Source organism: Aquabacterium sp. (assembly GCF_029946005.1).
GTDB lineage: Bacteria > Pseudomonadota > Gammaproteobacteria > Burkholderiales > Burkholderiaceae_C > Aquabacterium.
Window position 1 is genome coordinate 57,006 of record NZ_JAQSDR010000037.1, and the last position, 57,671, is coordinate 114,676.

General features: G+C 62.6%; 47 protein-coding genes (2 of these 47 cut by a window edge). 16 read left to right on the forward strand and 31 right to left on the reverse strand.

Annotation, left to right across the window (positions count from 1 at the left end; genetic code table 11):
- The 6 genes from nirB to PSV38_RS17870 all read left to right on the forward strand — a co-directional run.
- On the forward strand, positions 1–1,097 hold the final stretch of the coding sequence (nirB, locus tag PSV38_RS17845) for a nitrite reductase large subunit NirB (RefSeq protein WP_300549806.1). The gene continues 1,432 nt to the left of window position 1, outside the view; 1,097 of the gene's 2,529 nt are visible here — the last part of the coding sequence; its start codon lies beyond the left edge, outside the window; it ends in the stop codon at positions 1,095–1,097.
- Between the two features lie 23 nt (positions 1,098–1,120).
- Positions 1,121–1,456, forward strand: a complete 336-nt coding sequence (gene nirD, locus PSV38_RS17850) for a nitrite reductase small subunit NirD (RefSeq protein ID WP_300549808.1) — start codon at positions 1,121–1,123, stop codon at positions 1,454–1,456.
- A gap of 232 nt (positions 1,457–1,688) precedes the next feature.
- Positions 1,689–4,796, forward strand: a complete 3,108-nt coding sequence (locus tag PSV38_RS17855; RefSeq protein ID WP_300549810.1) for a hypothetical protein — start codon at positions 1,689–1,691, stop codon at positions 4,794–4,796.
- 70 nt (positions 4,797–4,866) lie between these two features.
- Positions 4,867–6,162: a nitrate- and nitrite sensing domain-containing protein gene (locus PSV38_RS17860; RefSeq protein ID WP_300549813.1), complete on the forward strand. Its 1,296-nt coding sequence runs from the start codon at positions 4,867–4,869 to the stop codon at positions 6,160–6,162.
- Between the two features lie 221 nt (positions 6,163–6,383).
- Positions 6,384–7,196 carry a formate/nitrite transporter family protein gene (locus PSV38_RS17865; protein WP_300549815.1) on the forward strand — a complete coding sequence of 271 codons (813 nt, stop codon included), beginning with the start codon at positions 6,384–6,386 and terminating at the stop codon, positions 7,194–7,196.
- Positions 7,193–8,932: a bifunctional serine/threonine-protein phosphatase/kinase gene (locus PSV38_RS17870; RefSeq protein WP_300549817.1), complete on the forward strand. Its 1,740-nt coding sequence runs from the start codon at positions 7,193–7,195 to the stop codon at positions 8,930–8,932. Before PSV38_RS17865 ends, PSV38_RS17870 begins: the two co-directional genes overlap by 4 nt.
- Positions 8,933–8,940: 8 nt before the next feature.
- Here the strand turns inward: PSV38_RS17870 and PSV38_RS17875 are convergent, their stop codons facing one another.
- Positions 8,941–9,510, reverse strand: coding sequence for a hypothetical protein (locus PSV38_RS17875; RefSeq protein WP_300549819.1), 570 nt, complete (start codon positions 9,508–9,510; stop codon positions 8,941–8,943).
- A gap of 112 nt (positions 9,511–9,622) precedes the next feature.
- On the opposite strand from PSV38_RS17875, the gene PSV38_RS17880 reads away from it, so the two are divergent.
- Complete coding sequence (locus PSV38_RS17880) at positions 9,623–10,822, forward strand: hypothetical protein (protein WP_300549821.1); 1,200 nt, start codon at positions 9,623–9,625, stop codon at positions 10,820–10,822.
- On the opposite strand, the gene PSV38_RS17885 is transcribed toward PSV38_RS17880, so the two are convergent.
- Genes PSV38_RS17885 through PSV38_RS17895 form a run of 3 tightly spaced genes read right to left on the reverse strand, consistent with a single transcriptional unit; the run spans position 10,816 to position 13,982 of the window.
- Positions 10,816–11,307 carry a dihydrofolate reductase gene (locus tag PSV38_RS17885; protein WP_300549823.1) on the reverse strand — a complete coding sequence of 164 codons (492 nt, stop codon included), beginning with the start codon at positions 11,305–11,307 and terminating at the stop codon, positions 10,816–10,818. The genes PSV38_RS17880 and PSV38_RS17885 overlap by 7 nt on opposite strands.
- A 14-nt stretch (positions 11,308–11,321) precedes the next feature.
- Positions 11,322–12,170: a thymidylate synthase gene (locus PSV38_RS17890; RefSeq protein WP_300549826.1), complete on the reverse strand. Its 849-nt coding sequence runs from the start codon at positions 12,168–12,170 to the stop codon at positions 11,322–11,324.
- A gap of 15 nt (positions 12,171–12,185) precedes the next feature.
- Entirely contained in the window at positions 12,186–13,982 is a 1,797-nt protein-coding gene (locus tag PSV38_RS17895) for an ABC transporter transmembrane domain-containing protein (protein ID WP_300549828.1), read from the reverse strand.
- 75 nt (positions 13,983–14,057) lie between these two features.
- On the opposite strand from PSV38_RS17895, the gene PSV38_RS17900 reads away from it, so the two are divergent.
- A complete protein-coding gene (locus PSV38_RS17900) occupies positions 14,058–14,597 on the forward strand; it encodes a MarR family transcriptional regulator (protein WP_300549831.1) in 540 nt (179 codons plus the stop codon).
- A 1-nt stretch (position 14,598) separates the two neighbouring features.
- On the opposite strand, the gene miaA is transcribed toward PSV38_RS17900, so the two are convergent.
- From miaA to mutL, 4 genes are read right to left on the reverse strand one after another with little or no spacing between them, the layout of a single operon-like run.
- Positions 14,599–15,564: a tRNA (adenosine(37)-N6)-dimethylallyltransferase MiaA gene (gene miaA / locus PSV38_RS17905; RefSeq protein WP_300549832.1), complete on the reverse strand. Its 966-nt coding sequence runs from the start codon at positions 15,562–15,564 to the stop codon at positions 14,599–14,601.
- 6 nt (positions 15,565–15,570) lie between these two features.
- A complete protein-coding gene (locus PSV38_RS17910; RefSeq protein ID WP_300549833.1) occupies positions 15,571–16,824 on the reverse strand; it encodes a multidrug effflux MFS transporter in 1,254 nt (417 codons plus the stop codon).
- Positions 16,811–18,163: a pseudouridine synthase gene (locus PSV38_RS17915; protein WP_366526670.1), complete on the reverse strand. Its 1,353-nt coding sequence runs from the start codon at positions 18,161–18,163 to the stop codon at positions 16,811–16,813. Before PSV38_RS17915 ends, PSV38_RS17910 begins: the two co-directional genes overlap by 14 nt.
- A gap of 24 nt (positions 18,164–18,187) precedes the next feature.
- Entirely contained in the window at positions 18,188–20,143 is a 1,956-nt protein-coding gene (mutL, locus tag PSV38_RS17920) for a DNA mismatch repair endonuclease MutL (RefSeq protein WP_300549835.1), read from the reverse strand.
- Between the two features lie 35 nt (positions 20,144–20,178).
- Between mutL and PSV38_RS17925 the strand changes: the two genes are divergently transcribed.
- From PSV38_RS17925 to PSV38_RS17940, 4 genes are read left to right on the forward strand one after another with little or no spacing between them, the layout of a single operon-like run.
- Complete coding sequence (locus PSV38_RS17925; protein ID WP_300549837.1) at positions 20,179–20,829, forward strand: DedA family protein; 651 nt, start codon at positions 20,179–20,181, stop codon at positions 20,827–20,829.
- A 50-nt stretch (positions 20,830–20,879) separates the two neighbouring features.
- Complete coding sequence (gene asd, locus PSV38_RS17930) at positions 20,880–21,725, forward strand: archaetidylserine decarboxylase (RefSeq protein ID WP_300549839.1); 846 nt, start codon at positions 20,880–20,882, stop codon at positions 21,723–21,725.
- 8 nt (positions 21,726–21,733) lie between these two features.
- Positions 21,734–22,549: a rhodanese-like domain-containing protein gene (locus PSV38_RS17935; RefSeq protein ID WP_300549841.1), complete on the forward strand. Its 816-nt coding sequence runs from the start codon at positions 21,734–21,736 to the stop codon at positions 22,547–22,549.
- A 1-nt stretch (position 22,550) separates the two neighbouring features.
- Positions 22,551–23,456, forward strand: a complete 906-nt coding sequence (locus tag PSV38_RS17940) for a pseudouridine synthase (RefSeq protein ID WP_300549842.1) — start codon at positions 22,551–22,553, stop codon at positions 23,454–23,456.
- Positions 23,457–23,829: 373 nt separating this feature from the next.
- Here the strand turns inward: PSV38_RS17940 and PSV38_RS17945 are convergent, their stop codons facing one another.
- The 4 genes from PSV38_RS17945 to PSV38_RS17960 form a co-directional block, all read right to left on the reverse strand.
- Positions 23,830–24,987: a hypothetical protein gene (locus PSV38_RS17945; protein ID WP_300549844.1), complete on the reverse strand. Its 1,158-nt coding sequence runs from the start codon at positions 24,985–24,987 to the stop codon at positions 23,830–23,832.
- A 7-nt stretch (positions 24,988–24,994) separates the two neighbouring features.
- Positions 24,995–27,187, reverse strand: a complete 2,193-nt coding sequence (locus PSV38_RS17950) for an AAA family ATPase (protein WP_300549846.1) — start codon at positions 27,185–27,187, stop codon at positions 24,995–24,997.
- 472 nt (positions 27,188–27,659) lie between these two features.
- Positions 27,660–28,922, reverse strand: a complete 1,263-nt coding sequence (locus tag PSV38_RS17955; RefSeq protein ID WP_300549848.1) for a Shedu immune nuclease family protein — start codon at positions 28,920–28,922, stop codon at positions 27,660–27,662.
- Positions 28,923–29,357: 435 nt separating this feature from the next.
- Positions 29,358–30,005: a CPBP family intramembrane glutamic endopeptidase gene (locus PSV38_RS17960; protein WP_300549850.1), complete on the reverse strand. Its 648-nt coding sequence runs from the start codon at positions 30,003–30,005 to the stop codon at positions 29,358–29,360.
- An 81-nt stretch (positions 30,006–30,086) separates the two neighbouring features.
- On the opposite strand from PSV38_RS17960, the gene PSV38_RS17965 reads away from it, so the two are divergent.
- Complete coding sequence (locus PSV38_RS17965; RefSeq protein ID WP_300549852.1) at positions 30,087–30,335, forward strand: hypothetical protein; 249 nt, start codon at positions 30,087–30,089, stop codon at positions 30,333–30,335.
- A 39-nt stretch (positions 30,336–30,374) separates the two neighbouring features.
- Positions 30,375–32,714, forward strand: a complete 2,340-nt coding sequence (locus PSV38_RS17970; protein WP_300549854.1) for a cache domain-containing protein — start codon at positions 30,375–30,377, stop codon at positions 32,712–32,714.
- 7 nt (positions 32,715–32,721) lie between these two features.
- Here the strand turns inward: PSV38_RS17970 and PSV38_RS17975 are convergent, their stop codons facing one another.
- Both PSV38_RS17975 and tsaE read right to left on the reverse strand, forming a co-directional pair.
- Positions 32,722–34,203 (reverse strand): N-acetylmuramoyl-L-alanine amidase, encoded by a 1,482-nt coding sequence (locus PSV38_RS17975; protein WP_300549857.1) that lies wholly within the window; start codon positions 34,201–34,203, stop codon positions 32,722–32,724.
- Complete coding sequence (gene tsaE, locus PSV38_RS17980; RefSeq protein ID WP_300549859.1) at positions 34,196–34,648, reverse strand: tRNA (adenosine(37)-N6)-threonylcarbamoyltransferase complex ATPase subunit type 1 TsaE; 453 nt, start codon at positions 34,646–34,648, stop codon at positions 34,196–34,198. The genes PSV38_RS17975 and tsaE overlap by 8 nt, the downstream gene beginning before the upstream one ends.
- A 171-nt stretch (positions 34,649–34,819) precedes the next feature.
- Between tsaE and queG the strand changes: the two genes are divergently transcribed.
- Entirely contained in the window at positions 34,820–35,917 is a 1,098-nt protein-coding gene (gene queG, locus PSV38_RS17985) for a tRNA epoxyqueuosine(34) reductase QueG (RefSeq protein WP_300549981.1), read from the forward strand.
- Here the strand turns inward: queG and PSV38_RS17990 are convergent.
- On the reverse strand, positions 35,881–36,858 hold the full coding sequence (locus PSV38_RS17990; protein WP_300549861.1) for an NADPH:quinone oxidoreductase family protein: 978 nt from the start codon (positions 36,856–36,858) through the stop codon (positions 35,881–35,883). The two genes, queG and PSV38_RS17990, sit on opposite strands and share 37 nt — an antisense overlap.
- A 31-nt stretch (positions 36,859–36,889) precedes the next feature.
- A complete protein-coding gene (locus tag PSV38_RS17995) occupies positions 36,890–37,804 on the reverse strand; it encodes a neutral zinc metallopeptidase (RefSeq protein WP_300549863.1) in 915 nt (304 codons plus the stop codon).
- A gap of 105 nt (positions 37,805–37,909) precedes the next feature.
- Here PSV38_RS17995 and nadB point away from each other — a divergent pair, with 105 nt between their 5' ends.
- On the forward strand, positions 37,910–39,547 hold the full coding sequence (gene nadB, locus PSV38_RS18000) for an L-aspartate oxidase (protein ID WP_300549865.1): 1,638 nt from the start codon (positions 37,910–37,912) through the stop codon (positions 39,545–39,547).
- An 18-nt stretch (positions 39,548–39,565) separates the two neighbouring features.
- Here nadB and PSV38_RS18005 read toward each other — a convergent pair whose 3' ends face one another.
- The 15 genes from PSV38_RS18005 to PSV38_RS18075 all read right to left on the reverse strand — a co-directional run.
- The gene (locus PSV38_RS18005; protein ID WP_300549867.1) at positions 39,566–39,850 is read right to left on the reverse strand and encodes a late competence development ComFB family protein; all 285 of its coding nucleotides are present in this window, start codon (positions 39,848–39,850) and stop codon (positions 39,566–39,568) included.
- Between the two features lie 117 nt (positions 39,851–39,967).
- On the reverse strand, positions 39,968–40,876 hold the full coding sequence (gene nadC, locus PSV38_RS18010) for a carboxylating nicotinate-nucleotide diphosphorylase (protein ID WP_300549870.1): 909 nt from the start codon (positions 40,874–40,876) through the stop codon (positions 39,968–39,970).
- 25 nt (positions 40,877–40,901) lie between these two features.
- Positions 40,902–42,023 (reverse strand): quinolinate synthase NadA, encoded by a 1,122-nt coding sequence (gene nadA / locus PSV38_RS18015; protein WP_300549872.1) that lies wholly within the window; start codon positions 42,021–42,023, stop codon positions 40,902–40,904.
- An 88-nt stretch (positions 42,024–42,111) separates the two neighbouring features.
- Positions 42,112–42,834: a phosphatase PAP2 family protein gene (locus PSV38_RS18020; RefSeq protein WP_300549875.1), complete on the reverse strand. Its 723-nt coding sequence runs from the start codon at positions 42,832–42,834 to the stop codon at positions 42,112–42,114.
- A gap of 1 nt (position 42,835) precedes the next feature.
- A complete protein-coding gene (locus PSV38_RS18025; RefSeq protein ID WP_300549877.1) occupies positions 42,836–44,647 on the reverse strand; it encodes a glycosyltransferase family 39 protein in 1,812 nt (603 codons plus the stop codon).
- Positions 44,648–44,679: 32 nt separating this feature from the next.
- Positions 44,680–45,711 (reverse strand): glycosyltransferase family 2 protein, encoded by a 1,032-nt coding sequence (locus PSV38_RS18030; RefSeq protein WP_300549879.1) that lies wholly within the window; start codon positions 45,709–45,711, stop codon positions 44,680–44,682.
- 34 nt (positions 45,712–45,745) lie between these two features.
- The gene (locus PSV38_RS18035) at positions 45,746–46,774 is read right to left on the reverse strand and encodes a hypothetical protein (RefSeq protein WP_300549881.1); all 1,029 of its coding nucleotides are present in this window, start codon (positions 46,772–46,774) and stop codon (positions 45,746–45,748) included.
- Positions 46,775–46,927: 153 nt separating this feature from the next.
- Positions 46,928–48,337, reverse strand: coding sequence for a TIGR03013 family XrtA/PEP-CTERM system glycosyltransferase (locus tag PSV38_RS18040; protein ID WP_300549883.1), 1,410 nt, complete (start codon positions 48,335–48,337; stop codon positions 46,928–46,930).
- A 209-nt stretch (positions 48,338–48,546) separates the two neighbouring features.
- Positions 48,547–49,545: a polysaccharide deacetylase family protein gene (locus PSV38_RS18045; RefSeq protein ID WP_300549885.1), complete on the reverse strand. Its 999-nt coding sequence runs from the start codon at positions 49,543–49,545 to the stop codon at positions 48,547–48,549.
- A gap of 82 nt (positions 49,546–49,627) precedes the next feature.
- On the reverse strand, positions 49,628–51,787 hold the full coding sequence (locus tag PSV38_RS18050; protein WP_300549886.1) for an XrtA/PEP-CTERM system-associated ATPase: 2,160 nt from the start codon (positions 51,785–51,787) through the stop codon (positions 49,628–49,630).
- 9 nt (positions 51,788–51,796) lie between these two features.
- The gene (locus tag PSV38_RS18055) at positions 51,797–53,323 is read right to left on the reverse strand and encodes a TIGR03016 family PEP-CTERM system-associated outer membrane protein (protein ID WP_300549889.1); all 1,527 of its coding nucleotides are present in this window, start codon (positions 53,321–53,323) and stop codon (positions 51,797–51,799) included.
- On the reverse strand, positions 53,304–54,236 hold the full coding sequence (locus tag PSV38_RS18060) for an XrtA-associated tyrosine autokinase (RefSeq protein WP_300549891.1): 933 nt from the start codon (positions 54,234–54,236) through the stop codon (positions 53,304–53,306). Before PSV38_RS18060 ends, PSV38_RS18055 begins: the two co-directional genes overlap by 20 nt.
- A 7-nt stretch (positions 54,237–54,243) precedes the next feature.
- Positions 54,244–55,803, reverse strand: a complete 1,560-nt coding sequence (locus PSV38_RS18065) for an XrtA system polysaccharide chain length determinant (RefSeq protein ID WP_300549894.1) — start codon at positions 55,801–55,803, stop codon at positions 54,244–54,246.
- Between the two features lie 49 nt (positions 55,804–55,852).
- Entirely contained in the window at positions 55,853–56,437 is a 585-nt protein-coding gene (locus PSV38_RS18070; RefSeq protein WP_300549896.1) for an XrtA/PEP-CTERM system exopolysaccharide export protein, read from the reverse strand.
- 227 nt (positions 56,438–56,664) lie between these two features.
- On the reverse strand, positions 56,665–57,671 hold the 3' portion of the coding sequence (locus PSV38_RS18075) for an oligosaccharide flippase family protein (protein WP_300549898.1). The gene runs 541 nt beyond the window's last position; the window shows 1,007 of its 1,548 coding nt (coding positions 542–1,548); the start codon falls outside the window, past its right edge — the gene reads right to left on this strand; it ends in the stop codon at positions 56,665–56,667.

Here is a 57,671-nt window from a genome sequence, read left to right on the forward strand (position 1 = left end):
ACAACCACCTGTGCGAACACTTTGCTTATTCGCGCCAGGAGATGTACCACCTGATCCGTGTCGGCCAGATCAAGACTTTTGACGAACTGCTGGCCAAGCATGGCAAGGGCCTGGGCTGCGACATCTGCAAGCCCACCGCCGCGTCGATCTTGGCCTCGGTGTGGAACGACTTTGTCCTCAAGAAGGAGCTGGCCAGCCTGCAGGACAGCAACGACTACTACCTGGGCAACATCCAGAAAGACGGCAGCTACTCGGTCGTGCCCCGCATGCCCGGTGGCGAGGTCACGCCTGACGGCTTGATCGCCGTGGGCACGGTGGCCAAGAAGTACGGCCTGTACACCAAGGTGACGGGCGGCGCCCGGGTCGACATGTTCGGCGCGCGTGTTGAGCAACTGCCCTTCATCTGGGAAGAGCTGATTGCCGCCGGCTTCGAGTCCGGCCACGCTTATGGCAAGTCGCTGCGCACCGTCAAGAGCTGCGTGGGTTCCACCTGGTGTCGCTATGGTGTGGACGACAGCGTCGGCCTGGCCGTGGAGCTGGAGAACCGCTACAAGGGCCTGCGCGCCCCGCACAAGATCAAGTTCGGTGTGTCGGGCTGCACGCGTGAATGCGCCGAGGCCCAGGGCAAGGACATCGGCATCATCGCCACTGAAAAGGGCTGGAACCTGTACGTGTGCGGCAACGGCGGCATGAAGCCCCGCCACGCTGAGTTGTTTGCCTCCGACCTGAGCAAGGCCGACTTGATCAAGCTGATCGACCGTGTGCTGATGTTCTACGTGCGCACCGCCGACCGCCTGCAACGCACCAGCACCTGGCGCGACAACATGGAAGGCGGGCTGGATTACCTCAAGAACGTGATCCTGAACGACAGCCTGGGCCTGAACGCCGAGCTGGAAGCCCAGATGCAGCACGTGGCCGACACCTATCAGTGCGAGTGGAAGACGGCCGTCACCACCCCAGAGGTGCGCCAGCGCTTCCGCTCTTTCGTCAACAGCGATAAGAAGGACGAGCACATCGTCTTCGTGGAAGAGCGTGGCCAGATCCGCCCCGCCCGCCCTGAAGAACGCACCACCGCCTCTTCCGATTCATTGGCCTGACCCTGCATTAGGAGCCATTCAGCATGAACACCGATACCCTGAGCTGGACCGCCGTGTGCGCGGCCGATGACATCTTGCCAAACACGGGCGTGTGCGCCCTGGTTGACGGCCGGCACGTGGCGGTTTTCCGCGTCGGCGAGAGCCAGTATTTCGCCATCGACAATGTTGATCCCAAAGCCAATGCCAGCGTGCTGTCGCGCGGCCTGGTGGGCAACCTGGGCGACAAGACCGTGGTGGCCTCGCCGCTGTACAAGCACCACTTTGACTTGAAGACCGGCGAGTGCCTTGAATTGCCAGAGTTCTCAGTGCGCGCCCATGAAGTGCGTATCGAGGCCGGCCAAGTGATGGTGGTCGGGTAAACCGCCTGAGCCCGTTTTAAACGAATGGCATAGAGTGTCGCCTAGACGACTTTAAACATCCCCTGGTTCAAGGGGGTGTGGAAATCCCGCGTGGGTTATCCCGGAATATTGAACGGTACTCGCCACACAAAATCTCCTCGACGCCAGTGATGGCGACATCAAAACGAGTCGGGTCCACATCGGCATTGGCACATGTGGTCGGCTTTCCGTTCGATTTGAGGAGACCCGTAAAATGACACGAGATTCATCCATGCACGCTTTTCGGCGTGCGTGCCGATGGGCCAGCGGTAGCTTGCTTTGGGTGGTGGCCAGCACCGCCATCGCGCAAACAAACGCCACCATTTTTCAGCAGAGTTTTACCGGCGGCCTGGGTGCGTTCACGGCGGCGGGCACGGTGACAACCAGTGGCGCGGGTGCCGTCATGCTGGGGTCGACCCTCAAGGCCGATGGCGCCATCACCTCCAAATCGCTCAGCACGCAAGGCTACACCGGCATCACCGTGTCGTTCGACCGCGTGACCGCGAACATGGAAAGTGGCATGCTGGCCTTCGATGAAGGTGTTTGCGAATACGCCATCAACGGTGGCTCGTTCACACGCCTGGAAGCCACTCGCGTGACCACCCCTGGCCGGGCCAGCTTCGTGCTGCCAACCACGGTCAACAACAGCAACATCACGCTCCGCTTCCGCGTCAGCGCCGATGTGGCCGATGAAACCTACACGGTCAACAACGTGGTGGTGACTGGGGCCCTTGCCGGCACGGGCGGCACGGCCACGCCACCACCACTGGGCCAGTTCAGTACCTTCGAATCCGGCCACGTGCGGCCCATGGTCCTGTCTGCCGATGGCGCAAGCCTGTACGTGGTCAACACGCCGGATGCGCGGGTGGAGGTCTTCGATGTGACCGGCACGACGCCCGTGCTGCGCCAGTCCATCCCCGTTGGCCTGGAGCCGGTGGCAGTGGCCCTGGCGCCCAATGGCCGTCTGTGGGTGGTCAACCACCTGTCCGACAGCATCAGCATCGTCGACGTTTCCGTCGCACCGGCGCGCGTGGTGAACACATTGCTGGTGGGTGATGAGCCCCGCGACATTGTCTTTGCTGGCCCTGGCAACCGCTGGGCCTTCATCACCGCCGCCCACCGTGGACAGAACACGAAGTTCGACGCCAAGCTGACGACGGCTGGTCAAGGTCGTGCCGACGTCTGGGTCTTTGACGCGACTTCGCAGGGCACGGCCTTGGGAGGCACGCCGACCACGGTGCTCAACATGTTCGGCGACACGCTGCGAGGCCTGGCCCGCAGCGCGGACGGCTCACGCGTTTACACCGCCGTGTTCAATTCGGGCAATCGAACCACGGTGGTTCGCGGCCACAAGCAGCTTGTGCTCGACAAGGGCGGTCCCACTGCGGCCGCCGACGGTACCGCGGCACCTGCCACCAGCCTGATCGTGCAGAAGAATGCCAATGGCGACTGGGTTGACGCTGGAGATCCCAAGAGCGGCGCGGCCCCCAAGGCCTGGAATCAGAACGTCAAGCTGGACCTGCCGGACTACGACGTCTTCACGATCGACACCACCACGGCCACCCCCATGGTGATCAACCGCCTGTCCGGCGTGGGCACCACCTTGTTCAACCTGGCGGTGAACCCGGCCAACGGCAAGGTCTACGTCAGCAATCAGGAGGCGCGCAACGTGGTGCGCTTTGAAGGTCCGGGCAAGAACAGTTCTACCGTGAACGGTAACTTTGTGCAGAGCCGCATCACGGTGATCGACGGCGCCTCCGTGCTGCCGCGGCACCTGAACAAGCACATCACCAGCTACGGCAAGCCGCTGGGCACCGCCGCCGAGAACGCCGCGGCCGTGTCAATGCCCCTTGAAATGGCGGTCACGCCTGATGGCGGCATGCTGTACCTGGTGTCCATGGGCACCAACAAGCTGGCCCGCTATGCCACATCTCAACTGGAGGCCGACAGCTTCACGCCTTCTGCGGCCCAACAGCTGGTCATGAGTGGTGGGTTGCCCACCGGTGTGGTGCTGGACGCTCCCCGGGGTCGCGCCTTTGTCACCACCCGTCAGGACAATGGCGTGTCGGTGGTGAACACGTCGATGTTCCGTGAAGTGGCCCATGTGACCATGGCCAACCCCGAGTCGGCCGATGTGGTCAAGGGTCGCCGCTTCATGTACGACGCGGCCTACACCTCCAGCCGGGGCGATTCGGCGTGCGCGTCGTGCCACATCTTTGGCGACATGGACCAGTTGGCGTGGGATCTGGGCAACCCGGATGACGTGCCGGCCAAGAACAACAACGCCTACAACCGTTTCGTGTTTTCGTTCCTGCGCACCACCAAGAGTTTTCACCCCATGAAGGGACCGATGACGACGCAGAGCTTCCGCGGCATGGCCGGCAACGGTCCGCTGCACTGGCGTGGCGACCGCCAGGGTGTTTCCACCGGGGCGACTCTGGAGGAGCGGTCGTTCAAGGATTTCAGTGTGGCCTTCCCTGGCTTGTTGGGTCGTGAGCAGGCCTTGAATGACGAGGAGATGACCTCCTTCGCGCGTTATGCGCTCAAGCTGGTGTACCCCCCCAGCCCGGTGGCCAACCTGGATACCAGCCTGACGGCCATTCAGAAGGCAGGCCAGGAGTTCTACATGAACAAGACCGCCGACACCTTGACCACCTGCAATGGCTGTCACGCGCTGGACCCCAGCAAGGGCCAGTACGGCACCGATGGCACCATGGCCTTCGAGGGTTTCGCGATTGCCGAGAACTTCAAGATCCCGCAGCTGCGCAACATGTACCAGAAGGTCGGCATGTTCGCGGAGAACGAGCCTGAGAAGTCGGCGACCGGCGCTCAGATCAAGGGCTTCGGCTACGCCTTCGACGGCGCGCTGGGCACGGTCGATCAGTTCCTGTCCGCCGCCGTGTTCGTCTCGGTGAACGCGACCGAGCGCAAGCAGCTGGAAGAGTTCGTGCTGGCGTTCCCGTCCGACCTGCAGCCGGTGGTCGGTCAGCAAGTGACCGTGACACCAACCAACGGATCGCAAAGTGACGTCAGTGCTCGCCTGAACCTGCTGGTGCAGCGCGCCATGGTCACCTCGCCACGCCCCGAGTGCGAGTTGGTTGCCAAGGGCGTGCTGGGTGGGGTCTCTCGTGGGTGGGTGCTGTCCCGCGCCTCTGGCACCTTTGTGCCGGACCGCCGTGGCGAAAGCGGTGTGAACCTCTCCACACTGGTGAGCACGGCCCGCACCGCCAGCACGCCGCTGACCTTCACATGCGCGCCTCCCGGCAACGGCACGCGCCTGGGCATTGACCGCAATGCCGACGGACGCTTTGACCGCGATTGACCCCAATCCGCGGTTAAATTGAGGACAATCGGCTGACTTCCCAGTTAGCCAGATTGTCCCTTTCATTTTTATGCCCCTCTCAGTATCCCAGCTCGTCCTGCGCGCCAAACAACTGGAAATCGACGCCGTGCGGCACCTCGCCGGCCGCGTCGAGTTCGCGGACGTCATCGGCCAGTTGATCCACGCCCTGCAGCGCGAGCGAGGCGCCACCAGCATTTACCTGGCCTCCAGCGGTCAGCGCTTTCTGGCCGAGCGCCAGTCGGCCCTTGAAGAGGCCCTCCCCATTGAGGCAGCATTGCGGGCGCTGTTCGCCGAGCAATTGGAGCCCGCGCAAGGCGCCACGGCCAGCATGCTGTCGCTGATGGCCTGGGTGCTGCTCGACCTGGACACCCTGGCCGATTTTCGGGTTCAGATCGACCAACGCACGCCGACCGCCCATGAGTCGGTGGCGGCCTTCAGCCGCTTGATCGCCGGCCTGGTCGAGCTGATCTTCCATGTGGCCGATGCGGCCCTGCACCCGGGCATTTCGCGCCTGCTGGTGGCCCTGGTCCACCTGGTGCAGGGCAAGGAGGCTGCGGGCCAGGAGCGTGCCGTGGGCGCGCAACTTTTCGCCTCGGGAGCTAGCGTCGACGCGGAACAGCAGCGCATCATTCACCTGATCGATGCCCAGGAGCGCAGCCTGCGCGTGTTCGAGGAGTTTGCCGAGCCCGCCCTGCGTGAGCGCTGGCAGCAGCATCAACTGACCCCCAATGTGGCGTTGCTGGAGCGCTTGCGCCGCACCTTGTGCACGGCCCGGCCCGGCGCGGCCCTGGACACGGGCCTGAGCGACAGCTGGTTCAAAGTGTCCAGCGAGCGCATCACCGAGATGTGGCAGGTGCAGGTCGAGCTGGTGCAGTGCTTGCGCCAGGTCTGCGAGGCGCAGCGCCACGCCACGCAGCAAGACCTGCAGGATTCGGAAGGCCTGCTTCAGCAGCTGCGCGACAACCCGCCGCCCCACACCCACGCGGTGGGCCGCTTCTTCAACAACAACGCTGCCGAGCAGCCCGAGGCAGCTCCGGTCCTGCCCGCCATGTCGGATGGCCCCACCAGTGCCCGTGCGAACTCTCCCGAGCTGGTCGACCTGTTGAAGACACAGTCTGCGCGGCTCGCGAGCATGGAGCTCGAGTTGGACACGGCGCGCAGAACCCTGCACGAGCGCAAGGTGATCGAGCGGGCCAAGGGTGCCTTGATGTCCCGCCTGGGGATCACGGAGGAGGCGGCCTTCCGTGCCTTGCAAAAGGCGTCCATGGACCACAACCGCAAGCTGCTGGACGTGGCCGAAGCCACGCTGACCTTGCCCGACCTGGCCTTTGCCGCCAAGCCCTGAATGCACCACAAGAGAGCCTGACGCACCAGATCGGGCTGCGCGGCGTGCCTAAACAGCGCAAATTTCGGGCATGAATAATGCATGTTTTCAAGGGTCAAGCTAATGGCGGTTTGACACATGAACACGTGGATGACGGCGTCCCCGTTCTGGCTCAGCTCAGGCTGCAGTCCAGACGGGGACGCCGTTTTTTGTTTTTCGCTCTTATTTTCAAAGGAAGTCAGATGGCTTACCTCGCTCCCGCCGAGTTCGTGACCAAGATGGTTGACGCCGGTGAATCCAAACTCCTGATGTCCACCCGAGACACCCTCATCCGCTCATTCATGGCCGGGGCCATCCTGGCACTGGGCGCGGCCTTCGCGGTCACCATCACTGTGAACACTGGCAACGCCCTGCTGGGCGCACTGCTGTTCCCGGTCGGTTTCATCATGCTGTACCTGCTGGGCTTTGACCTGCTGACCGGCGTGTTCACCCTGGCCCCCTTGGCCGTGTTTGACAAGCGTCCTGGCGCCACCTGGGGTGGCGTCATGCGCAACTGGAGCCTCGTGTTCGTGGGCAACTTTGGCGGCGCCTTCATGGTGGCCGTGTTCATGGCCATCATCTTCACCTTCGGTTTCAGCGAGGCCCCCAATGCGGTCGGCCAGAAGATTGGTCACATTGGTGAGGGCCGCACGGTGGGCTACGCCGCGCACGGCGCTGCCGGCATGCTGACCCTGTTCATCCGTGGCGTGATGTGCAACTGGATGGTCTCCACTGGCGTGGTCGCGGCCATGATGTCCACCACGGTGTCGGGCAAGGCCATTGGCATGTGGATGCCGATTGCCTTGTTCTTCTACATGGGCTTTGAGCACAGCATCGTCAACATGTTCCTGTTCCCCTCGGGCCTGCTGCTGGGGGGTAACTTCACGATCATGGACTACCTGATCTGGAACGAGATCCCCACGGTGATCGGCAACCTGGTGGGCGGCCTGACCTTCGTGGGGGCCACGCTGTATTCCACGCACTACAAGACCGCCCCCAAGCGCGTCAAGGCTTGATCACGACATCATTGCGCATCACGCTCGGTCAGCATTCGCTGGCCGGGCGCAAGCCTGTCAACCAGGACTTCCATGGCGCAGCCGTCCCCGCTGAGCCGCACCTGAGCACCAAGGGCATCGTCATTGCCCTGGCCGATGGCATCAGCAGCAGCGCCGTCAGCCAGGTGGCCAGTGCCGCCGCGGTGCGCGGGTTCCTGGATGACTACTACTGCACCTCCGAGGCCTGGTCGGTCTCGCGGGCGGCGCAACGTGTGCTGGACGCCACCAATTCGTGGTTGCATGCCCAGACGCAAAGAAGCGATGCCCGCTTTGACAAAGACCGGGGTTATGTCTGCACCTTCAGCGCTCTGATTTTCAAGGGGTGCGAGGCCCACCTGCTGCACGTGGGCGACACCCGCGTCTACCGCTTGCATGCGCAAGCGCTGGAGCAGCTCAGCGATGATCACCGCGTGCGTGTGTCCTCGGTTGAGACTTACCTGGGGCGCGCGCTCGGTGCTGGGCCCACCGTGGACATCGACTACCGGAGCTGGCTCACCGAAGTGGGCGAGGTGTATGTGCTGGCCACCGATGGGGCTTACGAGCACCTTGACGCGGCTGCCGTGCACACTGCCCTGGCCGACCACCCCGACGATCTGGACACCGCGGCCGCCGCGCTCACGGCCTTGGCTTTGGCGCGGGGCAGCGCCGACAACCTGACCGTGCAACTGGTGCGCATCGATGCTCTGCCGGATGCCCAAGCCTCGCAATTGCACGCCCAACGCGAGGGCCTTCGCTTGCCGCCACCTTTGCGGCCCCGGATGGATTTCGAGGGCTACACCATCGTGCGCGAACTGCACTCGAGTTCGCGGAGCCACGTGCACCTGGCCATCGACCAGCACAGCGGCCAGCACGTGGTGCTGAAAACCCCCTCGGTCGATTTGCGGGACGACCCCGTGTACCTGGACCGCTTCATCCTGGAGGAATGGATCGCGCGCCGGATCGACAGTGCCCATGTGCTCAAAACCAGCGCCGCCGAGCGGCCGCGTGAGCACCTGTTCGTGGCCATGGAGTACGTCGATGGGCAATCATTGACACAGTGGATGGTCGATCATCCCGTGCCCGACCTGGGCAGCGTGCGCAGCATCATCGAACAGGTGGCCAAGGGGCTGCGGGCCTTTCACCGCAAGGAGATGCTGCACCAGGATCTGCGCCCTGAAAATCTCATGATCGACCGGACCGGAACGGTCAAGATCATCGACTTTGCCTCCACGCACGTGGCGGGCCTGACCGAAGGCACTTTGGAGGCTCGCCCACAGGCCATCGCCGGTTCATTGCAGTACACCGCGCCCGAGTACTTCGTGGGGGGCGAGGGCAGCCCAAGGTCGGAGTTGTTCTCACTGGCCGTGATCGCTTACCAGATGCTCACCGGCCATTTGCCCTATGGCCTGCAGGTGACCCAACTGCGAACGCCTGGGGATCTTCAGCGATTGCGCTACATCCCCGCCCGCGAGCGGCGACCCGACCTGCCGCCTTGGGTGGACGCCGTGCTGCGCCGTGCATTGCACCCTCAGCTCAGCAAGAGACAGGAAGCGCTCTCCGAGTTCGTGCATGACCTGTCGACACCGGGCGCTCAGTACCGAGGCCACCGTTCGCCACCGCTGATTGACCGCCACCCCGTGGTGTTCTGGCAGACCTTGACGGTGCTGCTGGCCTTGGCGGTGCTGGTGTTGTTGGGCCTGAGGCTCAGCGGCCACTGAGTTCAGGCTCACCCCAGGATTTTTTTGAACGCGGCTTTTTGCTGCGTGGGCGTGGTCACCGGGCCATTGGCGCGGACCTGGTCCAGCAGCATGCCATCCACCAGCACCACCAGTATCGGGGCCATCTGGCGCGGCTTGGGCACCCCGGCGTGCACCAGGGCGGCCTCGGTGGCTTCCAGGAAGAACTCGCGCTGTTGGGTGATGATCTCGGCCAGATCAGGCTCCCGCGACGCCATCAGGAACAGCTCGAAGCGGGCCACCAGGCGAGGGCGCTTGGGCGCCGACAGCCAATCCGCCACCCGCGCGACCAGCAGATCGACGAGGCCATCCACCGACAGCGAGGTTTTGGAGGCCATGCGCTGCGCGTCGACCTGCAGATCGGCCAGGTCCAGCGCGGCATGCCGCTTCAAGGTCAGGGCCAGCAGGTCGAGCCGGGTGCGGCAGTAAAACGAGGTGGAGCCCACGGGCAGGTCGGCCTGCGTGTCCACCGCGCGGTGGGTCAAGCCACGCGCGCCGACCGTGCCCAGCAGTTCGATGGCGGCATCGGCGATCAAGGTTTTGCGGTCTTCTTTTTCCATCGGGGCAATGACAAACGGGGCTGAGGGTTGACGGCATGGCGGCATCAACTCTACACCAGTAGAGTTTTGAGGTATTCTCTACAGCTGTAGATAAACCTTTGGAGGTCGAATCGTGTCACAACCCCTGCGTTCTTTCATCTTAGCGGGCGCCATCAGCCTGATTCAGCCCGCGTACTTTGGGCAGGACTTGCCCGGTGCGGCCCAAGCCCAGGTGGTCAGCGCCTCGGCGCAGTTCGTGGTGCCCGGCACCCGCCCGGAGGCCTTCAGTTGGTACTGGGACAACGTGGACCAGGGCCTGTTCACCGCCGCCAACGGCGACAACACCGCCTTCCGCTGGACGCAGGCGCCGACCAGCCCACAGCACCTGGGCTACTCGGCCGGTGCCCGCTACCAGGCCACCAGCACCTTTGGTGGTGCCAGGCACACCATGGACGTCAGCTACCTGGACCCGGCCACCCTGCATGGCCGCGTGGCCTCCGACAACTTCCTGGGCAGCAAGCCCTACAGCTTTGTGGCGCAGAGCGTGTCGGTGGATGGCAAGCCACCCTTCACCGTGCTGATCCAGTACACGCCCACGGGCAGCACCTTCAGTGACAGCCAGTTCCGCATCCAGGCCACGCTGGCGGCCGATCCACGCCTGGCCCAGGCGTATGTGGATCACCTGCGCAAGACCTTGTGCGGGCTCAAGCCCACCTTGATGGACGCCCTCAATCAGCGTTACTTCAACGCGGTGCTCAAGGCGCGTGGCCACTACGCTTTTGGCCCGGTGGACAAGAACTGGAACGTGACACTGACCATCGTGCAGGAGATCAAAGGCATCACGCCCGAGATGCTGGCCTGGTGGTGGGACCACATCGGCTCGACTGAGCGCTATCGCTTGTGGCAGCCGATTGACCACGTCGCCTTTGAGTGGACGGTACCGCCCAACAGCCCTGATTTGCAGTACGACGTGGGCGCCGTGCAAAAGGCCAAGGAGTACATCGGCAAGACGGTCTTGACGCTCAACATCACCGGTGCTGACCCGCACGCGGTGCCCCCGCCCGTGCCCTTGACCGATCCCGGCTTCTTCTACGCCAAGACCGACCTGACTTTGTTGGCCGGCCTGCTGCCCAGCAATTCACTGACGCACCAGTGGCGCCCCAATGCCACTGGCGATGGCGTGATCCTGACCAGCACCTTCGTGAACACCGTGCTGGCGCGCATCCTCAACAAGGACTTCTTTGACGACCTGGGCTCGCACGCGCTGCGAGAGTTCCAGATGCTGCCGTACTTCCTGCCTCGCCTTTACAAGCGCGAGTACCTGAATCAGTGACGGCGCCGGTAGGTGACGTAGGCAAAGGCGAGGGGGCTTGGCTCACTCACCAAGCGAGCCTCGCGCGCGGTCTCTTCAAAGTCCGCGCGCGGCCAGTCGGGGAAGAAGGTGTCGGCGTCCGGCACGTCCTGGTCCACCTCGGTCAACACCAATTCGTCGGCGTGTGGCAGCGCTTGCGTGTAGATTTGGCCACCGCCCATCACGAAAGCCTGGGGCGCGTTGGCCACCAGGGCCAGGGCTTCGTCCAGTGAGCGCGCCACCTCCACACCGGGTACCGACCAATCGGCATTGCGGGTGATCACGATGTTGCGCCGACCCGGCAGGGGCCGACCAATCGAGTCGTAAGTCTTGCGACCCATGATCAGCGGTGAGCCCATGGTGAGCTGCTTGAAACGTGGCAGGTCGCCAGGCAGGTGCCACAGCAGTGCGTTGTCTCGGCCAATGGCGCCATTGCGGGCCACGGCGGCGATCAATGAAAGCTTCATGCGCAGGGCCCTGGTCAAACGGCCACGGGGGCTTTGATGGCCGGGTGATGCTGGTACTCCAGCACTTCAAAATCCTCAAACGCGTAGTCAAAAATCGACTCGGGCTTGCGCTTGAGGTTGAGCAGCGGATAGGGGTGGGGCAGGCGGCTGAGTTGCAGTTCGACCTGTTCGGTGTGGTTGCTGTAAATGTGGCAATCGCCACCGGTCCACACAAAATCGCCCACGTCCAGGTCGCATTGCTGCGCCAGCATGTGCGTCAGCAGCGCGTAGCTGGCGATGTTGAAGGGCACACCCAAAAAGATGTCGGCGCTGCGCTGGTACAGCTGGCAACTGAGTTTGCCTTTGCCGCCCGGCTCGGTGGCCGGTGCCACGTAAAACTGAAAGAAAGCGTGGCAAGGCGGCAGGGCCATCTGCTCGATCAGGCCCACGTTCCAGGCGCTGACGATGATGCGGCGCGAATCGGGGCTGGTCTTGAGTTGCTTGACCACTTCACTGATCTGGTCAACGTGGCCGCCATCAGGCTTGGGCCAGTTGCGCCACTGCACGCCATAGACCGGGCCCAGTGAGCCATCTTCGCGCGCCCACTCGTCCCAGATGGTGACGCCGCGGTCCTTCAGGTACTTGACGTTGTCGTCGCCCCGCAAAAACCACAGCAACTCGACGATGATGGACTTGAGGTGCACCTTCTTGGTGGTGACCAGGGGGAAGCCTTCGCTCAGGTCAAATCGCATCTGGTGGCCGAACACGCTGCGCGTGCCGGTGCCGGTGCGGTCGGTCTTGCTCACGCCATGCTCGTGCACGTGGCGCATGAAATCTTCGTACTGGCTGCGGATGGGGCGGCTGTGGGGCATGTGCGTGCTCATGGCGGGGATTTTATTTCAGGCGGCCTGGTCGTCGAATTGCGCCGAGGCCAAGCGGGCGTAGAGGTCACAGCGTGCCATCAACTGGGCGTGGGTGCCCACGTCGACCAAATGGCCCTTGTCCATGACGGCGATGCGATCGGCGTTGATGACGGTGCTCAGCCGATGGGCGATGACCAGGGTGGTGCGGTGCTGCATGGCGGCCTCCAGGGCGGCCTGCACGGCGCGCTCGCTCTCGGTGTCCAGGGCGCTGGTGGCTTCGTCCAGCAGCAGCAATGGCGCATCTTTCAGGATGGCGCGGGCAATGCTGATGCGCTGGCGTTGACCGCCAGACAGGCGCACGCCGCGCTCACCCAGGAAGGTTTGGTAACCCTCGGGCAACTGGCTGATGAAATCGTGGGCGTGGGCGGCCTTGGCGGCAGCGATCACCTCGTCGTCTGTGGCCTCAGGGCGGCCATAGCGGATGTTGTCCATGGCGCTGGACGAGAACACGGTGCTGTCTTGCGGGACGATGCCGATGCGGTCACGCAAACTGTCGAGGCTCAGGTCCTGGATGGCGACGCCGTCCAGTTCGATGCGGCCTGATTGCACGTCGTAAAAGCGCAGCAGCAGTTGGAAGACGGTGGTTTTGCCGGCACCGCTGGGGCCGACCAGGGCCACGGTTTCGCCCGGGTTGACGGTCAGGCTGACATCGCGCAACGCGGCCTGGTGGGGGCGGGATGGGTAGTTGAAGCCAATGTGCTCCAGCTTGACGCTGGCGCCGCCTTGGCGGGCGGGCAGGGTGCGGGCAACGGCAGGCGCCTGGATGACCGAACGGGTGGACAGCAACTCCATCAGGCGCTCGGTGGCTCCGGCGGCGCGCAGCACCTCCCCATAGACCTCGGACAAGGCCGCCACCGAGCTGATCAGCAGGATCACGTAGATCACGGTTTGGCTCATGTGGCCTGCGGTGATGCGGCCCTCAATGACCGACTGGGTGCCTTGGTACAGACCAAACAGCAACGCGCCCGCGGTGGCACTGATGATGAAGGCCACCAGCACGGCGCGGGCGCGGATGCGGCGCACGCCAGTGCTGAACGCCTCTTCGGCCGAGGTGCCAAAGCGCGTGGCTTCGCGGCCTTCGGCGGTGTGGCTTTGCACCACGGGGATGGCGTTGAGCACTTCGGCGGCGATGGCGCTGGCGTCGGCCAGGCGGTCCTGGCTGCTGCGCGACAGCTTGCGCACCCGGCGGCCATAAATAATCGCGGGCAGCACCACCAGCACCAGGATGCCCAGCACCTGCGCCATCACATACGGGTTGGTGATGACCAGCATGGTCAGGGCGCCCAAGCCCATGATCACGTTGCGCAGGCCGATCGACAGGCTGGAGCCCACCACGGTCTGGATCAGGGTGGTGTCACCGGTCAGGCGTGAAAGCACCTCGCCGGTTTGCGTGCGCTCAAAAAATTCAGGACTTTGGCGCAGCACGTGGCTGTAGACCGCGCGCTTGAGGTCGGTGGTGATGCGCTCACCCAGCCAGGTCACTGAGTAATAGCGCAAAGCAGAAAACACCCCCAGGGCCAGGCCCACGCCAAACAGGGCCAGGAAGTGCCCACGCAGTGCCATCACGCGCTGATCGGGGTCGCCGGGCATGAAGCCCTTGTCGATCAGCGTTCGCAAGGCGATGGGCAGCACCAGGGTGGTGATGGCGGCCATGGTCAGGAACAGCATCGCCAGCAAAATGCGGCCACGGTGTGGACGCAGAAATGGCACCAGACCTTTCAAGGACTGTGCCGATGCGGTGGGGGCGGCCTGGGGTGATGCTGATTCGGGCATGGCGTGCAATGCGTGGACGGTAAGGTCGGATTATGGTGCCTTGACAATATTTGTATAGGCAATTAAATTCCCACCATGACGAACAAGAAACCGGACCCGGTGCCAGCCGCCATCCAGGGCGCTGACTTCTACCAGCCGGAGGGGTTTTCCAGCCACGACAGCGTGGGCTTCCTGATGAAGCGCGTGATGTTGGCCTTGGTGACCGATGTGGACCGCCAGTTGGAAGCCCATGGCCTGACGCATGCACAGTGGACGCCTTTGTTCTTGCTCAGGCAGGGGCGCATCAACACCCTGGCCGAATTGTCGCGCGAGTTGCAATTAGACGCGGGCGCCCTGACGCGCACCTTGGACCGGCTGGAGGCCAAAGGCCTGTGCACGCGGATGCGCTCAACGCAAGACCGTCGGGTGGTGCACCTGGCCTTGACCAAAGAAGGCCTGGCCGCTTCGGCCCACGTGCCCAAGGTGTTGTGTGAAACGCTCAATGCATTCCTCGGTGGCTTCAGCCATGATGAGTGGCAGACCTTGCTTGATTTTCTGCGCCGCATGGCGCACAACGCCGAACTGGTCCGCGGGGCCAGTGGTGGCCCGCATGACGTTCACCAGCCCAAGGCGTGAATCATCGGCAATGGGGCAGGAGCAAGCCTTGGGCTTGTTCCATGGCATCGGGTGCATCGGCGGCAACGACCCGCCGCCATGGCATGCCGCGCAGCCAGGTCAGTTGACGCTTGGCCAATTGCCGGGTGGCGGCGATGCCGCGTTCGGTCACCAAGGACAGGTGTTTCGCATCACTCAGGTCCAGGCCTTGGTCCAGGGCCTCCCACACCTGCCGATAGCCCACGCAGCGCATGGAGGGCAGGTCCAGGTGCAGATCGCTGCGCGCGCGCAGGGCCTTCACTTCATCGATGAAACCGGCGTGCATCATCTGCTCAAAGCGCAAGGCAATGCGCTTGTGCAGCCAAGGGCGCTCGGCAGGCTCCAGCGAGACCATCACCGTGTTGGCCGGGCCATGCTCACCATGCATTGGTGCGCGCAGGTGAAAGCTGGACAGCGGCTTGCCCGTGCTGTGCCAGACCTCCAGTGCCCGCTGGATGCGTTGGGTGTCGCCAGGTGGCAGGCGGGCTGCGGTCACCGGATCGACCTGGGCCAGCTCGGCGTGCAGCGCAGCCCATCCTTCGGCCTGAGCCCGGGCATCGAGCATGGCGCGCACGGCGGGGTCGGCCGGTGGCATCTCGTCGAGGCCATCCATCAGGGACTTGATGTAAAGCATGGTGCCGCCCACCAGCACCGGGTGGCGGCCGCGCGCTCGAATCTCGGCCATCAGGCGCTCGGTGTCACGCACGAAGCGCGCGGCGCTGTAGTTTTCGAGTGGATCAATGATGTCGATCAGATGGTGGGGCACGGCGGCCAACTCGGCTGGCGTGGGCTTGGCGGTGCCGATGTCCATGCCTCGGTAAACCAGGGCAGAGTCCACGCTGATGATTTCGATGGGGGCTTGTGCGGCCAGGCTGAGCGCGATGGCGGTTTTGCCGCTGGCGGTGGGGCCAGCCAGGATCAGGGTGGTGGGGGTGGGCTGGGTGCTCATGACAATTCAGGCAGGCACAGGGGTGAGACCGTCGCGCTGCACCAGGTGCAAGGCCACCCAGGCCGTGCAGGCCGCGCCCACGGACACGCCCAGCGTCATGGGGTAAATGGTGTCCACCCACAAGGGCAGTTTCATGGCGGCGGCCAGCACCGCGCCCACGCCAAAGGCGACCGAGGCCAGCACGAAGCCGGACAGGGCTGAGGCGGCACCGGCATGGCGCGGAAAGCTGGCCACCACGCCGGTCTGGCCGCAAGGCTGGTGGATGCCATGGGCGCAGCCATAGATCCACAGGCCCGGCATGATCCAGGCGAGGCCAGGTGTGGTGCCCGTGATGGCGGCGTAGGCTGACACACCTGCCATGCAAAGGCCCGCCGTCAGCGTCAGCAGGCCTGCCACTCGCACGCTGCCGATCAAGCCCCGGCTGACCAGCAGGCGGCGGCACAGGGCCACGCCAATCAGGTAAGACACGGACCACGAGGCCATCACGAAGCCGAAGGCCTGCTTGCTGCAGCCCAGGAGGTCAATGAAGACAAAGGGCCCGCCCGCCAGGCAGACGTACAGGCCGCCAAAGGTGGCCGAGGTCAAGAGAGCGTGGGCGCGGAAGGTGGGGTGTTGCGCGATGGTCCACCAGTCGCGCAGCAAGGTCATCGGGCGCATGGAAGGCGTGCGGCGGTCAACCGGCAGGGTCTCAGGCAGACGCCAGACCACGAACAGCAGCGCGATGGCGCCGAACACGCCGACCGCCGCCAGGGCGTAACGCCAGCCCCATTGCGTGGACAGGAAGCCGCCGGTGACCGGGCCGATCAGGGCGATGACACCCAACCCGCCCATGCCGTGCGCCATCATGCGGGCACCGTCCACGGGCGCGTACAGGTCGCGGATCATGGCGCGTCCGCAGACCACGGCGGCCGACAGGCAGGCCCCTTGCGCGGCGCGGGCGGCGATCATCAGGCTCAGGCTGTCAGCGATGAAGGTCAGGCCGCTGGCGACCACGAACAAGCTCAGGCCCCAGCGCAGCACGGGGCGGCGCCCGAAGCGGTCGGCCACCGGGCCCCACACCAGTTGGCCGATGCCGAAGGCCAGCACCAGCATCGACAGCGTGAGCTGCGCGGCCGACGGGCTCACACCCAAGGCGCGCTGCATCTGCGGCAGCGCGGGCAGGTACAGGTCGGTGGTGATGGGCTGGAGGCCCAGCAGCAAAGACAGCGCCACCACGACCACCCAGGTCGCGGGTGGGCGCGTGGCCTCAGAAGCGTTCATCAGGCTGCAGGAAGCGCCATTGGCCCAGTGGCAGGTTGCCCAGCACGATGCGACCCATGCGCACGCGCTTGAGGCCCACCACCTTCAAACCGACCTGCTCGCACATGCGGCGGATCTGGCGCTTGCGGCCTTCGCGCAGCACGAAGCGCAGTTGCTGCTCGTTCTGCCACGACACCTTGGCGGGCTTGAGTGCAATGCCGTCCAGCATCAGGCCGTGGCGCAGCTTGTCCATCAGCTCGCCTGGGAACAGGCCCGAGATGTTTTTCTCTTCGGGCTGGTCGGGCAGCTCGACGCGCACCAGGTATTCCTTCTCGATGTTCGAGTCTTCGCCGATGAGTTCGCGCGCGATGCGGCCATCCTGCGTGAGCACCAAAAGGCCGGTGGAATCGATGTCCAGGCGACCGGCGGGCGCCAGGTGCTTGAGGTGGCCGCGCGTCAGCAGCATCTTGTTGCGCTCGCCTTCCTTCCAGTGGTTCTCCGGGCGGATCAGCACGAAGGCGGGCTCGTAGCCATCTTCGGCCTGGCCACTCACGTAGCCAATGGGCTTGTTGATCAGGATGGTGACGCGCTGGGCCTGTTGGGTCTTGGCCGCCGCGTCGATGGTGACGTCTTGATGAGGGTAGACGCGCGAGCCCAGTTCGCTGACGACTTCGCCATCGACCAACACCCAACCATGTTCGATCCACTCGTCGGCTTCGCGGCGCGAAGACAGGCCGCGCTCGCTCATCAGCTTGGATAGGCGGATGCGGCCATCGTGCTCGACGCTGCCTTCAGTGGGTGCGGGCGCTTGAACAGGGCGGGGGCCTTGAGCGCGGCGGCCGTCTTTGCGGAAGTCCTGCTGCGAGGGGTGAGGCGTGTCTTGGCGCGAGTCCTGGCGTGGGCCGCGCGGTGCCGCTTGGCCACGTGGGTCCGGACGCGCGCCACGCGGCGCTGGGCCACGGGGATCTTGCCGTGGATCCTGGCGACGAGGTGGCTGATCGCGGGGGCCTTGGCGCGGATCAGGTCGTCGATCATCGACGCGCTGTGGTGCCGACTGGCGAGGGCGGTCGTCGCGTTGCTGCCTGGGTGCTGATGGGCGCTCATCGCGGCGCGGGGCCTGCGCTGGCTGGCGTTCACCTGGCCAGCGCGACTCATCCCTCGGTGCGGCGGCGGGCGCTTGCGCGGCCTGCTGCGCGGCTTCGGCGCGGGCCTTGGCAGCTTGTTCCGCTTCCTCGACCGTCAATCGCTTGCGGGGGGCCGAGCCTGCGCCGCGCACGGGCGGGCGCCGCGGCGCGAGGGGATCGCGCTCGGCATCGGGTGCAGCTGGCGGGGACAGGATGATTTTCTTGCGTTCAGTCATGGAAGGCTTCGTGAGGGCAGGCGGTCAGCGGCCACGCATGAACAGGGCATCGAGTTCACGCAGGGTCAGTTGCCGCCAGGTGGGGCGGCCGTGGTTGCATTGGTCCGCGCGGTCGGTGGCTTCCATGTCGCGCAGTAGGGCGTTCATCTCGGTCAGGGTCAATTGACGGTTGGCGCGCACGGCACCGTGGCAGGCCATGGTCGCCAGCAGTTCGTGTTGCGCGCGGCGGATCACGTCACTGGCATCCAACTGGGCCAGTTCGGCCAGCACCGAACGGGCCAGGTCAACACCGTCGGCCTGGGTCAAGGCCAATGGCACCGAACGCAGGGCCAGCGTGGTGGGGCCGAGCGCGTCGATGTCCAGGCCCAGGCTGATCAGGGCCTCACGCTGCGCTTCGGCGGTGGCGATCTCTTGTGGGGTCGCGGCAAAGCTTTGCGGGATCAGCAGGGGCTGGCTTTCCAGGCGTTCGTGCGCGAGCTGGGCTTTCAATCGTTCGTAGACGATGCGCTCGTGGGCGGCGTGCATGTCCACGATGACCAGGCCCTGGGCGTTCTCGGCCAGCACGAACACGCCGCCAACCTGGGCCAGGGCGCGGCCCAGGGGCCATTCGTGCGAGGGCTCGGGCTGAGGCGCTACGGCTGGCCCGCCAACGAGTGGCGCGGCCGGTCTGAGCGAGTCAGGCGCGAAACCAAAGGAGGTGGGCTGGTCCTGCTCTGCATCCACGCGGCCGAAGTTGGAGGCGGGCATGCGTTCCGACGCCTGGAAGGATGGCGATCCACCCACATCGGCCTGTGGCCAGCCCGCCCAGCGTCGCTCAGGCCCGCCATCGGCGGGGCGTTGCCAGGCCAGTGGGCTTTGCTGGTTCACCGACAAGGGCGCTTGCACGGACGAGAGTGCGGCACCACCTTCTGATGTCAACGCTGGCCATGCGCCGCCAGCGGGGTCGGGCGACGCCGCATCGCCTGCCGCAGCCGACATGGTCGCTCGGGACAAGGCCAAGGCTGCTTCCACCGATTTGCGAACCGCCTGGTGCACCTCGCGCGAATCGCGGAAGCGCACTTCAATCTTGGTCGGGTGCACATTGACATCGACCCGGTCGGGCGCGATCTCGATGAACAGGATGTAGGTGGGCTGGCGCGAGCCATGCAGCACGTCTTCATAAGCCGCGCGCACGCCGTGGCTCAGCAGCTTGTCGCGCACATGGCGGCCGTTGACGTAGAAGTACTGCTGGTCGGTGCGCGAACGGGCCGCGTCAGGCAGGCCGGTGTAGCCGTACACCCGCATCGGGCCCATGCTCAGTTCGACCGCGCGCGAGCTGCTCATGAATTCGTCACCCAGCACATCGACCACGCGTTGATCGGGCGAACCAGCGCGCCATTGCGCCACCAGCTTGCCTTCGTGCCACACGGCAAAACCCACATCAGGTCGGGCCAGGGCATGGCGCCGCACAGCTTCCAGGCAATGGGCCAGCTCGGTGCCTTCGGTCTTCAAAAACTTGCGGCGGGCTGGGGTGCTGAAGAACAGCTCGCGCACCTCGACGCTGGTGCCCACGCCGCGCGCGGCTGGGCTCAGCTCGCCAGAGCGGGCGTCCAGCCGGTGGGCATGGGCGTCGTTCACCGTGCGGCTGGCAATCGCCATGTCAGACACCGAGGCAATGGCCGCCAGCGCCTCGCCCCGAAACCCCATGGTCGCCACGCTTTCCAGATCGTGCAATGAGCCGATCTTGCTGGTGGCGTGTCTTTTCAAAGCCAGCGGCAACTCATCAAGGGGGATGCCGCTGCCGTCGTCCTCGACCAGGATCTGGCGGATGCCCCCCGCCAGCAGCTTGACGGTGATCTGGCGCGCACCCGCGTCCAGGGCGTTGTCCACCAGTTCGCGCACCACGGAAGCCGGGCGCTCGACCACTTCGCCAGCCGCGATCTGGCTGATGAGTTCGTCGGGCAATTCGCGGATGTTTCGGCGGGCGGAAGAGGTCGTCATCAAAGGATTGTACGAAGCCCCCCGATAATGGGTGCATGGACATCGCTCATTTCCTCCTGGATTTCATCCTCCACGTCGACCAGCACCTGGAGAATTTCGTTCAAACCTACGGCGCCTGGGTCTATGCCCTGCTGTTCCTGATCGTGTTCGTCGAGACTGGTCTGGTGGTGATGCCTTTCCTGCCCGGTGACTCGCTGTTGTTCATCGTGGGCACCCTGGCCGGCGCTGGCGCCATGAGCCTGCCCTTGGCCATCGCCGTGCTGCTGGTGGCGGCCATCCTGGGGGACCAGGTCAACTACACCATTGGCCGTGCCATCGGCCCCAAAGTCTTCCAGTGGGAGAACTCCCGCTGGTTCAACCGCCGGGCCTTCGAAGCGGCCCACAGCTTTTACGAGAAGCACGGTGGCATCACCATCATCATCGCGCGCTTCATGCCCTTCATCCGCACCTTCGCCCCCTTCGTGGCCGGCGTGGCGGAGATGAACCGCGCCACCTTCACCGCCTACAACGTGGTCGGCGCCGTGATCTGGGTGGTCGGCCTGACCGTGGTGGGCTACTTCTTTGGCAACATCCCGGTCGTGCAGCAGCACCTGAGCAAGATCATCTGGGCGATGATCCTGATCCCCGGCGTGCTGGCGCTGTATGGTGGCTGGCGCGCGAGCCGCAAGGGCAAAGCCCTGGCTTGAGCGTCCGGTCGATACAATGGCAGCCCCTTTCCAAAGCTTTGGTGGCCGCCTTGTCCGACCGTCTCTTTGTGCTGATGCAGCACGTTCTGCCCAAACAGGCCCTGACCGCTTTCGCGGGCAAGATGGCCTCCATCAAGGGCGGGGGCCTGACCACCTCATTCATTCGCTGGTTCGTGGGTCGCTACGGCGTGAACATGGCCGAGGCCGCCAACCCGGACCTGGCCAGCTACCCCACCTTCAATGAGTTTTTCACCCGGCCTTTGAAACCGGGCGCCCGCCCCTTGGCGGATGCGGACCTGATCTGCCCGGTCGATGGTGCCGTCAGCCAGATCGGCCCGATCCAGCGTGACCAGATCTTCCAGGCCAAGGGCCACCACTATTCGACCCAGGCGCTGGTGGGCGGCGATGCCCTGCTGGCCGCGCAGTTCCAGAATGGCCACTTCGCCACCATCTACCTCAGCCCCAAGGATTACCACCGCATCCACATGCCCTGCGATGGTCGGCTGACCCGCATGATCTATGTGCCAGGGGATCTGTTTTCGGTCAACCCGGCCACGGCGCGCGGCGTGCCCGGCCTGTTTGCGCGCAATGAGCGCGTGGTCTGCGTGTTCGAGACCGACCACGGCCCCTTCGTGCTGACCCTGGTGGGCGCCACCATCGTGGGCAGCATGGCCACCGTGTGGCACGGCGTGGTCAACCCGCCGCGCAGCAAGGATGTGCGCGAGTGGCGCTACACCGATCAGCCCATCCTGCTGAAGAAGGGCGACGAAATGGGCCGCTTCCTGCTGGGCTCTACCGTGGTGATGCTTTTCCCCAAAGGCCCCCTGCAATTCAACCCTGCCTGGGCAGCTGCCAGCGCGGTTCGCCTGGGCGACGTGATGGCCAATCGCCTGTGAGCACCGGCATGCTGGACATCGTCCATGAGTCCTTCTACAAATTCGTGCACATCGCGGACCCCGAGGCGTGCACCATCGCCCTGCGCGACATCACGCAGGGCCTGACGGGCAGCATTTTGGTGGCCACCGAAGGCATCAATGGCATGGTGGCGGCCGAGCCCGCCGCGCTGGAAGCGTTTCACGCGCGCCTGCTTGAAGATCCGCGTTTGACCGGCCTGTTTGCTGGCATGACCTTCAAGCGCAGCCCCTGCAAGACCAAGCCTTTCTTCAAGATGAAGGTGCACCACAAGCCCGAGATATTGCCCTTGGGCGTTGAATGGGTGGACGCCATTCACCAGACTGGCATCAATGTCAGCCCACAAGAATGGCGTGAGTTGATCAAGCAGGATGACGTGGTCCTGATCGACAACCGCAACAGCTTCGAGTTCAAGCTGGGCCGCTTCAAAAATGCGGTGGATCCGCAGGTGCACACCTTCCGCGACCTGCCTCGCTACATCGAAGCGCACGTTGATGAATGGAAGGCCGAAGGCAAGCGTGTGGCCATGTACTGCACCGGTGGCATCCGCTGCGAAAAAACCAGCGCCTGGATGCTGGACATGGACATCCCCGTGTACCAACTCGAAGGCGGCATCCTGAGCTACTTCGCCGAGATGCCCGATGCCGACAAGGACTGGGAAGGCGAGTGCTTCGTCTTCGACAACCGCATCGCGCTCGACACGCACTTGCAGCAAACCGACACCACGGCCGAGGACGTGTACGCGGGTGATCCGGATGAGCAGTGGCGCCTGCAGCGTGCCAAGCGCCTGGCCAAGGGCAGCAAGTAGCGTGTCCTCCAAGCCGCGCCCCCTGCCCACCAAGGATGGCGTCGGCCCCAGTTGTGTGGCCTTGCCAGCGGGCCCTTGGCGCACCATGGCCGAGTTCCTGGTGCAGCAGTTTCCTGCAGTCTCCGCCGCGACCTGGCTGGCCCGCATGCAGTCGGGCGAAGTGGTCGATGAGCACGCCGTGCCGGTCACGCCTGAGCGAAGCTACCAGTCCCACCTCCGCCTGTACTACTACCGAGCCATCGAGTCCGAACCGCGCCTGCCGTTCGACGAAGTCGTGCTGTTTCAGGACGAGCACATTGTGGTCGCCGACAAGCCGCATTTCATGCCCGTGACCCCCGGTGGCCGCTACCTGCAAGAGACCCTGCTGGTGCGCCTGAAGCGCCGCTTGGGCATCGACACGCTGGCCCCCATCCACCGCCTGGACCGCGAGACGGCGGGCATCGTGCTGTTCTCGATCCAGCCGTCCACGCGGGGCCCTTACCAAAGCGTCTTTTCACAAAGGACCGCCACCAAGCACTACCAGGCCGTGGCCCCCTGGCGCCCTGGCCTGGCCTGGCCTCTGACCCGCCAAAGCCGCCTGGAAGAAGACGAGCACTTCATGCAGATGCGCGAGGTGCGTGGCGAGCCCAACACCGAGACGCACATTGACGTGTTGAAGGTGCAGGGCGACCTGGCCCTGTACGCCCTGAGCCCCATCACTGGCCGCAAGCATCAACTGCGTGTGCATTGCGCGGCCTTGGGGCTGCCCATCGTCAACGACCTGATCTATCCGAAGCTGTTCGAGGCCGACAGCGATGACCATGCCAAGCCACTGCAACTGCTGGCCAAGGCCATCGAGTTCACCGACCCCATCACCGGGCAGGCCCGGCAGTTCACCAGCCAGCAAGCCCTGATGCTGCGGGCATGAGTGGCCTTTTTTAACGCGTTCATTCGCTCTTCGGGCGCCAAATTGGTGGCGACTCGCGCCACAGAGTTACGACTGGCCTACGTGGGGCGTTTTGTTTTTAGATCAGTCAGTTAACGGCCAGGAGCTGCCGGGTAACGTATTCACCCGACTGACAGGTTAAGGCTGGTCAGAGTCATTCGCTGCCGACAGCCTGGCGGCAGCTTCGATCACCGCCGACCAATCGACTGGCTGCCACGTGCATGGCCGCTGCGCCTCCAAACCTGCCACTCGACAGTCGGCGGCTGCGATGCAACCCAAGCGAGACGACAGAGACGCTGGATGCCTGCAAGTCGTTGCCGCGTGGACATGCTACATCCCGGCGACACGGACAGTGCTAGAGGTGATACAGGATGCCAAGTACCAGCACGGCTTTCTCGACGGCCCGGAACCCTTGATGCGGCTGCCCGACCGACAGAATGTCAGCGACTCCCAAACCGCCAATCGTCTCAAACCTGCGCAGGTGGGAAAGCGGGGGCGGAAGTTTCTCGCCCACCCTCTTGAAAATGCTGGAGCCATCATCAAGATGGAGCGCGACGTATGCATCGGAGTGTTTGTCGAACTCGTCCAGTTTGATCTGCTCCCCGCCCAGCGCGATCTGCCCAGGAAGAGCAAGGGGGATGGCACTGTCCTCCTTGATCTTGTACGCACTTTGGACATTGGCCAAACAGCCCTTGCCATCAACCTGAACCGCTTCTGACTTGGATGCTGGCGACGTGACGTTTGGGTTGAGCAGCATTCCGACAACGCGGTGCAAAGCCACCTCGTCTTCCCGAAGCAAAAGGGTCGGCGGGCTCTTGCGCGGATCAGGCGTTTCCGCTGCCAGCGCCAGCATCGGCGTGTCGGTGGGACATAGCGCGCGCCTCGCATAGGTTTCTTTGCCATGACGGGCGATCACAAGGCGTCTGTCTTCCACCCGCGACGGCTCGGCTTCGATAATGGCGATGCTCGTTGCTGGACCCGCAAAGCCAAGATTGCTCGACCGCAGCAAGAAGAACGCTTTTCCGTCGAACCACGATGAACTCAGCTCCTCGAGATCGGTCTCCTGCGAATCACCGACATTCGCGCCCCGCACAAAGGCAGCCAGGCTGGGCTGAATGAGAACTTTGAAGGTCGGTACCGCCACTGTCTGGATTGCCACGGGTTTCGCCAAAGGCGGGCTCAGAGGCTCTCTTCGGCAGAAAAGCCGGAATTCCTGGTGGAGGCCTTCTACCAACCGGCGGACACGTTCAAGATCGGCGACAACAAGCATTATCTCGGCGGGCCGAATGGTTTCCTTAAGGCTGTGATGCGCCTTGTTCAGTAGCTCTAGCGCAGGGGCTTTGTCTTTCAGCGCCGGGTCGTTGCAGAACGCCGTGAAAACGGAACTCTTGAACAGCTCGTTCGATCCGCCTTTCATCAACCCTCGAAGGCGGTTCAGGTGATCTGCAAATGTGGGGGCGAATGTGTGTGTCGAGGCGGTGGGGAATGCAGCATCATCGAAGATGTCGCCCATTCTGCCTTCAATAAAGATGCGGCATTCGGAGGCATAGTGGCTCTTCAACCTGTTGTTCCGCCAGTTCCCCGACCTTCATGCAATCAGCCAGCGCTTCGCTTGTCACGACATAGGCCGCCAGCCGCTTCTCCTTCTCTCTCCGCCTCTTGATATCGTCGCTCATCCTCTTGATGAGCGTTATGGCCTGACTGATGGGCTCGATGCCATCAACCATGGCTTTCAGGCTTTGCAGCTGCGCCAGCAAGGATCTGGGGGCCGTTGTTTTGTCGGACGTGGCCGCCTGTCCGACAACGGATTGCATAAAGGCAGCGATCCCCTTCTTGTTGGCGTTTCGCCATTCTGCGAACGCGATGGCTTTGTTGATGCGTGTGAGCGCCGCATTCAGCGCAGCAAGATCTTTGTGTCCATTGCCCAGCTCGGGCGGCGCGGCAATCTCCATCGCCGGGAAGGCGGAAACGGCCTCATCACAAGCCTTCTTGAATCCTGGCTTCAAAAGACCCAACGAACTCTTGAACGGGTCGGTATTGAACAGCTCTTCAACCAGCGCCTCTTGAATGAGACTTCCCGGATGCTCCGGGAGATCGGACCGTATCTCCTGCCCCAGGACTTCCGGCAGGCTATGGCTTAGCTGACCGAGTTCGTGCTTCGCCCACGCCGAAAATGTCTGCCCCAAAAAATCGCTGTCGGAGGCTGCGGCTGCCTGCAGATGATCTTTGATGGGCGCGCCTGTCACCGGATCAACGGCCTCTTTCAGGTCGTGCCGACAGACAATGCAGGTATCTTCGTCTCCGGCGAGATGCGTGTGCTCTTTCTGCCATGCCGCGATCCGGGAGTACAGCCGCAACCGGCCAGCCTTGTTGGGGTCGGCGGCCAGCTTTGCGAGTTCTTCGGATTCCCTCTGAAGAGACGCAATCCGATTCTTGGCCTCTTCAATTTCTTCGGCCGTAAGCTTTGCTAGCGCCCCCAGACGGGCGGCGGAAGGAAGGCTGGAAATGCCTTTTGAAACCTGCGAAAGGGCTGGCTGAATGTTGTCTTCCAGATCGGAACGTTGCCTTGCTTCGTCTGGATCGAACGATTCCCCCAAAACCGTCTTTGCATCCGCAAGGCCTTTTGCCTTTAATCCTTCTAGATGCGCCAACGCCTCCGTGAGGAGGGTTTCGATTGACGTGTCTGCAGACGGCTCCGGAATCGCCTTTCCAAAAGTGATTGCCGGGTTCTTTGCGAAGATGTCGAGCAAGTCCGCGCGGCTCCACTTGAATGCTTCATCAAAGGCCTGAATCTCCTTTTCGCGATCCTTTTTGAAGTCACCGTCGATTTTTTTCTTTACCCGCTCCGCGTGAGACGCGAGATTGACCAAAGGGGCCATGCCTGTCAGCTCGGCGACGGCCCGTCCCAGCTTTGAATCGGATCCAACCTGGACAAAGGGCAGCAGTCCCGGCATCGCCGTCCCAACCCTCGCGCCAATAGGGTCGAGCCCAAGAGCGGCGAGACCGGACTCCTCTTCCTGCAGCTTATCTCTGGCCGTGCGTTTTTGCGAACGCCTTACCGAGTAGCGCGTCTTGCTTTCGTCCTCGAAGACAAGCTCGACCCAAGTGTCAACAGGGATGGCGGCGGATGCCGGTTTTTCCACGGATGGATCGGGCAGCGGCATCACAGGCGAAAGCGTGTGCTCCGATGTTCCATCGATCTCACAGGTAAATTCCTTGTTCGCCGGTTCCGGCGCGCGCTGGGGGCGAAGCACTTCGCCCGTAAGCGTCCAGATAATCGCGTTTAGGAGTGATGTCTTCCCGCAGCCGTTGAATCCCTCAAACATCGTGACACCAGGCCCGAAGGAAAAGGTGAAGTCTTCCGGTTTGACCTTGGAACTTCCTCCGCGATGAAGGCCGCCGAACTGATGGGCGCGGATCGAAACAAGGGTGTAGCGCTTCTTCTCCTGCGGGGACGGAAGAATCGCTTCAGGGATGCTGTCCGGCGGCTTTGCTATGCAATCCACAATGGCCTCAACGTCCGTGGATTGCACGTTGCCAGCCCATTTGTTCTTGTGACCGTGATACCAGTTCAGAACCGATCGCGCGGCATCGGAAGCGAGCTGAAACGGCGCGTCATCCTTTCCCACGCCGACAGGCCGTACGCTGATCAGATCGGCGCATAGGCTATCGATCGTGTGCAGGTGAAGCGCCCTGAGCGGCTTCTTTTCCATCGTCTACCCCCTGGTTTATGCCTTGTCGAAACGCAACATACTACCTATGAGAGTGGTGAATGGAAAAGGGTGATGACGCGATTGATCCACATTCAAATCTGAGGGTGTAGCGAGCGAAATCGAATTGACGAGTACGCGCATCGGCTTCGTGGCGCACAGTTAAGTGAAGCCGATGACGGCTTTGGGGCAGCACTGTGAGTAAGCACAGCGGGGAAGCCAACACAGGCAGTGGGACCGAATGTCAGCTTGCCGATGCCTGCGGTCAGCAGGCTTGCGGGCCACGACCGGCTCCTGCCGCTGCACACCTGCTGTCCGGCGATGAAGGCTGCTTGCGGCCATCCATTCGCCGCTGTTGAGCCGCATCTGAGACCAAAAGCGATCACACGAGATCGGCAAAGCCGATGTCCGCTGCACGGCTCTGACCGGTCACGCGTGGCACCCATTTGGGTGGGTCCATCGTGTCGAAGGCGGGCTATTCGACTTGCGGCGAAGCTGGTGCGGCGCTAAGAGCCGGGCCGCTGCGCAGTTGATCCAGTACCGCTTGAAGCCGCGCCAGCAGGTCATCGTAGGTGATGATGTCGGCGACACCTTTGGAATCGCGACGCAGCACTTCGAACTCGCGACGCTGAGCCTCGGACAGCGCGTGACTGCGCCCCATGATCACAATGCCGGAGGGGTTGATGATGCGAATCTTGAAACCTGCTGGCAGCTTCGCGCTTAACAATCGTGTCAAGTAGTCCTCGCCAGCTAACGACCACCGATTCAGATGCCTCAGGTAGTGAGTGACCTGACCCATTGCTCCGACTAAGTCGCGCATCGGCAGGTGGTGGTCGCGGTAACGCGCCGGCAGCATGATCGGCTTGCCCATGGGCTTCTTGATCTCGATAACGTCGACGTTGCCAGATGCGTCTACCAAGAGGATGTCGATGCGCCGCCAAGTGGAGGCATCAGCGTCCCATAGCCTGACCTCGGTGAAGGCCTTGATGTACCTGGGATTCAGGAGCAGGATGATCTCCACGATCTCCAATTGCCACTGCGCCTCCGAAGTCCCGGCCTCGTTGGTCAGCATGGCCTGTAGCCTGTCCAGAGCGAAAGCGTACTTGGCAACGTCGAAATCGATAAAGGGGGCCTCTAGATTTGGAGCGGTCGCTGTAGTGCGCTGATCGACATAGGCATTTAACAACGCTTCGGCATCGATTTTCGGTTCGGTGTACTGGCGAATCACAGTGCCGACGCGCGCCTGGACATAGCGTCGCAGTTCGTGCGGCGTCGGGAACTGGCCCAGCAGCCGCTCGTATTCCGGGATCGGGATAGCGTCCGAATCGGGGCCGCCGATGACGATACGCTCAAGTCCGAGGCTTTGAATGACGCCGAGGATGGACACCTTGCGCTCAGCGCTGAACCATTTCCAGTCTGGCCGCGCATCCCGATGCAGGAGGACCGGCGTCTCAAAGCCAAGGATCTCTGGCTTGAAGCGGAAGTACTCGCCTTCTGCCCTCGCGATGGCAAACACCAATCGATCGTCGTCTAGCCGCGTGATGTCATCGTCATCGTCGGTGGCATCGGCGGCCGCTTCCTCGACTAGGTCCTGCGACGTGAGGTGAAACGTGCCTTTCACCAGCAGTTCATCGCCGCGTCCGAACATTTCGCGAACCCAACTGGTGTTGTCGCGCGGGCGGTAGACGAGGTGGAGTTCGTTATCGGAGATGTCGAATTCAACAGCAGGCTTAGTCATGGTCGATCTTGGAAGGGGGCGCTTCATTGCGTCCAAAATGTCGATGTCGCTGCGGTCACCAGGGAGGGCCGCAGACAAAGGACAGATGCGCTGAACGGTGTTCGGCTAGTCCGTGTAACGAATCAACAGTCGTCGGCGCGCGGTACAAGTGCCAAGCGTCGAGGTGGCCGGCGGTCTGCCAGATGGTCGGCCGCTCAAGTCCTAGCAGCCGCGTTGGCCCTAGCGACAACTTTTATGCAGACCTGCATGAAATCTTCGAAGTGTAGGGCCTCACCCATCAAGATTTGATTCTCGAGCATGTCCGCATGGCAGCACCTACCGTTCGCTGGCGCGCAGCCAACGACGGACAGCAACCGCTGCACAGCGGTCTGTGCCCGCAGGTTGCCTCGTGACAGCAATTAGTCGCTTCCGACCAGTCACCCCTCCCCAGCGCTGTCATCTGCCCAAAGCAGGATAAGTAAAGAAAATGAAGTGCGTCGCATTGACCGCAAAGTGCGTCACCACCGCAGCCTCCACGCGACGGGTCTTGGCGTACACCCCCGCATAACCCAGCCCGGCGAGTGTGGCAAACGCCATGTAAAGCGGCCCGCCCCCCAGATGCGCCAGTCCGAACAAGGTGGCAGACACGAGGATGGGCAAGAAAATCAGCCCCGGTCTGTGCGCGAGGGCGCGCGTCAGCCGCTCCTGAATCAGCCCACGAAAGAACGCCTCTTCAGCCACGCAGGTAAAGAACAAGTTGACGAACAGGAAGGTCGGCGCAAACGGCGGCAGTGCGGCGCCCAGCTTGGGTTCGAAGCGCACCTGGCCGGCCAGCCAAGCCGCCCCAATCGCCGCGGCCGCGGTGGCCACAGCGGCGACCAGCGTCGGCGCCACGGCAGCGCGCGCATCTTGCCAGGAGGCGAGGCGGGGCGCCAAACAGGCCAGTAGCAACAGGCCGACGCTGCCCTTGTCGAAATTGGCGTACAGCGTGAATGGCACCGCATCTGGGGTCGTGCGCACGGCGTTGACCAGCAAGGGGTTGTGAAAGCCGGGCAGCACATGCACTGCCAAGGCCAAGCCCAGCCCTCCTGCGGCCCGGTCCATGCCCCGGCTTGCTGCTGGCGCGTTTCCAGGCTCGCGGCCTTCAAGCAAATGCCCGTCATCACAAAGAGTGCCACGACTGCAGTGGCGGTCAACACCCCAGCGACGCAACCCGCCACCATCGCGGCCGAGAACAAGATCATCCAGGGCGCAAGCAGCAGTCCCTTGTTGCCAGGAAATGCCTTGGTGGGCCACCATGCCGAAGCGATGGCGCACGCGAGCAATGCAAAAGTGATGAACATGGGCCATTGTCGGGGATCAGGTTTCGTGTGCATCTTTGCTGCTGAATCGCAGATGCAACAACGGTGGCGCGGATGCACGCGCACGAACTGAGGGACACTGCCTGCCTGGCGACCTGGAGCACGGTACGACATGAACACGGCGGACAGCGAACTGGACGACCCCGACAAAACGGTGGTGGCGCCAGCCTGCCCGCAGGACGACGACCAGACTCGCATCGATCCGCATTGGCCCAAGGGCACCAGCGTGCCCGTCGCGCAAGCGCCCGCCCCACCACGCCCCGCGCAGACCGGGAGCACCGCCCTGGCCTTGCCAGCAGGCTTTCGCCTGCACGAATACCGCATCGACCGCGTGCTGGGCCAAGGCGGCTTCGGCATCACCTACCTGGCCACCGACGTCAACCTGAACTCGCGCGTGGCCATCAAGGAGTACCTGCCCGAAGAGATCGCCTTCCGTGCCTCAGGCAAGACGGTGTCGGCCCATTCCACGCGCCACCGAGAGCGCTACCAGAACGGGCTGGACAGCTTCCTGATCGAGGGCCGCACGCTGGCCACCTTCCGCCACCCCAACATCGTGCGCGTGGCCCGCTTTTTTGAAGCCCACCAGACCGCCTACATGGTGCTGGAATACGAGCGCGGCAGCCCGCTCAAGGCATGGTGGCCCAAGCACGCCAACAAAGGCGAGAAGGCGCTGTCCCTCCTGCTACAACCCTTGCTGGACGGCCTGTCGGTGGTGCACGCGGCGGGTTTCCTGCACCGCGACATCAAGCCCGACAACATCCAGGTTCGGCGCGGGGATGGCTCACTGGTCCTGCTGGATTTCGGGTCGGCCCGGCAGGCGGTGGGTGCCTCCGACCAGGCCGATATCGCAGTGACACCCGGCTACGCGCCCATCGAGCAATACGAGGACGGTCACCAGGGCGCCTGGACCGACATCTACGCTTTCGGGGCCACGCTGTATTGGCTGGTCACGGGCAAGAAACCGCCCGATGCGCTGGACCGCCAGATGGCCCCGCAAGACCCGCTGGTGCCTGCCCTGCAAGCCGGTGAGGGTCGTTTCAGCCCGCAATTCCTGGGCGCCATTGATTGGGCACTGCAGATGGACCCGACGCAGCGGCCGCAGGACATCCAGTCCTGGCGCCGTGCCCTGTTCGCAGCCCACGCCTCCAGCATGGGCCTGCAAGAGGCCTTGCGCGCCGGTGATGCCGCGCATCACCTGGACCTGCCCGGCTGGGCCCTGATCAAGAAATCACCCCATCTTTTGAAAGCGCGCCTGGGTGTGTACCTGCGTGGGGCGACCTCGCCTTCGTCTTGGCCCCTGGCGCTCAAGATGACGCTGGCCATGGTGCTGACCGCGCTCATGCCGATGATGATCACGGCCTACTACAACCACCACGCCAGCCTGGCCACGGTGTCTGCCAGTGAACTGCAGAACCTGGAGCACCTGGCCCGAAGCACGGCCGGGCGCTTGTCGCAGTTGATCACCGACAGCCAGAACCAGGCGCGTGCCATGGGCAACGACGCCGACTTTGTCGAGTTCCTGGCCCAGCCGCTGGCGGCCCGCCAACCCGCCATCAAGGCCAAGGTGGACGCGCTGGTCCGCTCCAACCCCGACATCCACCTGATCATGGTGATGGACACGGCGGGCACGGCCGTGGTGTCCAGCGATGCCGCGGTCATGGGCAAGAACTTCAAGTTCCGCGAATACTTCAAGGCGGCCATGGCGGGGCGTCCACACGTCACCGGCATCGTGGTGGGCGCGGTGACGGGCACGGCGGGCATGTTCTTCGCCTACCCGGTGTTCGACGAAAGCCGCCAGGTGATCGGCGCGGTGGTGTTGCGCCTGAAAGCGACCTCGGTGGTGTCCATCCTCAACGAGGCCCAGGAGGATTCGGTGCGCGAACCCTTCCTGGTCGATGGCGATGGCATCTTGCTGTACCACCCCAACGCGACTTTGCTCTACAGCAGCCTGGACACCCTGCCCGCCGCCAAGGCGGCCGAGATTCGCGCTGATCAGCGCTTTGCGCGCGACCACATTGACAGTCTGAACATGCCAGCCTTGGCCAAGGTGATGGTGGGTGCTCAGGACGTGGGCCACGTTGACTATCGCTCTACCGTGTCGAACAGCCAGGAGATCGCGGGCTACGCGCCCGTCAAGGGACACAACTGGGTGGTGGGCGTGGGCGAATCACAAGCACTGTTCGAAGCGCCACTCAAGCGCCTGTTCACGCAATTGCTGTGGAGTGTGGGCCTGGTGGGCTTGCTGTTCACGGCCTTGGCCTTGATGTTCGCCCGCACCATCGTGCAGCCCATCCGCGCCCTGACGCGCGCTGCCCATGCCTTGAAGAATGGCGACTACGAGGCCGCCAACCTCACGGTCAAGACCCAGGACGAGATTGGCCACCTGGCGCGCACTTTCAATGTGCTGATCGACGTGCTGCGGCAGCGCGAACGCGAGCGCAAACACGATTGAAGCGCCCTCACAGAGCCCGGTTGCGCGCCATGGGCGGGTTCTTGGCGAAGTAGCGCTGAATGCCGGCCAGCAGGGCATCGGCCATCTTGGCCTGGTAGTCCTCGTCGCGCAGCTTGTTTTCTTCTTCCGGGTTGGAGATGAAGCCGGTTTCCACCAGCACCGAGGGGATGTCCGGCGCCTTCAACACGGCAAACCCTGCCTGCTCAACCTTGCCTTTGTGCAGCCGACCAATCTTGCCCAGGTTGCCCAGGAGGGCGCTGCCCAGCTTCAGGCTGTCCTTGATCTGCGCGGTGGTGGACATGTCCAGCAGCGCGCGCATCACCGTGGCGTCCTTGGCCTTGATGTTGACCCCGCCGACCAGGTCGGACGAGTTCTCTTTCTTGGCCATCCAGCGCGCGGCGGCGCTCGATGCGCCGTTCTCGGACAAGGCGAACACCGAGGCGCCCCGGGCCTGCGGGTTCAAAAACGCATCGGCATGGATCGACATGAACAGGTCGGCCTGCACGCGCCGGGCCTTGGTCACGCGCTCGTTCAAGGGCACGAAGTAGTCGGACTCGCGGGTGAGCATGGCCCGCATGCCGGGCTGGGCGTTGATGCGCGCACGCAGCAGCTTGGCGATCGACAGCACCACGTCTTTTTCATAGAGGCCACTGGGACCGACGGCACCGGGGTCTTCGCCGCCATGGCCCGCGTCCAGCGCGATGATGACCAGCCGCTGGGTGGATTGGCGAGCGTCTAGGCTGGCCAACTCGGGCGTGGATGCCTGGCGGTCGGCCTCGGCCAGGGCCTTGTCAGCGTTCTTGTCGGTGCCTTTGGACGGTGGTGTGGCGCGCGCCACCGCCTTGTCCGTGCTGCGTTGCCGCAAGTCGCCGATGAAGTCTCCCAGCGCGTCGTTGACGGCGTTGGCGGCCTGGTCAGACGCGCTGCTTTTGCCCAGGCCCGACAGGTTGATGGGCGCTGTGCTGTCCGGCGCTGAAGCACCGGCCTGGCTGGCGGCCGCTGGTGCGCTGGCCGCGTTCTGCGTGGCGGCAGATTGCAGGGCCAGCCGCGGGTCGGCCTCCACCGCTGCGTACAAATCGAACACCAGTCGGTGCTGGTAGGCGGCCACCGGCTGCAGGCTGAACACTTGTGGCTTGGCCGCTTGCTTGAGGTCGAACACCAAACGCACGATGTTGGGCTTGAACTGGCCGGCGCGCACCTTGGCGATGTAAGGGTCGTCGGCGCGCACCTTGCTGACCAGCTCGCGCAGCTGCATGTTCAGCTCCAGGCCTTCGATGTCCACCACCAGGCGCATGGGGTTGACCACCAGGAAGTGCTTGGCTTGCAAGGGCGTGTCGGATTCCAGCGTGACGCGGGTGTAGTCGGAGGCGGGCCACACGCGCACGGCCATCAGCTGCGCGCCATGGGCCAGCTCCATCGGGCCGAGCAGCAACACCAGGGCGCCTTGCGCACCCCGTGTCAGCAGTTGACGTCGGTTCAGGTCATCCATGGGGCACGCCCTCCTGAATCAATCGTGACAGCCACAGGGCGCCTTGCGCCGTGCCCGCTTCAACGCGCACCTGGCGCCGGTCTTCATCAACGGGTGTCAAATTCATCAGCAGATCGGCCTTGGGCAGCAGGCCAGCCGCCTTGTCGGGCCATTCCACCAGTTTCAGGCCCGCGCTGGCGAACAGGTCGCGAAAGCCAGCGTCTTCCCATTCCTGCGGGTCGTTGAAGCGGTAAAAATCAAAATGCCAGATGGCCATGCCGGGCGCTTCGTGCGGTTCCACCACCGCGTAGCTGGGGCTTTTGATGCGGCCTTCCACGCCCAGCGCGCGCAGCAGGTGGCGTGTGAAGGTGGTTTTGCCCGCGCCCAGGGTACCTCGCAACTCGATGATCGCGGACTCTCCGTTTTGCAGCGTCGGCTTCAAGATGTCTGCGCACTGACCGGCCATGGCGCTGCAAGCGTCTTCGTCAAGCCAGACAAAGTCGCCGCGCGTCGCCGATGGACTCGTGGGGTGGGGCGGGGGGCTTGTTAGGATCGTCACATGCGTCAGGAACTGCGGCCAAGCTTGTCAGAAGGCACTTCATCATTGGGTTTGGACCTGGATGAGGTGCTGACACGCTTGCGGGGTTGGGCCTCGGAGTTGGGATTTTCGCAGATTGGGGTCGCGGACGTGGACTTGTCAAGTGCCGAGGCCGGTTTATTGGCCTGGTTGGCGCGTGGTTTCCACGGTGACATGCACTACATGGCCGCCCATGGCCTCAAAAGGGCCCGTCCTGCGGAGCTTGTGCCGGGCACCGTGCGGGTGATCACGGCGCGCATGGACTACCTGCCGCAGACCACCCCCGAGGGTTGGCAGGCCATTGAATGGGCGCGCATGGGCCGCTCTTTGGACGCCACCGTGTCGGTCTATGCCCGGGGCCGCGATTATCACAAGGTGCTGCGCGCCCGGCTGCAAAGCCTGTCCGACCAACTGGCCGCGCACCTGGGGCCCTTTGGCCACCGCGTGTTCACTGATTCGGCGCCGGTGATGGAGGTCGAGCTGGCCAGCCGAAGTGGGCTGGGCTGGCGGGGCAAGCACACGCTTCTCTTGTCGCGCGAGGCAGGCTCCACGTTTTTCCTGGGCGAGATCTACGTGGACCTGGCCTTGCCCTTGACGGCACCCGAGACCGCGCACTGCGGTTCCTGTCAATCCTGCATGGACGTGTGCCCGACCCAGGCCATCGTGGGTGAACGCCAGGTGGATGCGCGCCGCTGCATCTCCTACCTGACCATCGAACACGGTGGTCCGATCCCGCTGGAGTTGCGCGCGCTGATGGGTAACCGCATCTACGGCTGCGACGACTGCCAGTTGATCTGCCCGTGGAACAAGTTTGCCCAGCGAGCCCAGGTGCCTGATTTTGATGCGCGCGCAGTGTTCGATGCGCCCACCTTGTTGCAGCTGTGGGCTTGGGACGAGGCGACGTTTCTGCGCACGATGGAAGGCAGCCCCATCCGCCGCATCGGGTTTTCAAAATGGCAGCGCAACATCGCCGTGGCCTTGGGCAATGCACTGCGGGCCACGGGCGACGAGGCGGTTCGCGCGGCATTGCAGCAGTGGTTGTCCAAGCCTCCGACAGGGGTAGACGCCGAGTTGGTGGGCGAGCACGTGCAATGGGCCTTGCAGGTGCCCGCTTGCCCGGATCATTCGTTCACCAGCACCACCTTGCCGCGCACCTGACGCGCGCCCATGAGCGCAAACGCTTCCTTGAGTTTCGACATGGGCAGCTTGTGCTCGATCAAGGGCTTGATCTTGCCCTCCTTGTACCAGGCCGCCAGCTGCATCAGGCAAGCCGCGTTGTTCTGCGGTTCGCGCTTGGCGAACTCGCCCCAGAACACGCCCATGATCGAGGCGCCCTTCAGCAAGGCCAGGTTCAAGGGCAGGGCCGGGATCGTGCCGTTGGCAAAGCCGATGACCAGGTAGCGGCCGCGCCAGCCGATCGATCGGAAGGCGGCCTCGGTCAGGTCGCCGCCCACCGGGTCATAGACCACATCGGGGCCTTTGCCACCGGTCAGCGTCTTCAACTCGTCGCGCAAATTGCCGGTGCTGTAGTTGATGGTCTCGTCGGCGCCCAATTGCTTGCACAGCGCGCACTTTTCATCGCTTGATGCGGCGGCGATCACCTTGGCGCCTGCGGCCTTGGCGATCTGGATGGCCGCGGTCCCCACGCCCCCTGCGGCACCCAGCACCAGCACGGTTTCCCCAGCCTTCAAGGCGGCGCGGTCCATCAGTGCGTGGTACGAGGTGCCATAGGTGCACAGGAACGCTGCCGCATCTTCAAATGAAAACGCGGGCGGCAGCGGCATCAGCATGGCGGCCGGTGCCACCGTGTGGGTGCCAAACCCGCCCGTGCCGGCAAAGCCTGCCACCGAGGTGCCCACCGCCAGGTGCTTGACGCCTTCTCCCACCGCTTCGACCACGCCCGCGAACTCGGCGCCGGGCACAAACGGTGGATTGGGCTTCATCTGGTACTTGCCCTGCACGATCAGCAGGTCGGGAAAGTTCAGGCTGGCGGCCTTGATGGCCACGCGCACTTCGCCCTTGCCAGGCTCAGGCGTCGGGGCTTCTTTCCAGGTCAGGGCATCGACGCCGGTGGGGTTGTCGCAAATCCAGGCTTGCATGGGTGGTGTCTCCTCGGTCTATGCCTTGTCGTCAAACAGGCTGTTTGGTGAAGGTGTTGCATTGGTTGATCTCGCCGCTTTCAAAGCCCCGCTTGAACCAGCTCACGCGCTGTTGGCTGCTGCCATGGGTGAAGCTCTCCGGCACCACCTGGCCTTGTGATTTGCGCTGCAGCGTGTCGTCGCCAATCTGCGATGCGGCATTCAGCGCTTCTTCGATGTCGCCCGCCTCAATGATCTGGCGCGAGCGCTGAGCATGGTTGGCCCACACGCCCGCAAAGCAATCGGCTTGCAATTCAAGGCGCACGCTCATGGCGTTGTACTGGGCTGTGCTCAGGCGACCGCGCGCCTCGTCCAGCTTGGCCGAGGTGCCCAACAGGTTCTGAACGTGGTGGCCCACCTCATGGGCGATGACGTAGGCTTGGGCAAAGTCGCCGGGCGCGCCCAGGCGCTCGCGCAGGGTGTCGTAAAAGGCCAGATCGACGTAGACCTTGTGGTCGGCCGGGCAGTAGAACGGGCCCATGGCCGATTCGCCCCGGCCGCAAGCGGTGGTGGTCGCGCCGCGAAAAATCTTCAGCTTCGGGTTCTCGTAGGTGCCGCCGGCTTGTTTGAAGATTTCGCCCCAAACGTCTTCGGTGTCGGCCAGCACCGTGGCCACAAACTGCACCTGCGGGTCCTGGCTTGGCCCTTGCGGCGTGGTCGGGGCCGTGGGGTCGCTCACTTGTGACGGGGGTGGGTTGGTCAGCGCGCCACTACCGCCACTCAGCATGCTGAGCACCGTCATGGGGTTGATGCCCAGAAAATAGCTCGCCACCAAGGCAATGGCCACGGTGCCCAAACTCAAGCCGCCGCCGCCGATGGAGAAGCCCTGTCGGCCTCCACCACCATCCGAGGCCTCGTCTCGTGCGTCTTCGACGTTGTCGCTTTGGCGGTTGCCTTTCCAGCGCATGGTTTAACTCCGAAAGTGAGGCCGCCAAAAAGGGCGGTGCGTGGGAATGGTAGCAGTGACTAAAATGGGCGATTGACCGCCTTTGCGACCTCGTCGCCCATTTGCATGCCAGACCAACTTTCGGCCTCACAACTCCCCGTCGTCATCATCGGCGCGGGCCTGGCCGGTCTCACCGTGGCGCTGCACCTGGCCGAGACGCAACCCGTCATCGTCCTGGCCAAGCGCCAGCTGGAAGAAGCCGCCACCGCCTGGGCGCAGGGCGGCATCGTCGGCGTGCTGGGCAACGATGACAGCATCGGCTCCCACGTTCGGGATACCCAGGAGGCTGGCGCGGGTTTGGTCGATGAACACACGGCCGAGTTCATCGCCCGCCACAGTGCCCGCGCGGTGCAATGGCTGGTCGAACGCGGTGTGCCGTTTTCAGCCGACCCAGAAGGCCCCCTTGGCTTGCACCTGACCCGCGAAGGTGGCCACGCCGTGCGCCGCATCGCCCACGCGGCCGATGCCACCGGCAAAGCCATCCACGATGTCCTCCTGGAAGAGGTTAAGCGCCATCCCAACATCAGCATGCGCGAACGCTGGATGGCGGTGGACCTGATCACCGACCGGCACCTGCGCAAGGGCGGCGCCACCTCCGCCAACACGCAACGCTGCCACGGCATTTACGCGCTCGACATCGAAACCCAACGCGTTGAAACACTGGCGGCCTCGGCCGTTGTGCTGGCCACTGGCGGCGTGGGCAAGGTCTACCGCTACACCAGCAACCCCGACACCGCCACCGGAGACGGCATCGCCATGGCCTGGCGGGCGGGCTGCCGGGTCGGCAACATGGAATTCATCCAGTTCCATCCGACTTGCCTGTACCACCCACAAGAGCGCAGCTTCCTGATCACCGAGGCAATGCGCGGCGAGGGCGCCATCCTGCGCCTGCCCGATGGCACCCGCTTCATGCCTTCGCATGACGAGCGCGGCGAACTGGCCCCGCGCGACATCGTCGCCCGCGCCATCGACTTCGAGATGAAAAAGCACGGCCTGGACCACGTCTGGCTTGACGCCACGCACTTGGGCGAGGCCTTCCTCAAAGAGCACTTTCCGACCATCCACGCGCGCTGCCTGACCTTGGGCATCGACATCGCCAAGCAGTTCATCCCGGTGGTGCCTGCTGCGCACTACACCTGTGGTGGCGTGGTCACTGACCTGCAAGGTCGCACGGATTTACCGGGCCTGTATGCCGTGGGCGAGACCACTTACACCGGCCTGCATGGTGCCAATCGCCTGGCCAGCAATTCCTTGCTGGAGTGCGTGGTGCTGGGCCGCACTTGCGCGGACGACATCCAGGCTCAGCAGCCTCCAGAAGGTCCGGCTTTGCCCGGGTGGGACGAAAGCCAGGTGTCCGATGCCGATGAAGAGGTCGTGATCTCGCACAACTGGGACGAGCTGCGCCTGGTGATGTGGAACTACGTGGGCATCGTGCGCACCACGCGCCGCCTGGAGCGCGCGTTGCACCGCATCAAGCTGCTGCGCAGCGAGATCGACGACTATTACGCGGCCTTCCGTGTCAGCCGCGATTTGCTGGAGCTGCGCAACCTCGTTGACTGTGCCGAGCTGATCGTGCGATCGGCCCTGTCGCGCCAGGAAAGCCGCGGCCTGCATTACAGCCGCGACTACCCGCGCACCTTGCCAGTCAGTTTCCCCACCATCCTGAGCAAGAAGCCCAAGAAGCGCGACGCCTGGTTGCCGTGACTTTTCGGGTTTGAGCCTTCAGCGTCGCGCCCGCATCGCGAATCGCGCCTGCACGAACTCGCAGGCATAGCGCACAGCGTCGGCAATGGCGATCTCGTTGTCGGCCCGCTCTTTCTCGGTCAGGTAGAAAGCCAGGTCGACCTCGTGGCGGATGTAGCGCGTGGGCAAATGATTGAGCGCCACGCAGGCCACGTCCGGCAATTGCTCTTCGGTCAGCAGGGGGTATTGGTGGGCGATGTCCACCACGGCCTCGAAGACCTGGCGTTCAAAATAGTTGCGAAGCGATGAGAAATCGGCAGGCATGGGCGGCCTCGTGCTTGAAGATCCGCCCAGTTTGTCTCATGCGGCTGGTTTGAAAACGCCTTGGCGGCCCTCGCAAGCCCGGGCTTTGTGCACTATGCCCGCCGCCGGGCCCTCAGCTCAGGTGCCCAGGCGCTCCAGCACGCGCAATGAGAAGTCCACGGCCTTGACGTCCTTGGTCAGCTTGCCGATCGAGATGCGGTCCACGCCGGTGCTGGCGATGCCGCGCAGCTGGTCCATCGTCACCCCGCCCGAAGCCTCCAGCAGAGCCTGCCCTTGAGTCAGCTCCTGATTGACGGCGACGGCTTGGCGCATCAGGGCCAGGTCGAAGTTGTCCAACAGGATGCTGACGGCGCCAGCACTCAAGGCTTCGCGCAGCTGGGCCAAGGTCTCAACTTCGATCTGGATGCTGATCTGCTCACGCAAAGGCTGGGCTTGCGCAGCCACCAGCGCCTGTGCATTGCGCAGCGCGTTCGTCACGCTGCCAGCGGCCGCGATGTGGTTTTCCTTGATCAGGATGCCGTCGTACAAGGCCAGGCGCTGGTTGGCACCGCCCCCCACACGCACAGCGTACTTCTGCGCCAGGCGCAGGCCGGGCAGGGTCTTGCGCGTGTCCAGCACCACGCAGCCGCGTGGGTTGGGCGAGGCACCTTCGATGGCCTGCATGTGAACGTGCGTCAAGGTGGCCACGGCCGACAAGGTCTGCACGAAGTTGATGCCAGGGCGCTCGGCAGTCAGCAGCGCGCGCGCGTCGGCCTCGATCAGGCAGACCTCTGTGTCGGGGGCCATCAAGGCGCCTTCTTCATAAGCCCAGGTGATCAAGGCCTTGGGATCGAGCTTGAACAGGCAACCTTCGAACCAGTCGCGACCGCACAGCACCGCTTGTTCGCGCACCAGCAGGCGGGCCTTCACGCGCTGGCCAGCGGGGACCAGTTGCGCGGTCCAGTCGCACACGCCCACGTCTTCGAACAGCGCGTCGCGGATGTTGCGCTCACGCGCCTCGGTCAGGGTTTCGTTGTGGTCGAACATGGTGATGCAAGCAGGGCGCGGCTTATCAAGCTGCGCCAATGTTGGGGACAAAGCCTTGTGCGGGTTTTTGAATGGCGGCAGGATGGCGAGCCACGAAATCGAGCATGCGGTCGATGCAACCATGCGCCTTGACGCGGATGGCCTCGTCGACCATCACCTCGCCGCTGCCTTTTTCCAGGCAGTCGAGCACGCCTTGCAGGGCGTTCATGGCCATCCAGGGGCAATGCGCGCAACTCTTGCAGGTGGCACTGTTGCCCGCGGTGGGCGCCTCGATCAGGCTTTTGGTCGGCGCCAGCTGGCGCATGCGGTGCAGGATGCCGTTGTCCGTGGCCACGATGAAGGTTTGCGCACTGGATTCGACCACGGCTTTGAGCAATTGCGAGGTCGAACCCACCACGTCGGCCAGGGCCACCACGCTCTCGGGCGATTCGGGGTGCACCAGGATAAGGGCCTCGGGGTATTGCTCGCGCATCAGTTGCAGTTCGACGCCTTTGAACTCGTCGTGCACGATGCACTCGCCGTTCCACATCAGCATGTCGGCGCCAGTCTGGTTCTGGATGTAACGGCCCAGGTGGCGGTCAGGCGCCCACAGCACTTTTTCGCCTTGCGCCTTGAGGTGGCTGACGATGGCCAGCGCGCACGAACTCGTCACCATCCAGTCGGCCCGTGCCTTCACGGCGGCGCTGGTGTTGGCGTAGACCACGACCTTGCGGTCCGGGTGAGCATCGCAGAACTGGGCGAAATCGTCGGCCGGGCAGCCCAGGTCGAGTGAGCAAGTGGCGTCCAGGTCGGGCATCAGCACGCGCTTTTCAGGACTCAGAATCTTGGCCGATTCACCCATGAACTTCACACCGGCCACGATCAGGGTCTTGGCTGCATGGTCGCGCCCGAAGCGCGCCATCTCCAGCGAGTCGGACACGCAGCCACCGGTTTCCAGGGCCAGGTCTTGCAGGTCGCCATCGACGTAATAGTGGGCCACCAGCACGGCCTCGCGTTCCACCAGCAATTGCTTGATGCGCGCCTTGGTGGCTTCGCGCTGCAGGGGGCCCAGGGTCGCGGGCACCTTGGCCCAGGCGTGCGCTGTGCAACTGGCGCCAGTGGCGTCTTGGCGGGTGTAGTCGTAGACGACGGACTCGGGAGAACTCATGGTCGGCAATCTATCGTGCGCGGAAAAAGGGAATCACGGAGCGAACCGGCATGCTAGCCCAGATGGCGCTGGGCGCGGGCGGTTGAGGTCATTGAGGGCGGCGCCTTCGGCGTTCCAGCGCCGCGACAATCTCGCAGGGTATCCAGACCGCGTAAAACGAAAAAATGATGTCGCTCAGGAAGTGTCCGCCCTGCATCATGCGGCCAAGGCCGATCAGGCTACCCATGAACAGCCCAATGAGCAGCCAGCGGCGGCGCCACACAGGGCCCGCTGTCAGCCCCAGGCTCAGCAGCCAGAATCCGGTGGCGGCATGGCTGCTGACAAAACTGCGGTGAGTCGTGGCATCGGCCCCTTGCTGAAACACACCGTGAAAAGGCTGATCGCCCCCAAATTCGGCCACTTGCACAGGGCGAGGTCGCCCCACTGTGTTCTTGAACCAGACCTCCACCACCAATCCGGGCCCCAGCACGCCGCAAAGCACCGCCACCGCTGCCATGCGTCGCCACGGACCCCGGCATTGCACTGCGAGTTGTTCCCGGCCCTGCCAGCGCAGCAGGCGGGCCAGCAGTGGGCCCAGCAAGGCCAGGATCAACATCCCCGCGAGGATGGCTCGGCCGATCAGCGGCGTCCAGTGGTAGGACGCCTGCACCAGGGCATTTTGCGCATGGATGAAACCCAGGCCGGGCGTGTAGAGGTGCCCGGTCACCATCACGTCAATGCTGGGCACCTTGGCGAAGGCTACCGCGCAGAAGAAGAGCGCCCCCCACAGCCAGCGAACTTCTTTGCCCGCACGGTCACGTTCAATCGCCACGTTACTCATCACTGCTGGGGGTGGCGGCGCCGCTTTGCTCCAGGTATGACTTCTCGTCATAGCCCAGAAAACCGCGCAGGAAGAACACATGCAGCGCCAAATTGCGGTCAATGCCCGTGGGCACCACGACACTCTTCATTTCGCGAACGATGGCAAAACGTTGAAGGATGGCCTTGGGGTTGGCCTCGTCGGTCACCAGCACCATGTCCTGCCCCACCTTGTTGCCCAGGCTTTGAGTGAGCTCGTAATGGTTCGTCTGCAGGTTTTTAGGGTTCCACGCCACCAACTTCGGATTGAACCGGCGCCAGTGGTAAGCCGTCTGGCTCAGCAGCAGGCGTTTGTCGGCCAGCACGGGCAGGCCGGCGATGGTGGGTTCCTCCATGACGGGGGCCAGTTGGTCAAACGCTTCCTGCCAGCCGCGCATGCGCACCAGGATGTCGTACTTCGAAGACAGGCTGTCGCCCCCGATGTCTTTGGCGTGCAGCACCAGGCTGGTCAAGACCAGGTTGCTGATCAGAACCACCGCCAGCCACTTGTTGGGGCGCGGCGCCGCCAAGGGGACCAGCGGCTGACTCAAACGCGAGGCCGCCAACATGGTCAGGCCGATCATGGCCGGGGCGGCCCAGTTGACATGGGCGTCGGCGTAGAAAGCCTGCGCCAGCGCCACCAGCAGCAAAGGAATGCTCAGCGCCCACAAGAAGCGGTAGGACGACATGGACGCCAGGTAATAAGCCGAAGTGCGGATGGCCTGAGGGCGGCCATCACCAGTGGCCGCATCGCGCGCACCCGGCATGTTCAACTGGCTGGGTGGCAATACGGGGCTGGATGAGCGCCATTGGCTTGGGGGCATCATCTGGCTGGACGCAGCCCATTGGCTGGGTGGAATCGAGGCATTGCCCAAATTGGTGGCCTGCTGCTTGAGCAGCCACAAGGCAGCCAGCACCGTGACCGGGCCCAGCATCAGAATCTGTCCCAGTGCGAACGTGATCATCGGGAGCAAGCCACCATGGCGGCCGGACTGCGCGGTCAACTCGGCGGTGTGGTGAAGAGTCGGGAAGCCGTGTTGGGCATTCCACCAGAGATTGGGCGACACGATGATCATCGCGACCACCAAAGCGGCCCAGGGGCCGACGCGCAGCAAGCCGCGCTTGGGGCCATGCACGCCCCAAAGTGCCCACACGGCGGTCAGACCAAAGGCGGCCATGGTGTATTTGTCCATGATGCCCACGCCGACGACGGCGCCGCACAGCACCCACAGGCCCAGCCGGTTGGTCACCTGTGCTCGCCAAAGGGCCCAGGCTGCCAGCGTCCAGCACAACATCAACGGGCCGTCCGTGCTGGCCACCAGGCCCAGCAAGCCCACCACGGGGGTAGTCAGGAACAAGGCGCCTGCGACCATGCCAGTGCGCACACCGCTGCTGGTGGGCCAAAGGGCACGCGCCAGGCCCACCATGGCCACTGCGGTCAGTGGGTAGACCAGGATGGACAGGGCCTTGACACCCAGCACGCCAGACCCAAACAAGCTGGTGCTCAGTCCGACCAGGCCAGCGATCAGTGGAGGCTTTGAAAAATAACCCCAACTCAAATGCCGCGACCAATCCCAGTACTGAGACTCGTCAAAGAACAAGGAGATGCCACTGTGAGTGATCACCCAGAAGCGGTAGAGCGTCAAGACCACGGCCAGCGCCAACAATTTCCACATGCGCGGTCCCCACAGCCGAGGCCAGCGCTGACCCGATGGTCGGACGGGTGGGGCCATGGCGGCGGGCTTGTCCTGCGCGTCGGTCGCTTGATCAGACGTCTCTGTGTTCATGGTCGATGAGGCAAATGTGATTTGGACAGGCCTTAGGCCTGACGATGCCAGCCCTGATCGGGGGCCTGGGCCGGCGCTTCAGTCGTGTGATACGGGGCCACTTCGCCCCGATCGTAATAGATTCGGATCAGCAGTTCGGCCAGCACGCCTGTGGTCAGAAACTGTAGTCCACCCAACACGCAGAAAAATCCGAGCCAGAGTAACGGTCGCCCACCGATGTTGTTACCCAACATCTTGAGCACGCCCAGGTAGCCCAGGATCAAACTGCCAATCAAGCCCACGCCGAGCCCGACCCCGCCAAAGAAATGTCCGGGGCGACCGGCAAAGCGCAGGAAAAAATTCACCGCCAGCAGATCCAGCACGACGCGCAGGGTGCGCGAAATACCGTACTTGGATTCACCTTGCGTTCGGGGATGGTGGCTGACCACCAGCTCGGACATGCGGGCTGGCGAAGTCACTGTGGCCATCCAGGCGGGAATGAAACGGTGCATTTCACCGTACAGGCGCACACGTTTGAGCACGCTGGCTCGGTAAGCCTTCAAACTGCAGCCCAGGTCCTGGAACTCCAGCCCGGTGATCTTGCGGATCAGGCGATTGGCAATTCGTGAAGGCACCTTGCGCAAGAAAAAGCCATCCTGGCGGTTCTGGCGCCAACCCGCGACCAAGTCCAGATCCTCCGTCACCAGCTTGGCAACAATGGCTGGGATGTCCTTGGGGTCGTTTTGCAGGTCACCGTCCAGGGTCACGATCACATCGCCTCGGGACGTGTCAATGCCCGCCTGCATCGCGGCGGTCTGGCGGAAGTTTCGCCACAAATGGACGGGGCGAACGTGAGGGCCGCGAAGCTTGGCCTGGGCATCCAGGGCTTGCTGGGTGCCATCGCGGCTGCCATCGTTGACGATGATGAGCTCCCAGGGCCAGGCGTAGGTAGCCAAGGCCTCGTGGACAGCATTCACAAAAGGCACGACGTTGTCCACCTCGTTGTACATGGGTACGACGATGGACAAGTGATGGTCTGGCACAACAGGCAGGGGGGCGACGAAGGGTGTCGACACTGAACTCATGAACACGCTTTCTAACAAACTAAAACGATCTTGCTCAGCCGGGATGACGCGGGGGCAAATCCCCTTGTATCTTGGTTTTTCCAAAGGATCTGGGTAACAAAGCCGCCACGCACGCCGCGCAGACCGCGCAAATTAAAAAGCAAACATGCAGCGCCAGGGCGGCGCCAACGACATGCGCCAACAGGGGTGACTCGCGTTCCAGCAGTGCTGCCACGCCGGCCCATACCCCTGCTTCATAAGTGCCAAAGCCGGCGGGTCCTTGAATAGGAAAGATGGCTGCCAATTCGCCCCCCAGTGCGCCACCCCAGGCCACAGGCCAGCTGATCTGGCTGATGGCGCTGAGCAACGTGGCGCCGGCTGCCAGCTTGAGCATCCAGTTGGCCAGGGTCAGCCCCCAGGCGGCAGGCCGATGGTGAGAGGGTTCCAGCATGGCGGCTTTGAGTTTGAGGGCCAAGTTGTGCCATCCGGCTGTCGCAGCCTGGTCTCCTGGGGATGCCAGGTTCAACAGCCGCTTCAACAACCACCACGCGCCGTGCCAGCAAAGGACCAGTCCCAGCAGGCCCGCGATCCTGGCAACCAAGGTCAGACCGGGCCACAAGGCCAATCCCAGGCCCGCCAGCACCGCCACGTCCTGAAGGCGCATCCACATCAGGCAAACCAAGGCGCGCGACATTGGCAGCCTCAACTCGCGGGCGGCCAACCAGGGGAAACTCAATTCGCCGGCGCGCATGGGTAACAGGTTCACCGCGGCGTTGTGCAGCAGGATCACTCGCAGGGCGTCGGTCCTCAAACCCAGCCACCGCTGGGGGGGCGCATGGTGGGTGTCCAGGCCGAGGACCACCTGCAGTCGGGCGCCCCGCAAACCATAGCTGAGCAGCAGGCCGCACAAGGTGAGCAACCAGATGGTGATCGAGGGTCTGTGAATGGCCTCAATGACCGGCGCGATGGGTGTGTTTGACAAAAGCCAGCCCAACAAGGCCATTCCAAACGCCCAGGCCAATGCCAGCTTCATTCGCGAACGGGGCTTGGCGGGGGTGATGGGCGCTTCTTGAAAATCTGTCACAAGAGGTTGGAGGTTACTGCCCAGTGCAGGCCGGGCAGCCTTCTATTGTCCCGCATCTCGGGAGTTCGCTGCCGATCAAGCGGCGGCAAAAACGGCAATGGCGCACCCGAGGGTGCGCCATTGCTCAACTGAACATGTCGGTTCAGTGAGCGTTCACTGCGAACCTTCGCGGAAAATCACCACGCTGACCGTTTCGAACAGGATCAGCAAGTCCAGGAACAAGGAGTTGTTCTTCACGTAGTACAGGTCGTACTGATGCTTGTGCAGCGCATCTTCAAGGGATGCACCGTAGCTGTACTTGACCTGGGCCCAACCTGTCACGCCCGGCTTGACGCTGTGGCGGATGTCGTAAAATGGGATCTGTTGCTTGAGCTGCTCGACAAAAGTGGGGCGCTCGGGGCGCGGCCCCACCATGCTCATCTCGCCCTTGAGCACACTGAGGATCTGAGGCAGTTCGTCGATGCGGGTTTTGCGGATGAAAGCGCCAACGCGGGTCACTCGCGAATCGTTCTTCTTGGCCCACACGGCCACGCCGTCTTTTTCAGCGTCGGTGCTCATGCTGCGGAACTTCAGGCACATGAAGATCTTGCCGCCCAGGCCTACGCGCTCCTGGCGGTAAATGATCGGGCCTTCGCTTTCCAGCTTGATGGCCAACATCGTGATCAGCATGATCGGCGAGGCCAACAACAGCAGCACAGACGAACTGACGATGTCGAACAAGCGTTTGATGGCGATGCGGGTGCGATTCTGGGCAAAGCCCTGGCCGTAAACGAGCCAGCTGGCCTTCAAGCTGTCAACCGGCACTTCGCCGGTTGTTTGCTCGTAAAAAGCGGCCAGGTCCAGGACTGGAATGCCCTGAATGCGGGCAGACAGCAGTTGATCCATCGGCACGCTGCCGCCACGTTGCTCTTTCACGGCCACAATGATCTGGTTGATCTCATGGCTTTGAATGATGTCTTTGATCGACAAGGCTGTGGAGAAGATGTTGAAGCGCTTGTCGGTGACGCCATGGTCGGCTTCTCCGGCGGGATAAAAACCGATCACCGAATGGCCTTGGACGCGGCGTGCCTTCAAGTCGGAGGCGACGGAGTGCGCTTCCTTGCCTGTGCCGACAATCAAGATGCGTTGCTGCACGAAGGCGCTGCGCCACGAGGTCATCAGGTAACCGCGCACCACCACCAAGCCAAAAACCAGATAGGCCGTGGCGAACCCCATGAGTTGGTACGCCTGAGTGCCATCCAGCATGGTTTTGATGGCCAACTGATAGGCAATGGGGGCGCCCAGCAGGCAACCCAGCAAAGCGCGGCCCAATTTGGCACGCGGGGTCTTGCGCTCAGAGCCTTCTCGGTAAACGCCCAGCAAACCGCAGTGCAGGGGCATCACGAAAGCAAAGCCCAAACCTGCCCACAGGGCAGTGGACATGCTAACCAGATCGGGGGATGTCCCCGTCATGTGCATGAAGGTCATGACCCCCAACACGATTGCCAAAAAACTGGTCAGGCTGTCCGCCAATAACTCGGACAGCGTCGCGATGGAAATGTGATGCTGGAAGACCCGGAACATTTGGTGCGCCTCTCAAGACCGAGCAAATCGTGCAGCTATGCAACAACTTGCCTAACCCGTAATTATTTGTAATGCGCGATTATGGTCATACCGGCGGCTTGAAATAATCCTCCAAACGAGGGGGGGGCCCTAACTCAAGGGGGTTAGTGGGCAATACCGTGAAAAATTGATAAATGCACTGATCTGAGTCAAGGCGAGGTAGCCGGGCGTCAGTCCAAATTGGGCGCGGTCAGGGGATGTTGACCTGTCATGGCATTTTTAAGCAGGCGCATGACCAAGCGCTTTGGGTTATCGTCCCAAGGCGAAAATCGCGGCAATTGGTAGCGGTCGCAGGATTTCGTGGCGACACCCCAGGCGGTTGATACGGCAGAGTGGTATCCCAGCTCCCGGACAAGCTTTACGTGCTCAGGGCCGTAGTCACGAACGGGGCGGCCATTGGGGTAGGCAAAAATCAGGGGCTCCTGGCCAATCACGTCGCCCAGCAGGCGCCGATTTTGGGCGATGTCTTGCCGCGCGCTGTCCAGGTCAATTCGATTCAGGATCGGGTGTGTGTGGGTGTGGCCACCAACGGTCATCCCCTGCGCCGCGAGGTGGCGAATTTCCTCGTCGGTCATCATGAGGCGCGGACGCAGTTTGCCAGGTGCCGCGGTTTCCCACACGCGCAGACAGGCTTGTTCTCTTTCCTGAAACGGTAGATATTTGACGGCGCTCAATATTTTCTCGGCGCAGCCTCGCCTGGAGGTCATGTCTTGCACGGGAAGTTGACCCAATCCGAGCCAATTCAACTCAAGTGCCGAGGATTGGCAGGCCCTCAGTGCTTCAATGATGATGTCATTGAACATGAGTCCGTCATTGATGTAGCCGCTGCAGATGAAAAAGGTGGCCTTCAATCCATGGCGCTGCAGTATTGGCAGGGCAATGGTGTAGTTGTCTTGGTAGCCATCGTCAAAAGTGATGCTGAGCGCACGAGCGGGCAGGGTGTCGCGCTCCAGGCGTTCAAGTGCTTCTGGCAGAGGCAGTACATTGAAACACTCGGCCAAAACCGCCATGTGCCTGGCAAATTTTCGAGCATCAACCTGGTCGCTGGACAGCAATGGGTCGATGTCCGGAGGCACGCGGTGGTAGGTCAGGATGGTGAGATTGCCATTGCTTCCTCCCGGCGACACAAGTCTTCCTGCAGCGCGGAACAATGGCGTGACAGCGGTCATTTCCTGGAGATCCTTCGCTCAGTGGCGGTGCCTGCCATTGACAGTTGCATTCATCATATCGATACGTACACCTAAAGTGGTATTAGAACCCGGCTTGTTGTTCAAGTGGCAAAGGTGTTGTCTCGTCTGTTCGATCCAAATTGCAAATACCCTTGGTCTTGATCCAGGTCAACAGGTGTTCGGCCATTCTGGTGGAAGTCTGCCCATCCCAAAACTTGGGCAGCCGTCCCTTCTTTCCTCCCCCACGCAAGATTTCAGCCACCGCTCGGCTGATCACGCTGCTGTTGTGACCCACTGCGATGTTGGTGCCCTGTTCGACCGTAATGCGCCGCTCCGTGAAGTTGTGCAGCGTCAGGCAGGGAATGCCCAGGATGGTGGCTTCTTCCTGAACCGTGGATGAATTGGTCAGGATGCAGGCCGAATGGCCCAGCAAGCCAATCATCTTATGGTATGGGATCAGGGGCAGCGCCATGATGTGCCCTTCGTGGGCGATTTGCAGCAAACCCAGGTGGTCCAAGCAAGCGCGCGTGCTGTCGTGCATTGGCCAGATCAACGGGATGTCCTTGCTGACCATGCGCAAGATGCCCACCAGGCTGGCCAACTCTTCCGGGTTGGTGACTTTGTCCAGTTGCTGGAGGTAGACCACCCCCACGCCACTTTTGCTTTTCAGGATGTCGGTGGGCTGATTGAGCTGACGCAGGGTGTACTTGGGTTGGGATGCTTGCGGCAGCATGGCGCGGATGGCGTCCATCAGCAGGTTGCCCACGAACACCACGCGGTCAGCCGGGATGCCTTCTCTGGCCAGGTTGTCGTGCGCCACCCACTCCGAGGTGAACAGCAACTCGCCCATGTGATCGCACATCATCCCGTTGACTTCTTGGGGACGAGAGCGGTCGAAGCTTCGCAGTCCGGCTTCCAGGTGGATGATGGGGATCCCATGCCGCTGCGCGGCCAGACTGCCTGCCAGCGCCGTGTCGTCTCCGGCCTGAACGATGATCGCCGCTGGACGATGTTGCTCGAACAACTGATCGAGTTGTTGCAAGGTGGCCGCCAGGTGGGTCAGGCCATTGCCCGCCGGGAGGCGCAACCGGTAGTCCGGGTTGCGCAATCCCAGGTGTTCCGACCAGTCTTGAGTCAACTCGAAGTGGCCTGGCGTGTCGATGTGCAAGAGCCTTGCGGGCGGCAAGTCAGCGCGGCAACTCAATGCTTTGAGCAAAGGTGATGCACGCAGGCAACCCGTGCGCGAGCCCGTGAGGCACAGCAGAAACGGCGTGTTCGGCTTGGCCTCGGGGTTGATGGAGGGTGCCACCCAACTTTGACTGGGAACTGGTCCGTCCAGCCCCTGGGTCAGCGTTGGAATGGCTGATTCCTTCAACGCAAGGCTGGTGTTGGCCGAGGCGGACGCGCCGGTGTTGCTGAGCACAGGCTCACCAATTTCTGAGCGTATTTCCTGGGCGATTCGAGACACACTGGCGGCCGAGATGTCGTGTTCGCCTGCCAGAAATGCAGCGAGCAGCACCCGGTTGCACAGTAAGTTGATGCGTCGGGGAATGCCCGAGGTCCATTCATAGAACTCGTCAAAGGCTTCGGCGCTGATTTGCGGATTGTCGGTCCAGCCGACTTTGTGCAAACGATGCTCAATGTAGCGGCGCGTCTCGTCACGGTCCATGGGACCAAGGTGGTAAGACGCGATCACCCGTTGCCGCAGTTGCTCCAGCGAGCGTGACAGCAACATGGTGCGCAACTCAGGCTGCCCGATCAGAAAGCTTTGCAGCAGAGCCTGGTTGCCAAACTGGAAGTTCGACAGCATGCGCAGTTCTTCAATCGCATCTCGGCTGAGGTTTTGGGCTTCGTCCACAATCAGCACTGCCCGCTTCTGCTGTGTCGCCAGCAGCGTCAGGTAGGCCTCCAGTGTGGAGATCAGATCGGCTTTGGTGTTGCCTTTGCACGGGATGCCAAAAGCGGCGATCGATGCTCTCAACAGATCACCGGCCTCCAGTTGGGTACTCACCAGCTGGGCCGCCACGACCTTTTCGGTGTCGATGTCGTTGAGCAGGGTGCGTACCAGGGTGGTCTTGCCGGCGCCGATGTCGCCCGTGATGACGATGAAACCTTCGGCTTGGTACAGGCCAAATTTCAGATAGGACAGCGCGCTGCTGTGACCTTTGCTGTCGAAGTAAAAGCTGGGATCCGGGTTGAGCAGGAACGGCGCGCCGGTGAATCCGAAGTGTTTTTCGTACATGGGTTGGCTTTAATAGCGGTAACCCAGGCCGACGTACATGGCTGATTCGTCGTTGGTGTTGATGTTCAACTGAGTGCCGCTGCTGGTTTGGTGGCGCAAACCAAATGTCGCTGTGGCTTGAGGAGACAAGCGCGTGCTGATATCGCTGTTCCAGGTAAGGCTGCGGAGACGGCCGATACTGTTGGGGTTGACGTTCGAGGTCAGGGTAGATTGCCCCCAGCGAACTCCTGCATTCAGGGAGGTGATCGGAGTCAGCCGACGGTTGAAGTTGAAGTCGACGTAGCGTTCCAGGCTTTGATCACCGATCGGAGGCAGGTTGTTCAGGGCCAGTGCTTTGGTCTTGTTCATGCCTCCGGCCAAGCTGACGGTATTTCGCCGACCCATCAGCACCAGTCGGCCTTGAAGTGTCTGCCGTAGTGTAGGGGTCAAGGAATAAGGATCCAGCAGCGCAGACATCTGGTCATTCAATCCGCGCTGGGCGATGGTCTTGTCGACCAGCTCCGAACGGCTTCGTTCGTCCGGATTGTTGGTGGTGAACATTCGGTCCAGCAGTCCCCGCAAGGTTTGATTGCCGGGGTTGCTCAGGGAGGAGGCATAGGTGCTAGCCTCTCGCTCCGAGAAGATATTCCAAGCGAAGAAGGGGGTGCGGTGGTTCCAATCGACCTTCCAGCCGGTGCCGAAGACGCGGCGCTCCAGTCGGGATTCCAGGGTTGCGCGTTCATTGGGCCTCCAAGCCAGCGTGATTCCGCGGATGGTTCCGCTTTGCTGGTCTTGCGTGCCCGGCTGACCTGGCCGAGGCGCGTGGATGGAATCGCGCCCCAGAGTCAGCCCCGGGTAAAGGCCCTCTGTCAGGGCATAGCTCGCGCCCGCTCGCACGGTGTTTTCCCGCAAGGCCGATGCCCGCAGGCCCGTCCATTCAAGCGACGTGCCCACCGGCACGGGTCGGCGCTCTAACCGAACGGCATGCCGCGTGAATTGAAGATCTTCTCTTGGCGAGCCAGCACTCGAGGTGTTTCGGCTGGATTGGACGAAGGATCGCTCAAGTTGGGCGTTGAGCTGAATGTCGGCGTCAAACGAATGGCGAATGTAAGGGATGAACCGCGTGAGGGTTGTGGTGTAGCCATCGGTTGCGCCTGCCACAGTGCTTTGGCGGGTCAGCACCGTGGCCGGTGTCTGGCTGGCTTGGACCGAGGCATTGAGGCCTCCCCATTGGTCCACGAGCACGGATTCAAGTGCCAGCTCGCCCTCAGGCAAGGTCTGATCGGGCTGGCTGTTACGCACATAGTGAATGTTGTTAACCCGGAGCCTGCCATCAACGCGAGAGCGGGCGCCCTCGTAGGAGCCACTCAACTCGGGTGAAGTGCTGATCACCAAGTCTTTTCTGGACGAATCACCTGCTGTTTGGGCATTGGTGGTCGCGGTGGCCGTGACGTTGATGCCAGGTTTAAGGTCCAGCTTCTGGCCTTGGGCATGAGGCAACCATGCGCACAGCATCAAGGCCAGGATGGAGCCAGACTCACGGCGCATAGTAGCCATATGCACGGTTGCCTTTAGGGCCGGTGTACTTGTTCAACATGGACATGACCACGGGGCATTCTTCCACGGTGGCGAAGGCTTGTTTGACGGTGTTGAGCGCGGTCTTGCCTGCTTCAACCACCATCAGCACTTGGCCCATGGAGGTGGCCAGCACACGTGATTCGGTGCTGGGCAACAGTGGTGGCGTGTCAAAGATGATGACCCGGTCTGGATAAGTGGTGGCCAGTTCTTCCAGCAATTTGTCCATCGCTGCGCTGGCCAGTAACTCAGTCGACCTGGAGCTTGAAGTTCCTGCTGGCAGTAGCGTCAGCTTGGGAATGTTGGTCTTGAGCAGAACCTCGGACAGGTCGGTTTCAGGGTGTATCAGCATGTCCAGCAATCCCTTGGAGGCTGAAACACCCATGCGTTCCAGGGCGGATGGGCGCACCACGTCCGCCTCCACCAGCAGCACGGTGTGGTCAAGTTCCATGGCAATGCTGACGGCCAGATTGATCGCTGTTTGTGTTTTGCCTTCCCCTGGCAAGGCACTGGTCACCATGATGATGTTCGCCCGCTTGGGGCGCGACGCCGTCTGGCCCCGCACGTTTTCCAGCAGCGGCCTCTTGATGATGCGGAATTCTTCTTCCAGTTGCGAGCGTGGATGACCCGGCACCAGCAGGCCGCAGCGGGTCATTTTCATCAAATCCAGCTCGATCATGCGCGACCTGCGCTCATCACCAGACGCTGTCACGTCAGCCTTGTGAGAGACAGGGCGGGGTGACGCAGAGGCTATTGAAACCGGTGGAGCCTTGTCGACCTTGGTTTCCGCCACGGTTGGCGCCGCCACTTGAACTTGAGGCGAAGCCTGGCCCACATCCACGCCAGCGCGGCGCAACTCTTCCAGTCGTTTGGCTGCTTGTTCAATGGTGTTCATGGTCGTATCAAGGCAGAAGTTGACGAGCCACGACCACGAGCCATGCCGCATGCAAGACAAAGAAGATGCCGACGTTCCAGTTGAACAAGCGATTACTCCGCTGCATGGCTTCGCTGATCGCTGGACTGACAACCAGCGAAACACTGCCAAGCACGGGGCGTCCAGAGATTTCTTTAAGCTGGCGACTGTCTTGCACCGTTGGAAAAAGCTGAGTCAAACCAAAGGCTGTGGCTGCGCCAGCGGCCAGCGCGGCGACGACGGCCAACAATGCGATGACCAAGCGACTCGGTTTAACGGGGCTTGGCTTGACCCGGGGGGGCTCGACCACGCGGAAATCTGCCACTTTGGTGGTCTGATCAATTTTCTCACCCAAGGAAGCTGATTCACGGCGTCCAACCAATTGCTCGTAGTTTTTGCGCACCACTTCGTAGTCACGGTTCAACTGAGCCAACTCGGCTTCAACTTGGGGCATTTGTCCGGCGAGTGCACGGGTGCGCGCTAACTGGGCGTTTTGCTCTCCAAGCTGTCCGCGCAAGGAGGCCGCCTTGGCTTCGGCTTCTGCCAATGCGACGCGGATGCGCTGGAATACTGGGCTGGTGGGGGCTGCGCGCAATCGGGTCCCCCCCTGCGCGCGCAGCCGAGCATCCAGCTCCGCTTTGCGCTGTTGTTCAAGTTGGCCAATGGTTCGCTTGGCGCTCACCACGTCGGGGTGCTCGTCGGTGTAGCGACGCATTAACTCATCCAGTTGGCGCTTTTGAACATCCAGGCGCACTTCGAGGTCTGTGCTTGGCGCGGTGGATGAGCCTCCATTGCCCAACAGCTCTGGCGGAATGGAGGGCTCTTCGGTGGACAATTCTCGGCGCAGTGCGTCTCGGGCTTGTTCGGCGGCACTGAGTTCCACGCGCAGCCTGCCTGTCTCGTCGGACAGGTTGGACATGCGAGCGAAGTAGTCTTGGTTGGACGTACCAGTCAAACCAAAATTACGCAGTTTGAAATCCTTGAGCTTGTTTTCAGACTCGCTGAGCTTGCTTTCGTAAGCGCGAATTTGCTCGTCCAAGAATTGACGCGCTTGCTCTGAATCCCGCCGCTTGTCGCCAACCCCGGCGCTCATGAACAGTGACACCAACTCCTCCACGAGGCGTTGAGCACGTTGGGGATTGATGTCCCGGTAGATGATCTCGTACAGGTTGTTGTTGCCGCTGGGGTTGACTTTGATGTCCTTCATCAAGCGATCAATCACTTTTTCCTGATCGCGCTCATTCAGGTTGTCCAGCCCAATTCGTGGCGAGCTCATCAGGCGTTCAATATTGGGGCGGCTGATGAGCGTGCGGGCCAGCATGCGCACTTGCTGATCCACATCGGGCTGAAACGCCAGGCCGGTCATCAATGGCTTGAGCACGGTTTCTGTGTCAACGTAAATGCGGGCGGACGCTTCGTAGCGATCTCGGATGATCAACACGCCCAACATCCCGGCGATCGCGATCAGCCATGCCATGGCTGCGCCGAGCCAGCGCCGCTGCCACATCGCATTCAATATCCCGGCGACTTGTCTAAGAAGGTCATCCATGCAAAAAGGGGTTTGACGCCAAGTCAGATGTCAAGGAGTACAAGTCTGCTCAGAACCAGCTTTGCGGGACGATGATGATGTCACCGGGTTTGATTTCCACGTTGGCAGAAATATCGCCACGTTTGATCAGATCCTTGAGTCGCAGGCTGTACTGTTTGCCCTGCTCTGATCCCCGCACGAGGACTGCACCATTGCCATCAGCAAAATCGGTCAGCCCACCGGCCTGGATCATGACGTCAAGCATGGTCATGTTTTGACGGAAGGGCACAGCCTGTGGGCGAGTGGCTTCGCCAACGATGCGAATCTGCTCAGTGGACACACCTTGAAAATTGCTAACGATGACCGTGACAACCGGCTCGCGGATGAACTTGGCCAGCGCCTTTTCGATGTCCCGAGACAAATCAGCAGGATTGCGGCCGGCGGCCTCAAGGTTTTCGACCAGGGGAAGCGAGATGCGACCGTCTGGGCGCACCGTGACCGAGGATGACAGGTCGGGATTGCGCCAAACCACGATGTTGAGCGTGTCGAGCGCGCCAATCTTGTAGAAGTGATCAGACTTGCTGGCCACCGCAGGCGCTGGTGGATAGCTGCTGAACGATGTGCATGCCGTCCCCGCCAGAACAAGGGCACTCATCAACGCGATGCGACAAAAAGAAGAAATTGCATTGTGACGAAAGACCATTGTCGTTACCCCGGAGAAGTCTGCTGTGGCGCAAGCATAGAGCCAAATTACATTCGGAAACGCAGCAATTGCATCACGATCCTCAGCTTAGGGGGATATGTGTCACGCAGGCGCGTCAAGTTGGTTTTATCACACCATCGCATGCTGAGCGCCTGTTCCCCCTAAATAAGGTGGTTCGGTCAGTTCAGTGATCCGGCCCAGCGTGTGAGCCAAGGGGTGATAGGACCGAATAACCGCGGTTTTTTGGCGGCAAGCATGAGTGCCATATCAGCATCCTTCGCTTTCCATGCTTTAAGAACAATGGTGCCACCCAGCAGGATGAATATATAGACGAATCCTATGCCGATTTGTGTCAGCACCGCAGGATGGTGGGGCATGAGGAGCCAGCAGGCCGTGCCTGCAATCATTGCGGCCAGGCACAAGCGCACGATGTGACTGATGGGGAAGGTGACATTCAGCGATTTCCTGATCCAAATGGCCGTGACTAAAAAAATAATCACCCGGGTGCTCGCGTGAGATACCAATGCGCCGGTTAATCCGAATTTTGGGACCAGTACAAAAGCTGCGATGGCGCTGATCAATACCGACAACGTGGCAATACCTGCTCGCAATTTTTGGTTGTCGGTGGTGGACATCAATGCGCCAAATGCCCCTTCCGGTAAAGTCAGTCCGCCCACAACGACCATGACCTGCAGCACTGGGGTCACAGCCTGGTATTGGCTGCCGTAAAGAATGGCAATGCCAGGCTCTGACCAAATCAAACCCGCCCCGCCTATGATCAAGCCAAAGAATAAGAAATATCGGATTGAATCGCTCAAAATGGTGTTGACCTTTTCGCTGCCGCCTGCACCATAGGCGTGTGCCATGATGGGCATCAGCATGGCCGTCAGTGATGAGGACAGCAGGTCGATGCCGCCTCGGGTCAGGGTGGTTGCGATGGTGAAGTAGCCCACCTCTTTGGCGCCCACCTGGGTGCCCAGTAAAAAGGTCTCGATGGTTTTGTTGCTGAGGGTGGCGACTGCCACCAAAACAACGGTCCAGGCGATGTGGGGTTTGATGTGTTGGATCAGGTCGGGAGGGCATGGTGTGTAGTCGGGGCTGATGCCGTTTTTTCGCATCAACCACCAAACCATGCATATATGCAGGAAGCTGACCGCGCCAAAGAAAATGGCGTAGTCGTTCAGGT

Bases quoted from the DNA above. Each gene is read 5' to 3' on its own strand.
- PSV38_RS17915 (WP_366526670.1), bottom strand. From the start codon at position 18,163: ATGACTGAACGCAAGAAAATCATCCTGTCCCCGCCAGCTGCACCCGAT.
- nadC (WP_300549870.1), bottom strand. From the start codon at position 40,876: ATGTTCGACCACAACGAAACCCTGACCGAGGCGCGTGAGCGCAACATC.
- PSV38_RS17975 (WP_300549857.1), bottom strand. From the start codon at position 34,203: ATGGATGACCTGAACCGACGTCAACTGCTGACACGGGGTGCGCAAGGC.
- PSV38_RS18005 (WP_300549867.1), bottom strand. From the start codon at position 39,850: ATGCCTGCCGATTTCTCATCGCTTCGCAACTATTTTGAACGCCAGGTC.
- PSV38_RS17895 (WP_300549828.1), bottom strand. From the start codon at position 13,982: ATGCCCGAATCAGCATCACCCCAGGCCGCCCCCACCGCATCGGCACAG.
- PSV38_RS18055 (WP_300549889.1), bottom strand. From the start codon at position 53,323: ATGGCTACTATGCGCCGTGAGTCTGGCTCCATCCTGGCCTTGATGCTG.
- PSV38_RS17855 (WP_300549810.1), top strand. From the start codon at position 1,689: ATGACACGAGATTCATCCATGCACGCTTTTCGGCGTGCGTGCCGATGG.
- PSV38_RS18070 (WP_300549896.1), bottom strand. From the start codon at position 56,437: ATGAGTGCCCTTGTTCTGGCGGGGACGGCATGCACATCGTTCAGCAGC.
- tsaE (WP_300549859.1), bottom strand. From the start codon at position 34,648: ATGGCCGGTCAGTGCGCAGACATCTTGAAGCCGACGCTGCAAAACGGA.
- PSV38_RS17885 (WP_300549823.1), bottom strand. From the start codon at position 11,307: ATGAAGCTTTCATTGATCGCCGCCGTGGCCCGCAATGGCGCCATTGGC.
- PSV38_RS17935 (WP_300549841.1), top strand. From the start codon at position 21,734: ATGCTGGACATCGTCCATGAGTCCTTCTACAAATTCGTGCACATCGCG.
- PSV38_RS18060 (WP_300549891.1), bottom strand. From the start codon at position 54,236: ATGAACACCATTGAACAAGCAGCCAAACGACTGGAAGAGTTGCGCCGC.
- nirD (WP_300549808.1), top strand. From the start codon at position 1,121: ATGAACACCGATACCCTGAGCTGGACCGCCGTGTGCGCGGCCGATGAC.
- mutL (WP_300549835.1), bottom strand. From the start codon at position 20,143: ATGACGACCTCTTCCGCCCGCCGAAACATCCGCGAATTGCCCGACGAA.
- PSV38_RS17900 (WP_300549831.1), top strand. From the start codon at position 14,058: ATGACGAACAAGAAACCGGACCCGGTGCCAGCCGCCATCCAGGGCGCT.
- PSV38_RS17865 (WP_300549815.1), top strand. From the start codon at position 6,384: ATGGCTTACCTCGCTCCCGCCGAGTTCGTGACCAAGATGGTTGACGCC.
- PSV38_RS18025 (WP_300549877.1), bottom strand. From the start codon at position 44,647: ATGAACACAGAGACGTCTGATCAAGCGACCGACGCGCAGGACAAGCCC.
- PSV38_RS17945 (WP_300549844.1), bottom strand. From the start codon at position 24,987: ATGGGCGACATCTTCGATGATGCTGCATTCCCCACCGCCTCGACACAC.
- miaA (WP_300549832.1), bottom strand. From the start codon at position 15,564: ATGAGCACCCAGCCCACCCCCACCACCCTGATCCTGGCTGGCCCCACC.
- PSV38_RS17955 (WP_300549848.1), bottom strand. From the start codon at position 28,922: ATGACTAAGCCTGCTGTTGAATTCGACATCTCCGATAACGAACTCCAC.
- PSV38_RS17925 (WP_300549837.1), top strand. From the start codon at position 20,179: ATGGACATCGCTCATTTCCTCCTGGATTTCATCCTCCACGTCGACCAG.
- PSV38_RS18030 (WP_300549879.1), bottom strand. From the start codon at position 45,711: ATGAGTTCAGTGTCGACACCCTTCGTCGCCCCCCTGCCTGTTGTGCCA.
- PSV38_RS17950 (WP_300549846.1), bottom strand. From the start codon at position 27,187: ATGGAAAAGAAGCCGCTCAGGGCGCTTCACCTGCACACGATCGATAGC.
- PSV38_RS17960 (WP_300549850.1), bottom strand. From the start codon at position 30,005: ATGGACCGGGCCGCAGGAGGGCTGGGCTTGGCCTTGGCAGTGCATGTG.
- PSV38_RS18065 (WP_300549894.1), bottom strand. From the start codon at position 55,803: ATGGATGACCTTCTTAGACAAGTCGCCGGGATATTGAATGCGATGTGG.
- PSV38_RS18040 (WP_300549883.1), bottom strand. From the start codon at position 48,337: ATGTTCCGGGTCTTCCAGCATCACATTTCCATCGCGACGCTGTCCGAG.
- PSV38_RS17890 (WP_300549826.1), bottom strand. From the start codon at position 12,170: ATGAGCACGCACATGCCCCACAGCCGCCCCATCCGCAGCCAGTACGAA.
- PSV38_RS18045 (WP_300549885.1), bottom strand. From the start codon at position 49,545: ATGACCGCTGTCACGCCATTGTTCCGCGCTGCAGGAAGACTTGTGTCG.
- PSV38_RS17995 (WP_300549863.1), bottom strand. From the start codon at position 37,804: ATGCGCTGGAAAGGCAACCGCCAAAGCGACAACGTCGAAGACGCACGA.
- PSV38_RS17860 (WP_300549813.1), top strand. From the start codon at position 4,867: ATGCCCCTCTCAGTATCCCAGCTCGTCCTGCGCGCCAAACAACTGGAA.
- PSV38_RS17910 (WP_300549833.1), bottom strand. From the start codon at position 16,824: ATGAACGCTTCTGAGGCCACGCGCCCACCCGCGACCTGGGTGGTCGTG.
- PSV38_RS18050 (WP_300549886.1), bottom strand. From the start codon at position 51,787: ATGTACGAAAAACACTTCGGATTCACCGGCGCGCCGTTCCTGCTCAAC.
- nadB (WP_300549865.1), top strand. From the start codon at position 37,910: ATGCCAGACCAACTTTCGGCCTCACAACTCCCCGTCGTCATCATCGGC.
- PSV38_RS17875 (WP_300549819.1), bottom strand. From the start codon at position 9,510: ATGGAAAAAGAAGACCGCAAAACCTTGATCGCCGATGCCGCCATCGAA.
- PSV38_RS17970 (WP_300549854.1), top strand. From the start codon at position 30,375: ATGAACACGGCGGACAGCGAACTGGACGACCCCGACAAAACGGTGGTG.
- nadA (WP_300549872.1), bottom strand. From the start codon at position 42,023: ATGAGTTCTCCCGAGTCCGTCGTCTACGACTACACCCGCCAAGACGCC.
- PSV38_RS17990 (WP_300549861.1), bottom strand. From the start codon at position 36,858: ATGCAAGCCTGGATTTGCGACAACCCCACCGGCGTCGATGCCCTGACC.